The organism is Roseibium porphyridii (assembly GCF_026191725.2).
In the GTDB taxonomy this organism is placed as follows: domain Bacteria; phylum Pseudomonadota; class Alphaproteobacteria; order Rhizobiales; family Stappiaceae; genus Roseibium; species Roseibium porphyridii.
In genome coordinates this window covers 1,081,866-1,139,536 of record NZ_CP120863.1, presented here as the reverse complement: position 1 = coordinate 1,139,536, position 57,671 = coordinate 1,081,866, and the positions used below count along the sequence as shown (strand labels likewise).

Sequence of the window (57,671 nt, the reverse complement as noted above, 5' to 3'; positions counted from 1 at the left end):
ATTACCGGAACTGGATGGCCTCAATGCTTCGGCTCTTCCGGCCGCTTCTTCAACGGGAACAACCGCGACCGGCATTTCGCATATTGGCTCGTTTTTTCGCGAAGTTGTTTATCTGTCTGACAATCATCTCGCACTCTGCCTGCTGCTGACCGCGCCAAAGCTGTTTGTGTTCTCTGCCAACTCCCAGACAGGCACCAATGCAGTCAGCCAGGTGCAATCCGACACTGCCGAGACCGCCATTTCAACGGAAAAACCTGAATTGCAGGACACCCCTCTTGCCCCTGTCGACACGGGTTATGGAAGACATTTGGAGACCCCGCTTGAAGGTGACTTGCTGCGTGTCGAAGCGCAGGAACATTATGTAAGGCTCGTAAGTGAGACAGACAGCCGTATGCTGCTCTATCGCTTCAATGACATCGTTGCGGAATTGCCTGACAATGACGGCATGCAGGTTCATCGGAGCCACTGGGTGGCTTATGAGGCGGTTGTCGGCCACTCACGTGAAAACGGGCGTCTTTGGCTTGATCTGAAAGATGGTTCCAAGGTCCCGGTTAGTCGAAAATACGCCGACGATGTCGATGCCCGTTTCGGGAAAGAGGCCACAACACAAAAAAAGGCGGTCAACTGACCGCCTTTGATTTGAACTTGTCTTGTGCAGATCAGCGCTGAAAACCGCCACCGACCGCGAGCCGCGGGCGGCTCGTTGCTCCAGTGGCGGACTGAGCAACCTGTTTCTTTTGAAACAGACCACGTTTTCCTGACACTGGCTTGAAGGCATCGGTCAGCCCGACAACCGTTTCCGCAGCTCCAAGCACGAGGAACCCGTCGTCCGGCAAGGATTTGGCCATCCGTCCGAGGATCTCGGACTTGGTGGCCTGATCGAAATATATCAGCACATTTCGGCAGAATATGATGTCGAACTCACCGAGATGCGTAAAGCTCTCAAGAAGGTTGAACTTCTTCCATTCGATCATGGCCCGCATGTTCGGATTGATCTGCCAGACGTCGCCTTTCTGCTCGAAATATTTCAGCAGCAGCTGAATAGGCAAACCACGCTGGACTTCGAATTGGCTGTAGAGACCGGTCTTGGCCTTCTCAAGCACTTCCTGCGAAAGGTCCGTACCAAGAATACGAGTCCGCCAACCTGGCATTTTGGCCGCATCTTCCTTGAGACAGATCGCCAAGGAATAGGGCTCCTGCCCGGTGGACGCTGCCGCGCACCAGATCTTGAGCTGCTTTCGCGTCGCCCGGCTTTCCAGGAGCGAAGGCAGCATCGTATCCTTGAAATGCTCGAACGGCGTCTTGTCACGGAAGAAGAACGACTCGTTCGTCGTCATCGCTTCCACGACTTCGTTTTCAAGCGCCCGATTGCCACCCCGTTGAAGCTGCTGAATAACAGCACTCAAGGTCTCCAGCTTTGTGCTGCGAGCAATTGGCTGTAGACGGCTTTCCACCAGGTACTGCTTGTCATTTGACAGGACCAGCCCGGACCGGGTCTTCAGGAAGTTCTTGAGGAATTCAAACTCGCTCGGCGTCATCTTGTGTTCCCCTTCAATACGCGAGAGATCTTCGGACCGATCTCCTTCAAGGGAAGAATGTCACAGCACACGCCCGTCTGAGCTGCCGCACCCGGCATTCCCCAGACCACACTGGTCGCTTCGTCCTGGGTGATGATACTGCCGCCACCAGCTGCGATCGTCTTCACACCATCGGCACCATCATGGCCCATGCCTGTGAGGATGATACCCAGTGTCGCCGAACCGTAGACTTTGGCCACGCTGTCAAAGAGAGGATCAACCGCCGGCTTGCAGAAGTTAACCGGATCGTCGTCAGTCAGTCGAATTTTGACCGCGCCACCGTCCTTTTCCAGCACCATATGCTTGCCGCCCGGTGCAACATAGATGTTGCCTGGCTTGAGCAGTTCCCCGTGCTCTCCCTCCTTGGCAGGACGAAGTGCAGCTTTGCCCATATGCTCGGCCAGAATGGAAGTGAAGGTCGGCGGCATGTGCTGGGTTATGACAACCGGCACGTCGTTCATTGCGGTTCCGACTTCCTTCATCACTTCCTGAAGCGCCTGAGGGCCTCCGGTGGAAGATCCGATTGCCAGGATCCTCGGCCGTGCTGAAGAATACGGTCTGGTCTTGAACTGTGGAGCACCAGCAGCCGCAGCTGCAGGCTGAGCAGCTTGACGGAAGCTTGCACGCGTGTCCGTTGCCGGACGAGAACCCAAAGGTTTGACAGGCTGCGAAGTCCGACCGGCCCGCGTTTCAGCTCGCATGGTCCGTGCCGGTCCACGCATACGCACCGCGCGTGCGCCGAGCGCTTTGACCTTCTCGATCAGTTCACGACGAAAATCGATGGACGTTGTCACTTCGGAAGTGGATTCAGGCTTCGGCACATAGTCCGCGGCCCCAAGCGACAGGGCCTTAAGACTGATTTCGGCATTTCTGCGCGTCAGTGTCGAGGCCATGATGACGACCAGATCGCGTTTCTTTGCCAGCATCAGCGGCAAAGCGGTCATGCCATCCATCTCGGGCATTTCGATGTCGAGCACAACGACGTCGGGATTGCTTTTTTCTATATCTTCGACGGCCAGTTTGCCGTTCCGGTGTGAGCTGACAACATTCAGCCCCTTGTCTTCGCCTAGCCAGCGGGTCAACAACCCACGTATGACGACGGCGTCGTCGACAACCATTACCTTAATCGGATCGCTACCCGGATTCGTGCCCGCGGAAGCGCTTCTCTGCGCAAATGCCATTAGAGACTGCCCAACTCAATACTAAATAAGACCAACTTCCTGAAACTTGGCTTCGACAATTTCGCGGTCGAAAGGTTTCATGATGTACTCGTTGGCACCGGCACGAATGGCCCGTGCGATATGCGCAACATCGTTTTCGGTTGTGCAGAAAACAACGACGGGGTTTTCCCCGCCTTCTTCGCCTCTGAGACTGGTCAGAAACTCCAGTCCGTCCATCACCGGCATGTTCCAATCCAGTAGGATCGCATCCGGCATGGTCTTCCTGCACTCGTCAAGCGCCTGCTGGCCATCCTCTGCTTCCGTGATTTCGAAGTTCAAGTCTTCGAGAATCCGGCGGGCGACCTTACGGATGACGCTTGAGTCATCGACTACAAGGCACTGTTTCATCAGGCGTTACTCCACTTTTTGGCCGTTTCGGCCTTGTTATGCTGCGACCATTGGTTCTGTGAACATCGCACCCAGCAAGCGATCCACATCGAGAATGACCATCAGCTGACCATCTAGACGATGGACACCACCGGAAATCTCGGCCCAGCGGCGATCAAGGTTCGACGGATTGGATTCCGCAGAAGCTGCCGGCAGTGTCAAAACTTCGCCGACGGTATCAATAACGAGACCGTAGCTTTCCTGTTTGTACTCGATACCAACGGCCATCATTTGTTCATCCTCCAGCGGAGGAAGATGCAGCCGGCGGCGCATGTTGATCGCCGTAACGATTCGACCACGCAGGTTCAGGACACCCTGAACTTCCGGTGCGGACATTGGCACACGGGTAACGCTTTCCGGCACGAATACATCATGCACCTGGGAAATCGGGAGGCCAAAGAGCTGGCCTCCAATCACCACGGTAACGTACTGGATCATATCGCTTGCAGCGTTCTGATCCGCGTTGAGTTTGTGTTCCAGCACACTCATGCTGCTACTCCCATTTCACCGGAGAAGACGTCTTTCAGAGCGGCAATCAAGCCGGGACGGTCGAACTTGGCGACATAGTCGTCAAAGCCGGCCTGGCGACCGCGTTCAATCGATGCCGGTGTCACAAGCGAGGACAGGGCCAACATCGGAATGTCGCGGAAGCGTGGATCACGGCGCAACGATTCGCAGAATTCGAAGCCATTGATTTCCGGCATTTCGATATCGCTGACGATTGCGTGGAACTTGTCACCGTTCTCCAGAAGCTCGAATGCATGCTGAGGACCGTTACAGGTCGTGACGTCGTAGCCCGCCGCCTTGAGCACCGGTGTCAACATGTTGCGGAAGAAGGAACTGTCGTCGACGAAGAGAACTTTCTTCGTCAGCGCTTCGATATCCATCTCCTTGCGCATGAACCAGTCTTCGAAGGCCTGCGGCAGGTAGTAACCGAGGTCGATGATCTCGGTGGCACGTTCCTTGACGACCGCGGAGCCGAGGATGCCCGGGCGCTCCGAACCGACCTCGATGTTCATGCGATCTTCGACAATATCGACGATTTCGTCGACAACGAGACCCATGGAACGGCCTGCGTCGGAGAACACCAGCATCGGCTGGGTGCCTTCTGTCTTGTGACAATCCCCGTCGTTGACGTAGACCAGCGGCATCAACGCACCGCGATACTGCACCAGGTCGCGGCCATTGGAGCGCTCGATCTTTGAGACCTCGAACTCCTCCAGGCGCGTGACCAGCGACAGCGGAACTGCCTTTGGCTCCGGCGCACCGGCGCGGAACAGAAGCAGCGAGATCGAGCTTTGGCCGCTGATGGCCTTGCGTGCCAGATCTTCCTGCTCGTCTTCTTCGGTTTCGGCCACAGCGCTGGAAGCATGGCTTGCCATTGCGCTTGCGATGCCGTTCGGGTCGATGATCATGATCACGGATCCATCACCAAGAATGGTGTTGCCGGAGAACATGTCGAGGTTGCGCAGCATGGTCGACATCGGCTTGACCACGATTTCTTCCGTGTGGAAGACACCGTCGACAACAACACCGAAGGTCTGACTGCCCACCTGCATCACAACGATGAAGCCGTTGTCCGCATCGATGGCCTTGTCAACGTCCTCGCCCTCGTAGATGCCGAGGAGTTGAGACAGATGAACCAGTGGCAGCAACTTGTTGCGCAGCCTCAGTACCGGCGTATCCTTGATCCGCTCGATGCGATGTTCCGAATTGGTCTGTACGCGCACCAGTTCGACAACAGAAAGCTGCGGAATGGCAAAGCGGTCACCGCTGGCTTCGACAATCAGCGTCGATACGATCGCCAGTGTCAGCGGGATCTTGATGATGAAGCTCGAGCCCTTGCCGGTCGCAGAGCGCAGATCGACCGTACCGCCAATCAGCTCGATGTTGTTGCGCACAACATCCATGCCAACACCGCGGCCAGACACACTCGTCACCGAAGCAGCTGTTGAGAAACCTGCATGGAAGATGAACTTGTGGATCTGGGAATCCGTCATCTTCTCGATTTCGGATTCAGTGGCAAGGCCACGCTCCAGGATCTTTTCCTTCACCCGGTCGACATCGATGCCCTTACCGTCGTCACGGACTTCGATGATGATGTGGCCGCCTTCATGATACGCAGCCAGGGTGATGACACCCTTTTCCGGTTTACCCGCAGCCCGGCGTTCTTCCGGCAACTCCAGACCGTGATCGGCAGAGTTTCGAACCATGTGGGTAAGCGGATCCTTGATCATTTCAAGGACTTGTCGGTCAAGCTCGGTGTCAGCGCCGATCATTTCCAGATCGATCGGCTTTTCCAGTTCCTGGCTAAGGTCGCGGACGATACGCGGTAGCTTCTGCCAGGCATTGCCGATCGGCTGCATGCGTGTCGCCATGACACCTTCCTGCAGCTCGGCCGTCACATTTGACAAGCGCTGCAGCGGTACCTTGAACTCGCTGTCTTCGTGACGACGAACGATTTCAAGAAGCTGGTTCCGAGTCAGCACGAGCTCAGAGACCATTGTCATCAGATGCTCAAGCGTGTCGACAGCGACGCGAATGCTCTGGTTGGAGACACCTCCGCCAGCAGCTTTCTTCTCGCTCTTTTCTTCAGTCTTCTTCTTTGCCGCCGGTGCTTTCGGCTCCGCCTTTACGGCAGCCGGTGCCGGAGCGGGCTCTTCGACCTCTTCCACGACCTCTTCAGCTTCCGGAGCCGGAGCTTCGGCAACTTCTACTTCGATTTCGGTCTCGCGGAAGGCGCGTTCCAGCTCATCAAGCGATACTTCGCCCGGGCGCAATGGACGCTCAAGGGTCTGGTCCGCTTCTGCGTCACTCTCGTCTTCAGAGTCATTTGCTTCGGCGTCTGCGGCAGCTTCCGCGTCGGAAGCCTCGTCATTTGCGGCTTCTTCGGCCGGAGCTTCATCTCCGCCGCCTGCCATCGCAGCATCAGCCTTAGCGGACATCACTTCAAGATGTCCGATCAACTCGCTGTCGTCACCTTCCGGCTCTTCGCCGCCAGCAGCTTCCAGCTCGCCAAGAATGTCCTTGATCTGGTCGATCGACGTCAGAATAAGGGACACGGCTTCTTGTGTAACCGGTGCTCCGTCACGGAACTTGCCCATAAGGGTTTCCGCAGCGTGTGCAATTCCTTCCAGCCGGGGAAGGCCAAGGAAGCCGCAAGTGCCCTTAATAGTGTGCACCAGACGGAAAATGTTATCTAAGATAGTCGCGTTGTTTGGTTCTTGTTCGAATTTGACAAGTTCTACGTCAACAACATCGAGACTCTCGTTCGTCTCAGTAATGAATTCCCTGAGGAGGTCGTCCATGGCCTGCTCTCACCCGACTTGTTACTGGTTCCGCACCCTGGAAAGGATGTCTGGACCGAAAAGTCCATGAGGGTAGGTTGACGGGAAACAGTTAAGATACGCTGAAACAGGTAGAGACTTTTATCTGGAAGGTTATTCTGCTGGAGACGCCGTAATTTTTACCAACTCTTCTTGTTTATCTATCGTTAATACCATGCCGGATTCACGAGCCAGAAGTAGAGTGTAGATCGGCTGAACCGAATGCGCATCGATGCGCTCCGGCTCTTCTCCGCCCAGAGTTTCCTTCATTCCCAAGGGGATACGCGGATTGAGACCGCTGGCGTGAAGCGTGAATGACGGTGAAGCAGGTTCGCCGGACATTTCAACTTTGATTTCTCCACCACGCGGCACGCACTGATTTGCGATCAGGATAAGGTTAAGGAGCAATTTGACATTATTCTTCGGCATCAGATGCCGGTCGAGTTGCCAATTTAAGTCGGATTTTTCGTTTTCCATAAACCCTGTGGCAACGACTTGGGCATCTCCGAGATCGATCTCAGCGCCAGCAGATCCAGCAGCTCCGAATGCCAGGCGGGCAAATTGCAGTTTCGCAGATGCCTGGCGCGCGCTCTTTCGGATGAGGTCCATCGCAAAATCGCGCATGTCCTCAGAGCCTTCCTCGTCCAACACTTCCAATCCGTTGGTAATGGCACCGACGGGTGAGATGATGTCGTGGCAGACACGGCTCGCCACCAGAGCGGCCAGATCAAGCGAGGTTAGCTCTTTGAGTGCGGACATGGTGGTGCTGGGCTCTTCTATAGGTCTCGGCAAAACTGATTCGCGAATGTGGTTGCAAGCGTTACACATCAGCAAAGCCGCTGCCAAGGCAACGCCAGAGAGCAAGGCTGGTCATCCAAATGAAAGTTCGCACCAATGCGACAACAGCGCGCAAATCCGCCCGTTCTGCTGGTTTAAAGCACGGGAACACAACCAACGCGCGTTGAATTTTCCTTCGCATCCTTCATCAACTGCGCGCCGCTGACAATAAATAGGAAGCGATTGACAACGGAATGGAAAAAAACGAGTCGGCCTTCGACAATGGCATAGATAAAGGGATTGCCCGCTGTCGCAAAACCTTCAGAAAGAGCGTATCCGCCGCAACCGGCAAAAAGCGGCGCATAGGCTTCAGGGTCCCGCTCAAAGGCGGCCATGTTGCCCTGATTGACGAAAATCCACTCCGCACCGCCCCACTGCAGCTCATATTCGCGCTTTCCCTTGCGCGGTTGCCCATCGACAAAAAAACTGACCGGGTCATGTCCGCCAATGGCATACCCGGTTATCGGATCAGGAACGAAAGTCTTGGGACGCGCAAAACTATTCCCCGCAAAAACGCAGACAAGTACTATCAAAACCAGGGAAAGACACATCCTCGTCTTTTTTTCAGGCCAGCTTTCCATTGATTCGGCTTATGTAAGGTGCGCGATTTCATGCGAATCAGCATGATGTCGCATCAGTTTAGCATCGCGTTCCAGCCGGACCGCAACTATCGCAGCCACTGGGGCATTAAAAAGAGGAGTTGTTGAATGACACAAAAATCCTGGCGTGTGGCGTCTGTCTTGTCAGCTGCGTTCCTGTGTTTGTGTTTGTTTGCTGTCCCCCTCCCCTCTCAAGCGCAGTCCAGCGGCGATGAACCGATCCCGCCGGGCCAGACCTATGGCGAAGATGAAATCGTCAAGACTGGCCATCAGTTCTTCGGCTCTGTGTCTGGCGGCATTGCATCAGTTGTTGAGCGCGCCTTTTCCCAATATGGCGAACCAAACGGCTACATCCTGGGCGAAGAAGGATCCGGTGCGATCATCGCAGGCGCCCGGTACGGCGAAGGCCACCTTTACACGCGCAACGCCGGCAATCACAAAATTTTCTGGCAAGGTCCCTCGGTCGGGTGGGATTTTGGCGCCGACGGCGCCAGGGTCATGATGCTCATCTATAACCTGCCGACGGTGAATTCGGTCTATCAGCGTTTTGCCGGCGTGAACGGGTCCGCCTACCTGGTCGGCGGCGCAGGTATGACGGTTTTGTTGAAAAACGAGATCGTGCTTGTCCCTGTTAGGGCTGGTGTCGGCGCCCGTCTTGGGCTCAATCTGGGCTACCTGAAATTCACGGACAAGCCGACCTGGAACCCGTTCTAAGAGCAAACCCGCTGCAACCAGGCATGGCAACAAGGCTTTTACCTTGTTTTGAGTACACTTGGCGGCGCGCCCTCGGTCGTCTAATGATGGAGCGGTTGCGCCGAGAAAAGGAACCAGGAGCCAGACGTGATTGAAGCGGCGATGTATGTGGCACTCGGATTTTGTACGGCCGGTTTGATCGGCCTTGCGATCCTGCCTGCATTCTACCGCCGAGCCGCACGCCTGACGGAAGAGGCGCTTCGCGCCGTAAACCCGTCCAGCTATGCGGAAGTCAGGGCTGCCCAGGATCAGGCGCGCGCACGCCACGCAGTGGAATTGAGACGGGTCGAACGACAGCTTGAGAGCGAGCGCGAGAAAGCCTCCAAACACCATCTTGAAGCTACTCGCATGAAACGCGAGGTCGAGGCACTGGAACGGTCGCTCCAGGAGAAAGCCGACGAGATAAAGGCCAGACAAGCCAGCATTGAAAGCGACGAAAAGGCCGCCGATCTGCTCTCCGAGGAAGTTTCCACCCTCAAGAAGAAGCTGTCGGAGGCCGAAAAGTCACTTGCGGAAAGCTGGACCAAATCAGCAGAGGACAAACCTTCATCCGAGAGTGAGGAAAGCCCGAAAGACGAGAGCGGCTGGATGCCTGCCAGCGACACAATGGCACTTGCGACCATAACGGGGCTCGAGGCAGAGGTCGCAACACTCAAGGCAAAACTCTCCAAATACGAGCCAACTGTGGCCGGCGAAGTTCAGGCCGAGCGCGATGAAGCCGCCAGAAGTCGGCTGGCCGAACTGGAAGCCCAACTCGTCGACACGGAATCCAAGTATATCTCCGCACAGGCCGAAGTGACCCGGTTGTCGCTTGTCCTTGAAAGTTCCGGCAGCGCGGAAAACGAAATGAACGCCGATCTGAAAGAACAGTTGAACCGGATTTCCAACGAAAGCTCAGAACGACTGGCGAAACTGGAAAACAAGGAGCGTCAGCTGGCCCGGCTAACCGGACAGGTGAAAAGACTTCAGAACGACCTTGCCGGGGCCCCAGCCCTGAACGACCTCCGCAAGGAGTTTCGCAAGTTGGCGGACCGCGTGGCCACAGCTGACAAGGTTCTTGTCACCAAGAAATCTGCACAAGCTGCACCCGCGCCTGCCATTTCGAAAGCCGAAGAAGAGACAGGGCTGGCTGCGAAACCGAAACGACGCGTCAAGCGTTCCGCGAACGGTGCATCCGGGACTGAAAAACGCTCGGCCAAACGGACGGCACCCGAGACGGAGACACCGGCCAAGTCTGCCGACATTGCTTCCGCTGCTGAAGCACTTGTAAGCCGCATTGTTGCCTCCAACAGAGGAGCGCAACCCAAAAAATCCGGTGAACCTGATGCTGTGGTGGCAAATCAACTTTCTGAAGACAGCGCGCCTCAGGAAACAAAACCTGCCAAACAAAAAAAGAAAGATGTGGCTTGATCTTGAATGGTTAGGTCGGTCATCTAGGGTTTAAACGCTCAACTAGGATGACACGGCGCGTGATGTGCCGAACAAGAGCCCTGCCGATGCTGATTGAACGTCACAACGCCATATTGGAACTTGCCCGGCAACTGGGCCGCGTCAGTGTCGACGACCTGGCCAAACGCTTTGATGTCAGTCCGCAAACAATCCGCAAGGACCTGAACGAACTGTGTGAGCGCCGCTTGCTGGCCAGAACCCACGGTGGCGCGCTGCTGTCTTCCGGAATAGAGAACGTCGGCTATGAAGCAAGGCGTATCATCTCCAGCAAGGAAAAGGCCGACATAGGCGAAAGCGTGGCTGCGCTCATTCCCGACAACACCTCGATCTTCATTAACATCGGCACCACAACAGAGGCTGTTGCCCAGGCCTTGCTGCAGCATCGCGGGCTCATGGTCATAACCAACAATATCAATGTCGCAAGTTTGATGCGGGGCTATTCACAGATTGAGGTGGTTATCGCTGGCGGGGTCCTGCGGCATGCCGATGGTGGCATCGTCGGTGAGGCCGCGGTTGATTTCATGCGGCAGTTCAAGGTTGATTTTGCAGTCATAGGTGCTTCGGCAATCGATGCCGACGGGTCACTGCTGGATTATGATTACCGTGAAGTGAAGGTCACCAAAACCATCATGGACAACGCCCGTCACGTCATTCTGGCTGCCGACAGCACCAAGTTCGAGCGCACAGCCCCGGTCCGGGTCGGACACCTGTCACAGGTAACCACCTTTGTAACCGATCATTGCCCGCATCCTGAGTTTGCTCGCATTGCCAGCGAAGCTGAAGTGGACATGATTGAAACCGGCCGACAGCTGACCGAAAAATCTGCTTGATGAATTGAAAGTGCAGGAAACAGCGTGACCTGACCAATTTGCCGAAGGGCATCTGCCGTTTTTTCGAGAAAAGTTGGCACGCCCAACGGGACTCGAACCCGTGTTTCCGCCGTGAAAGGGCGGCGTCCTAGACCGCTAGACGATGGGCGCGCGGGGCTTGAATGGCAAAAGCTTCAAGCCAAGGACCGTGCGTATAAGGCTGCGCAAAGCATGACGCAACCCCTTTTGATCATTTTTTTCACACCTGAAGGTTTATCAACGCCGGAGTGTCGAAGTTGATGCGAACCGAAGGCGATCAACGTGAGACAAAATCCGTTCGGCCCAGGTTTTTTCCCGTCAGGGCATCAAAACGCAACAAGGCCGTCTTCGTGCCCTCGCGGACCAACACGAGCAGCATTCCGTCGGAAAGATCGGCAGACAGCACCTCCGCGTCCGGGCCAACCGCAACAGTTGCTGCGACACCGCCTTCTGCCGGACCGTCGTCATTTGTGTTGATCTTGTAAAGAATAGCTGCAAAGACAGCGATCAGACCGGCAAACATGATCAGGGATGAGCCAAGCAGCAGGCGTCTCAGTTTTACCTGAAGCTTCTGGGCAGCCGGATCAAGCGGCGCCTCATCAGCGTCTTCCCGAAAATCAGGTTGTGACATGACAGAAAATTCCCACGAAGATCCGGCTGACCTGGAGCCGGATTTCAGTTTAACGGTTGATGCAGCCGATGCTGGAGGGCGTCTGGATGCAGTGCTTGCAGCTCATCTGGAAGCTCTTAGCCGCAATAGGATCCAATCCCTGATCAAATCAGGAGACGTCACCGTCGGCGGCGCGAAAATAGTGGAGCCTAAATACCGGGTCAATGAAGGTGATGCACTTTGTCTGACTTTACCTGAAGCGGAGGACCCGGAACCGCAAGGCGAAGATATTCCGATAAATGTTGTCTTTGAAGACGAACACCTGATTGTTGTCGACAAACCGGCGGGTCTGGTGGTGCATCCAGGTGCAGGCAACTGGACAGGCACTTTGGTCAATGCGCTCATCCATCACTGTGGCGATAGCCTGTCTGGTATCGGCGGTATCAAGCGCCCGGGGATCGTTCACCGCATCGACAAGGACACTTCAGGCCTGCTCGTCGTGGCCAAAACCGACCAGGCACACCAGGGACTGGCAGCTCAATTTGCCGATCACGGACGCACTGGTCCGCTCGAACGGGCCTATTCAGCGCTTGTCTGGGGTGCGCCTTCGAGCCTCAAAGGAACAATTGACGCGAACCTGGCAAGGTCACAGTCCAACCGACAGAAGATCGCCGTGGTGAAGACCTCCGGCCGTCGGGCCATAACTCACTGGCAAGTGAAGGAAAGGTTCGGAAAAGACGATCAACCGGCGCTTGCCAGCTTGATGGAGTGCCGGCTGGAAACCGGCCGCACGCATCAGATCCGAGTTCATATGGCCCATATCGGCCATCCGCTGATCGGCGACAACGACTATGGGTCCGGTTTCAAAACGAAGGTCAATCGGCTTGAAGACCCACTCAGAACCCTTGTGGGCGACTTCAGCAGGCAGGCATTGCACGCAGGATTGCTGGCCTTCGAGCATCCCGTAAACGGTAAAACTTTGCGTTTTGAGAGCCCTTACCCACCTGATTTCGCAAAACTTTTGTCCGGATTACAAAAATTTTAGGAATGAATTCTGTTTTCCGCCCATGCAATCGCCTAAAATCTACCTATATTAAAACCTCTTGTGTGCCGTAATGGACACGATATCGCGTCTGTTTTCTCCCAAACATTCTTGCTTGCGCCTTAAGCGGAGCAACCGGAGAAGCCGGATGTAGACTTGACGAAAGGGGGCGCATGTTATGGCCCAGAACGTACCGACACTCACCGCAGGGGAAGGTGGCCTGAGCCGCTACCTGGATGAGATTCGCAAGTTTCCGATGCTGCAGCCGCAGGAAGAATACATGCTCGCCAAGCGCTACAAAGAGCATGAAGACCCCGCTGCAGCTGAACGCCTGGTCAATTCTCACCTTCGCCTTGTTGCAAAAATAGCTATGGGATACCGCGGCTACGGCCTGCCGATCGGAGAAGTGGTCTCTGAAGGCAACGTCGGTCTGATGCAAGCGGTGAAGCGCTTTGAGCCGGACAAAGGTTTCAGGCTCGCGACTTATGCCATGTGGTGGATCAAGGCCGCTATTCAGGAATATATTCTGCGTTCGTGGTCACTCGTCAAAATGGGAACCACTGCTAACCAGAAACGCCTGTTCTTCAACCTGCGACGCCTGAAAGGCAAAATCCAGGCTTTGGACGAAGGCGATCTCAAGCCGGATCAGGTAGCAGAAATCGCCACCCGCCTCGGTGTCTCCGAGGAAGAGGTGATTTCCATGAATCGCCGTCTGGGCGGTGATGCCAGCCTCAATGCCCCGGTGCGCGCCGAAGCTGATGCAGGCGAGTGGCAGGATTGGCTTGTCGACGAAAGCGACAGCCAGGAGACACTGCTCGCCAATCAGGAAGAGCTCGACCAGCGCCGCAAAATGCTGAGCGACGCCATGGACGTCTTGAACGACCGGGAGCGCCGGATTTTTGAGGCTCGCCGTCTTTCTGAGGATCCGATGACGCTTGAAGACCTTTCCGGGGAATTCGGCGTTAGCCGCGAACGCGTTCGCCAGATCGAAGTCCGCGCATTCGAAAAAGTCCAGAAAGCCGTTCGCAACAGCGCGCGTGCGAAGGATCAACCCGCACCCGTCGCTTAAATCGGAACATTACGGACTGCCCGAAGACGCTGGAGCCACCGCTCCAGCGTTTTTTTCTTTTAGCTCGGCGCCACCCTCTCGCTTGCGAACCCTCAGACCTGAATTTAGTCTGACCCGGTCTTAACGAAATGGGTGGCCATGCGCCGAGTTCTCAAAGCACTGTCGTCCAAGCGCGCTCTTGTCGCCATGATCGCCTGCGTCATCCTCGCTTTCATGACCGGGCTTCGAACCGCCGATCCGGATTTTCTGAAGTCCATTCGAGAGCTGACATTCGATCAGTATCAGCGTCTGCATCCAAGAGATTATCAAACCGCGCCGGTCCGCATCGTCGACCTTGATGAAGCATCGATTGCTGAAATCGGGCAATGGCCCTGGCCCCGCACAAAAATCGCGGAGATGGTTCGTGTACTGACGGATCTCGGCGCTGCAACAATCGTCTTTGATGTGGTCTTTTCCGAACCGGACAGAACATCGCCTGCTCAGCTAAAAAACTCTCTGGCCGCGACAACGCCGAGAGAGGTGCTGGAAGCCCTTGAGATCCTTCCCGACCATGACGAGCAGTTTGCGGATGCCATTGCCAAGGCACCAGTCGTGCTTGGTTTCGCCGTGACGCCGGATGAAACCGGGAGCAAACCGGTCAAAATTGCCGGGACGGCATTTGGTGGTCAGGATCCGGTATCCTTTCTTCCACCGTTTCCTGCTGCGGTCACGAACCTTGAAGTCTTGCAGAAATCGGCCAGTGGCATTGGTTCGATATCGATTTCCGAAGATGACAGAGAGGGCATTGTCCGGAGGGTTCCCCTGATTGTCAGTGACGGTGAACAGATTTACCCGAGCCTCGTCGCTGAAGCGTTGCGAGTTGCACAGGGCGCAAGCGGCATCATCGCAAGGTCAACCGGCTCAAGTTCAGAAAGCGCCACCGGTGATCCGGCTGTTACGGCCATAAAGATCGGCGACTTCACTCCCCCGACGACTGCTGCAGGCGAACTCTGGCTTTATTTTACCTCTGACAGGGATTTCCCGGAACGGTACGTATCTGCGCGCGACCTTTACGATCAGGAGAAACTTGCTGATCTCGTTCCATATTTCGAGGGGCAAATCGTTCTTGTCGGAACATCCGCCGTCGGCCTTCGGGACATCAGGGCAACGCCCCTGGGTGAACAGGTCCCTGGTGTATCCATCCATGCTCAGGCGTTGGAGCAAATCCTTTTCGATCAATATCTGTCGCGGCCTGATTGGGCCAACGGACTGGAAATCATTGCAACATTTCTGGCAGGTGCCATCATAATTCTGGCCATGCCCGCAATCGGCAGCATCGGCACCGCGGTCCTCGGCGGCCTGATGGTGACCGGGTTGATCGGCGGATCTGTATACCTCTTCTGGAACAACGGTCTGCTGATCGACCCGATCTACACCAGCCTCACGGTCTTGCTTGTTTTCACCGCCGCGACTGCGCTGCTCTACTTTCTCACCGAACGGGAGAAGAAATTCGTCAGACAGGCCTTCAGCCAGTATTTGTCTCCCGATCTCGTAAACCAGCTGGAACAAACGCCTGAACAGCTGGCGCTCGGCGGCGAAATCAGACCCATGACAATCCTGTTCATGGACATTCGCGGTTTCACCCCGATATCTGAACAGCTGACACCGGAAGAACTGGTGAGTTTTCTGAATACGCTTCTGTCGCCCTTGTCCGATGCCATCCAGGCAGAAGGAGGAACAATCGACAAATATATCGGCGACAGCATCATGGCGTTCTGGAACGCACCGCTGCACACACCGGACCATGCCGCCATGGCCTGCCGTGCAAGCCTTGCCATGCTCAAGGTCGTGGATGATCTGAATGCCCGGGATGCATTCCGTTTCAAAGCCAGAAAACTGAAATCGCAGTCGGTCAAGATCGGCATTGGGCTGAACAGCGGTGAAGCCTGTGTCGGCAACATGGGATCAGCCAGAAGGTTCAACTATTCGGTCATCGGAGACGCCGTCAACGTGGCCTCGCGGATTGAATCCAGCTGCAAGGCTGTTGGTTCGGAACTTCTCGTTTCAGAAGATACGCGCAACGCGGCACCAACCTTCGCCTATCTCGAAGCCGGCGAAATTGACCTGAAGGGCAAAAGCGAGCCGATCAAACTTTTCGCCTTGCTCGGTGATGAGGGCTTACGGAACTCGGAGGAATTCCGCGAACTGGAGGCAACGCATATCAGTCTGCTCAGCGCCGTCGCGGAAAATGACATTCAGGCGGCAGAGGACGCCTTGCAGAGCGCATTGCTTCTGGCGCCGTCCCTGATGGACTTTTACGGCCGCTTTGAGGACATGCTGGAAAACCTCAAAACGGTGGAGCCCACCAGCAGCGCCGCACAATAGTCGGCGCTGCCGGTTCGCAAAAAGCCTTTAACGGATCTCGACTGCGTATGTCTCCACCGGAACGACCTTGCTGATCAGTCCGGCTTCCGCCATGAACTCGGCAAAACGCTGATACCGACCTTCATCAAGAGCTGCCGGACGCTTTGCAAACCTTGGCAATGTGTCTGCCCAAGCGCGCTTGTTAAGCTCATCATTCAAATGGGGATAGGCCTCGATAAAGGCATTCCAAGCTTCATCAGGATGATTGGTCAGATAAACCGTCGCAGCTTCAACAGCTGCGAGAAACTTCTCATAGCGCGGGTCTTCAACCTGATCCTTGTTCACGACATAGATCAGCTCGTCAAAAACCGGAACGCCGTTCTCTTCTGGGAAGAACGCTTTGCCTTCTTTGCCTTCAATCTCGATCTGTGTGAGCTCGAAATTGCGATAGGCACCGATCACCGCATCGACCTGACCTGACATCAGGGCAGGCGACAGCGCGAAATTCACGTTGATCAACTCAACATCGTCCATGCTGAGACCAACCGAACGCAGCATTTGTCCAAGCATCGCATCTTCGAATCCGGACACGGAAAATCCGATCGTCTTGCCTTTGAGATCTGCGATTTCCTTGATCGGACCATCTTTCAGAACGATCAGGGAATTCAGTGGCGTCTCGACCAGCGTGCCAATCCAGGCGACCGGCAGTCCTTCCTCGATATGCGCGTGCAAAGTCGGTTGATAGGAAATTGCAATATCGCCCTGCCCGGCAGCCACCAGCTTGGGTGGCATTGCAGGGTCAGCCGGTTCGATCAATTCAACTTCCAAGCCTTCGGCTTCAAAAAAGCCCTTGGTCTGAGCGGTGATGACTGGTGCATGGTCCGGATTGGTGAACCAGTCCAGAAGCACCGTCAGCTTGTCCGCAGCATGCGCAGGTACCGCCGAAAGCACGGCGGCGGCAACTGTCAAAGACATGAGTGTTTTTTTCATTCAATCCTCCAGATTGTGGCAGTCAGTCTTCGACCTGCCATGGAACAAGAAGTTTGCTGAGATGCTCAACCGCATAGCGCAGAGCGAGCACCATGAGGGCGAGCAGGATGACGGCAGAAAACAGAAGATCGGCATTCCCGCGGGCGTTCGCCTGAAGCATGATGAAAGCAAGGCCGCCTTTGGCGCCCGCCCATTCGCCAACCACAGCGCCAATCGGCGCAAAAACGGCGGCCACACGAATGCCAGATACGAAGGCGGGCAGTGCTGCCGGCAGGCGAAAGACCCAAAGTTCACGAAAGCGGGGAACCCTGTAGAGGCGCGCCAGATCGACAAGCCCAGAATCGAGTCGCCTCAGACCGTCGTAAACCGTTGAGGTGACCGCAAAGAAGATGACCAGAATGGCCATGACAATCTTCGATGACATGCCGAACCCGAGCCAGAGAACAAGGACCGGTGCAATGGCAAAAACCGGCAAAGCCTGCGTCACCAGGATGGTCGGCATAACGATCCGTCCGGCCAACGGATAAAGCCAGATCCAAACAGCAAGCATCGCCCCGCAGCTGACGCCGAGGACAAAACCGATCACCGTTTCAAGCGCGGTGATACCGGCATGGTGCAACAAAAAGGGTGCGTTTGCAGGGAATGACCGCAGCACTTCGAGCGGTCCGGGAAGCATGAATGAAGGCGGCTCAAACAAAACGACCAGCAGCGTCCAAATGCCAAAAATGACCAGGACTCCCACAAGAAACTTGCCACAAACTGTCAGGAATGCGCTCATACCGCCTCCAAAAGGCGGTTCAACGGCTCTGGAACCGGCTTATGATCGAGAGGCTTGTTCCAAAAATCAAACCTCTGCTCTTTCAAGCAAACAGACATAGGATCTCCCGTCGTCGGACAGACCGACACTGACAATGGAGATCCGGGATTTGGCTAAGGATTCCGTCCCTTCGCCGGCATGACCCGGATCAGGTTCTAAGGGTTCGGCAACTTGCCATCTCAGTTCCGCAACACGGAACACCCCTCGGACCGAGACGGACCATGCCTAACCTTTTGGAAAAAGGCAAGACATGGAACGATCTGTTTTTGAAATTTCGGAAAAGCCCTGGCTGTTAGCCCGCTTGCCAGGATGAAATCGCCTTTTCAACGGCATCTTCACCAGCAGCACCTTTTTCGAGTGTCAGGATACCGCGCTTGCCGTTTTCATACAGCATCGGAATATCGATCCAGCCCCTCTCCCTAAGAAGAGCCATATTGCGTTGCTGCTCATTGGGCAGGCTCGAAAGTGCAATCCAGAAGAAACCGGGAGACACTTTCACCGACGCACCGATCAGCGCATCGCCCCGGGCTTCTTCAGTCGGTTTCATCACAAGACCTGGGACGTTGACGACATCTCCAGAGGCAAAGTTTTCCGGAAACTCGTATTTGATCTCAACAAGGTGACTTGCCGGAAGTGAGGTGTCGTCATTGGGCTTGATACGAATATCGACCTTGACGTCGCGTTCGGGAATTTCGATTTCAGCGCTCAGCACCGCCTGCGACCTGCCATCGAGATTGGTTTCCTCTTCGATGTTCCAGACAACCGCTCCCTGTGCGGCTGTTCCGGAGCCACCGGTGTCTTCGCCTTCTTCGTAGAGAATGGAGCGCTGTATGCCGTTGTCCTGGCTTACAGGTGAGTCAGTGGTCGCCGGTGTTTCAGGTGCAACAGCCACAAGGTTGTCATCAGCCGGGGCCGGCGGCGTGGCTTCGATACCCGGAACCGGAGCAGCATCGGCTGCCGGTGGTGTCGGAGCCGGTTCGCTTTCAATACTGGTCACGATCGACGGCTGCGAGGGCGTTGGAGCCGGCTCGTCAGCCTGCGGCGTGATTGTTGTGGTGGTAACGGTTCTGGCGTCCGGAGCTACCACATCTCCATCGCTGACACCCTCGCCGCCATCCAGCAACCTGTCTGAGATTTTTGAGGAATCGCTGTCGTCCGTTGGCACTTCGCTTGTGGGAACCTGGGTGTCCGTGCTCGGCGGCACAACAGCTGCGCTCGAGGTGTCTTCCGTTTGACTTGCGACACGTTCTTCTGAGTTCTGTCCGCCGATCGAGAGCAGGAAATAGGCACCTGCACCAACAACAGCAAGCGCCAAGACTGCTGCGATTGCGATTGGCAACCAACGCTTTCCCGCACTGTCGCCGCGCAAAGCGTCGGAAGCCTTCGGGCGGTCCTTGCGTGATCGCTTGGCCTTCTTAGTCGGCTCTTCCTTTGCAGCCGGCGCAGGTTCGTCGGCATAAAGCCCTGCGTCCGCCGCCAATCCCGGTTCGCCAGCCTGCTCCGCAGCTACAGGGTCCGCATTAGCAGTTTGAGGTGCCGGAGCATCAAATGCCGGTTCTTTGCGTTCTGGAACCGGGTCGGATGCGGCCTGCTCGGCAGCTACCGGATCAACGGCTTCCTTCGCCTGCTGCACGGCCTGGCTCGTGGCCACTCCAAGACCTTCGGCTTCCGTGAGGGTCTCTTTCAATGGCGAAGGTGTGTCTTCCATCGCGGGAGCTGGCGCATCGGGCTCAACCCTCGGCGGATCCTGAGACGCCTGAACTGGTGCCTCTGCCATTGGCTCCGGTGCTGGCTCTGATGCCTTTGGCGCAGCTTCGCCACCCGCAGCTCCAGTCGGACTGAGACCAAGACTTTCACGAGCCGCTTCGGCTTCAACCTTGCGAATAGCTTCTTCAAGACGAAGTTGCTCAGCCGTTATCTCGGAGGGTGCAAGCGGCGGTTCGTACGCTTTCAACTGGTTGACGATGGCGTTGCGGGCACGGCTGTAGACGCTTCGGCGCGCAGCACCGTTGTTCTCGGGCAAAGACGCGATCGTTTTCTTCAATATCGAATAGTAATCAGCCATCTTCCTGCCTACCGGCCGACTGCAGGGATTCGTCTGCTGGCCTGAGTGTCGGATCTTTCTCAGGCTTATAGCAAGTTTTTGAAGCCAAGGGACAATCTTCGCACGCTAAGCTTCAACCGAATTCCCTACAATACCTTTTCTACCACTGTCTAAGTTCATGGGACACGCTAGCCTGTCCCATGACGGGGCGCACTGTTTGTTCTGATTCGCAATACGCCACTATCTCGTTCAATAATGTGTTTTTCCAGACACAGATCTCAATCCTGGAAAGGATTCTGCACAAGAATTGTGTCATCCCGCTCAGGGCTGGTGGAAAGAAGCGCCACAGGCGCACCAATCAATTCCTCTACATGACGCACATATTTGACGGCCTGCGCCGGCAAATCCGCCCAACTGCGAGCCCCTTCGGTGGATTCTTTCCATCCCGGCAGTGATTCGTAGATCGGGACAACCCGCTCCTGAGCACCTTGCGAAGCAGGCAGGTAGTCGATCCGTTCGCCGTCAAGTTCGTAGCCGATGCAAATCTTGATTTCATCAAGACCGTCGAGAACGTCGAGCTTCGTCAATGCAATGCCATTGATGCCCGATGTGCAAACAGTCTGGCGCACAAGAACTGCATCAAACCAGCCGCACCGCCGGCGCCGGCCTGTCACGGTTCCGAATTCATGTCCGCGCGTTCCAAGAAATTCGCCGACCTCATTTTCCTGTTCGGTCGGGAACGGACCTTCACCGACCCGGGTCGTATAAGCCTTGGTGATGCCAAGTACATAGTCAACGGAGCCTGGGCCAAGCCCGCAGCCCGTTGCCGCCTGACCGGCCACGGTATTGGAAGACGTGACAAACGGATAGGTACCGTGATCGATGTCGAGCAATGCTCCTTGCGCTCCTTCAAACAGGATGCGCTTGCCCTGGCGGCGCTGTTCGTCCAACAGGTACCAGACCTTGTCCATATAGGGCAGCACCTTGTCGGCAACACTCGCCAATTCGTCGTAGATGGCCTGAGCGGAAACTTCCTCTTGCCCCAGGCCACGCCTCAGCGCGTTGTGGTGCGTCAACAGGCGATCGATTTTGGCCGGTAGCGTCGTCAGGTTCTTCAGATCCATCAACCGGATTGCGCGCCGTCCGACTTTGTCTTCATAGGCAGGACCTATGCCACGCTTGGTGGTGCCGATACGCGTACCGGTGTTTGAGTTTTCACGCAGGGCGTCGAGCTCTCGGTGAAGAGACAGAATCAGGGTCGCGTTTTCGGCAACGCGCAGGCTTTGAGGCGTAACGACAACACCCTGCGCGCTCAATCGTTCGACCTCTTCAGCAAGCGCATGCGGGTCCAGAACAACGCCATTTCCAATGACGGACAACTTACCTTCGCGCGCCACACCGGAGGGCAGAAGAGACAGCTTGTAACTGACACCGTCGATAACCAGCGTATGCCCGGCATTGTGTCCGCCCTGGAACCTTACGATGACATCGGCTTGTTCCGACAACCAGTCGACAATCTTGCCTTTGCCTTCGTCTCCCCACTGCGAACCGACAACAACCACATTCGCCATTTAGTTTCTGCTCTCCTGAAGCGTCTTCGCACGGAACCGCCTGAATTGCGCTGCGCAACACGGGTCGGTATGTGCCAACATGACAAACCCCGGCAACCGGACCGGGGCAAACGGCGCGGACTATAGACAGGTTTCCAAGCTCTTGCGAGTCTTCGAACCGAAATAAATCATACGGTCCGCGTGGTTTTCAGCTACGTGGCATATAGGATCTTTCAGGGCGACAATTAGGCAGACCCGGAGCCATCCGGTGATTGCTTGTCGGAGGTCTCTTCCCCGTCTCCCCCGGCAAGACGATAGATCATCGGAGATGTCCTGAGCAGCCAGACAAAACGTTCCCGCTCGTCGGCCGGAATTGCTTGCCGGCTGAACATCCTGAAGATGACAAAAAGCACCAAAGCCAGATGCAGGGTCGCCGTATAGACGAAGAACGCTGCGGGACCGAACATGCCCATCAACAATGAGGCGATGAACGGACCAAGCACCGCACCGCAGCCAAATGACAATGTCAGTCCGGCAGCAATGTCGACAAACTGTCCGGGTTTTGCGTGGTCATTCGCATGTGCGGCTGCAAGCGAATAAAGTGGCAGGGCAAATCCGCCAAAAAGAAAAACCCCCAGGAACAAATCGGTTTGACTGGACGTTCCCGAAATGAAGAGACAAGCAAGACCAGCTGCAATCGTGAAGCCGATGAGAACCCATCTTCGATCGACCCTGTCGGACATCCATCCGGCCGGATACTGAAACAAGGCTCCTGCAAAGACCCATAGAGCGATGAAGATCGCGACGGTTTCCAGGCCAAGGCCAATCGATTCAGCGTAAACCGGTCCGACCATACGAAATGCACCATTCGTCAGACCGATCGTGAATATTCCGACCATCGCAACAGGAGACACCCGCCATAGCGCCAGGGGGTTGACGATTTTGGCAGGTGGTGCGGCCGGATTGCTTTCACGCGTCAAGGCAACAGGAACAAGAGCAAAAGCAAACAACATCGCCAAAACGATCAGGATATCGCTGCCGGTTGCTCCAAAGATCGGCAGCATGAATTGGCCGCCCATGACGGCTGCGAGATCAACAATCCTGTAAACTGAAAGAATGCGCCCTCTCGACGCATTGGATGCAATGGAATTCAACCAACTTTCCAGCACCATAGCCGTCCCGCAAAAAGCAGCACCGCTGACAAAACGCGCAATCATCCAGGGCCAACCGGCAGGTGCAAAGGCAATAGCAAGAATGGCAATCGCACTGATGGCCGCCAGTGCGGCAAACACACGAATATGTCCTGCTCGGGCGATCAGGAACGGTGCCAAAATTACCCCGCAGATCAAACCTGCGTAGTAAAGAGAACCGAGCAAACCGATGCTGGCATCGGAAACCCCTTCGACACGTGCCCGAACCGCGATCATGGTCATTGCCAGACCGTTTGCTCCCAAAAGGCAGGCAGCGGCAATCAACAGCGGCGATATGCGCCCTGCGAGTGGCCTTTCCTCCCCGGTGGTCGAACCCTGTATCATTGTTCGCTTTCTTTACTTCCTTTTTCGCAAATCGGTTTTCGGGTGTCGGCAAGTCTCACAGCATGGTAGGCGAGAGACATCACTCCAGATCAACGAGAAATGTCAATGTCGCTTCGAAACTGGGTTCTGCTGTTTGTTCTCGGCGCTATTTGGGGCGGTTCTTTTCTCTTTGCCAAGGTCGCAGTTGCTGAAATTCCGCCATTCACACTGGTCTTTTTCCGAGTTTCGATCGCCTGCGCCGTTCTTCTCCTCGTCCTCTGGCAACAAGGGCTGATCAAGCGTCTGGAATGGCGGCTTGCCCTGCCGTTTCTGATAATGGGCTTTCTCAACAACGCCGTTCCGTTTTCCCTGTTGTTTCTCGGTCAAACGGAAATCGGCGCGGGGTTGGCATCAATTCTGAATGCGACAACACCAGTCTTTACCGTAGTCGTTGCAAGCTTGATCGTGAAGCAGGAACCACTTCAGGTAAATCGCGTTGCAGGCGTTGTGCTGGGCGTTGTTGGCGTGGCAGTCATGTTGTCGAGCAGCCTCACAGGTCTTGCCAGCGATCCGCTCTGGGCGCAGCTTTGCTGCCTCGGCGCAGCAGTTTCCTATGCCTTTGCCGCAACATTTGCGAAACGCTTCAAGGATGTCCCGCCACAGGTCGCAGCAACCGGACAGCTTATCGGATCAAGTGTGCTGATGTTACCGGTTGCGATCCTGACAAGCGCAGGCTGGTCAATTGGCGACCCTGGCATGACCGCATGGCTCAACGTGTTGGCTCTCGGCATTCTTGCGACCGCCTTCGCCTATCTGATCTATTTTCAATTGCTGGCAAACGCCGGCGCTACAAACGCTTCGCTCGTAACGCTGATTGTACCAGCGAGCGCACTCTTCTTTGGCTGGCTCATTCTGGGTGAAAATCTGAGCGCACTTCAACTCAGCGGATTCGGCGTGCTGCTGATCGGACTAGTCGTCCTTGATGGCAGAGTGATGCGCGGCAAACAGGCAGAGACCGTTTAAAGTGGAGGCGCTGCGCTGCCAACGCCTCCGGTAGCATTATTGAAATTCCAGCGCTTTAACCTGTTTCACATGTGAGACGGCCTCCAGGCGAGACATCACATCCTCAGGCACTCTTCCATCCACTTCGACGAGACAAATGGCATCGTCGCCTGGCGCGAGGCGGCCCAAATTGAACGTCGCGATATTGACGCCATTGTTGCCAAGTTCCATGCCAAGATGGCCAATGAAGCCAGGCTTGTCTTCGTTGGTGATGTAGAGCATATGCTGGCCAAGTTCAGCCTCCATATTGATGCCCTTCACCTGAATGATCCGAGGTTTGCCATCGGCGAACACCGTACCGGCAACCGACCTCTCCTGTCTTTCCGTGATCACCGTCAACCTGATGTAGGTTTCGTAAGCGCCCTGTTTTTCGCGGCGGATTTCCTCAACCTTGACACCACGTTCCTTCGCCAGAATTGGCGCGGATACCATATTGACGGTCTGAAGAAGCGGCGTCAGCAAACCGGTAATCGCAGCCGCTGTCAGCGCTTGGACATTCATTTCCGAAACGGCACCTGCATATTCCAGTTTGACGCCCTGGATCGCGGTTTCCGTCAACTGACCGGCGAAAGAGCCAAGTTGCTCGGCAAGCCGAACAAATGGCGCGAGCTTGGGTGCTTCTTCCGCGGAAATTGAAGGCATGTTGAGCGCATTACGCACCGCGCCATGCAGAAGGTAATCGCACATCTGTTCAGCGACTTGCAGCGCGACATTCTCCTGTGCTTCCGACGTTGACGCACCAAGATGCGGTGTCGAGACAAAGTTGGATGTCCCAAAGAGGATGTTTTCCTTGGCCGGCTCTTCAACAAATACGTCAAAAGCCGCGCCACCGAGTTTCCCCTCATCAAGCGCTGCCTTAACGGCTTTTTCGTCTGCCAGCCCCCCGCGCGCACAGTTGATGAGGTAAGCCCCCTTTTTCATCTTCGCGATGGCATCGGCATTGATGATGTTTCGTGTCTTGTCGGTAAGAGGGGTATGCAAGGTGATAAAGTCCGCGCGTTCAAGCAACTCGTTCAATTCGACCTTTTCGACACCAAGCGACATCGCCCGCTCAGGTGTCAGGAAAGGGTCATAAGCAAGAACGCGCATCTTCAGACCTATGGCGCGATCTGCGACGATAGAGCCAATATTTCCGCAGCCAACCAGCCCAAGCGTCTTGTCTGTAATTTCCCGCCCCATGAAACGGGATTTTTCCCACTTGCCCGATTGCGTTGATGCATCAGCTGCCGGAATTTGCCGCGCGACCGCCATCATCATTGAGATGGCATGTTCTGCAGTGGTGATCGCATTGCCGAACGGTGTGTTCATGACAATGATGCCACGCGCGGTCGCTTTGGGAATATCGACATTGTCAACGCCGATACCTGCCCGGCCAATCACCTTAAGATTATCGGCTGCTGCAATGATCTTTTCAGTGACTTTCGTGGCAGAACGAATGGCCAGTCCATCATACTGGCCGATGATTTCGAGGAGTTTTTCCTTGTTCTTGCCAACATCAGGCAGGAAATCGGCGTCAATGCCGCGATCCTTGAAAATCTGAACTGCTGCGGGCGAAAGCTTGTCGGAAATCAATACCTTGGGTGCCATTAAAGCATCTCCTTCAATAAATACTGTGTCCGGGCAGAAACCCGCCCGGGAATGTCACTGTGTTTTTGAGAAATGCTCAGGCGGCCTGAGGAAGTTTGCCTTTTTCGAGCGCAAACGCCCAATCAAGCCACACCGTCAGGGCCTGCAAGTCAGCTGTTTCAACTGTTGCCCCCGCCCAAATTCTGAGACCGGAAGGCGCATCGCGATAGGCACCAATATCGAAGGCAACACCTTCGGCATCGAGCGTAGAAACAATCGCCTTGGCAAATGCTGTCTGCTGATCGTCCGGCAAAGCCAGAACATTCGCATCCGTCACCTTCAGACACACGGACGTATTCGATCTTGTTGCGGAATCTTCAGCAAGAAAGTCAACCCACGCGGTTTTTTCGACCCAGTCGGCGAGAACTTTGAGATTGGCATCGGCACGAGCGCAAAGACCCGACAGACCACCAAGTCCGTCTGCCCATTTCAACGCATCGAGATAGTCCTCAACGCACAGCATGGAAGGCGTGTTGATGGTCTCGCCCTTGAAAATGCCTTCAATCAGTTTACCGCCTTTGGTCAGGCGGAAGATCTTCGGCAGCGGCCATGCAGGTGTATAGCTCTCGAGGCGTTCCACGGCTCTCGGGCTGAGGATCAGCACCCCGTGCGCAGCTTCACCGCCAAGCACTTTCTGCCAGGAAAACGTGACGACATCGAGCTTGTCAAAAGGAAGCGCTTGCGCAAAGGCAGCAGATGTCGCGTCGCAAATCGTCAGACCAGCGCGGTCATCCGCGATCCAGTTGCCGTCGGGAACCCGGACACCGGACGTCGTGCCATTCCAGGTAAAGACGACATCATTGTTAAAATCGACGTCGCCCAGATCGGGCAAGGCACCATATGGTGCTTTCAAAATCCTGGCGTTGTCCAGCTTGAGCTGTTTGACCACATCGGTCACCCAACCGGCACCAAAGCTTTCCCAGGCCAGCAAATCGACGCCGCGCGCGCCGAGAAGCGACCAGAGCGCCATTTCAACCGCGCCTGTATCGGAAGCCGGCACAATGCCGATGCGGTAGTCGTCGGGAACATTCAGGGTCTTGCGCGTCAGGTCGATTGCTTCAGCGAGTTTCGCTTTTCCAGGTTTGGCCCGGTGAGACCGTCCAAGCGGTGCATCGGCCAGTTGATCAAGAGACCAGCCGGGGCGCTTGGAGCAAGGACCTGACGAAAAATTGGGATTGGCCGGACGCACGTCCGGCTTGGCAGTGAGTACAGTCATATCTGTCTACCCTCGCAGATAGTTGCCCCTCGTTGGGGAGGGGTGGCCCACCTACGGGGATAAGGTGTTCCTGACGCTCGGTCAACGGAAAATGGGAATATTGCGGCAGCGTGAGCACTTCAAATGAAACCGCCCCTTGCTTGCTGACACCGGACAATAAACAAATTCTGAGGCCTGGGAATTCCTGAATAGAGTTTATGCTTCGCTTGAAAAAGTTAACGGTCGACTGGGCGACCCGTTTGATTTGGAGGTCGCAAAAGAAAAGGCCGGTCAAGTGACCGGCCTTTCGGAATAAAGTTTGATGTGCCAATCAGAAATTGCTGCTGATCGGTCCTTGCGGCTCATAGTAAACCGGTCCGGCTGGCGCTGCGCCGCCACCGAAAGTGTAGCGCACCCCGAGACGGATCTCATGAGCCGTCAAATCGTCCCACTCAACTCGGGTTTCGCCCGTGCCTGCATTGTGCAACTTAACTGTTTTGGCATCGCCCAGATCGCGATACTGATACCCAGCATCGATCGCCCAGTTGTCAGTTACCGCATACGAAGCACCAGCCATCAGAGCCCAGGCAAGGTTCCATTCACTGTGCTTGCCGTCATAATCAAAACGACCCGAACCGCCCGGATTAACCGAATAGGTGTTGTTGGTTGTCACGTAAGCTGCACCGATACCGGCACCAACATAGGGTGTAATCCGGTTCCAGGTCCCGAGATCGACATACCCGTTCAACATGACGGTCCAGACGTCGATATCTGTATATTCTTCCGAGAACCCGCCGGTACAGGTGCCGCAAACTGCATAGCCCTTGACCTGGGCCGGTGTTTCATAGTCGATCGTGACATCGGTACGCAGGTACCTGTTCCATTTGTAACCGGCACCTACGCCAATCATCCAGGCGCTGTCCATGGACTCGCGCTCGAAGCGCAGGTCGCCAATAACCGGATCGTTGAAACTCCCGGTCGGATCATTATAGATCTTTTACCCAATATCACCACGCAGATAAAAACCGCCAACAGCCGGCGCCGGTGCTGCGGGAATATGTTCGATGACCGGGGTTGGCAAATCCGCAGCGTAGCCCGCGGAGGAAAGCACAACAGCAAATCCGGCCAAAGACAAACGCTTGAAGAAATTGTCCATGTCCTAGTCCTCTTCCATTGAGCGCCCGCTTCAACATTGCCGGACACATCAAACTCTTGAGGATAGTGACGGGAATTCATTAATTGTGACTTAACTCTGTTCTTTAACCGCGTTTTTTTACCTTAAGGAAACCTTAACAAGAAAAGCACTGATTAACTCTCATAAAAAAAGCCGCCCAAGTTGGGCGGCCTGAATACAAAAACCTAAGTGAAGATAGTCTTCAGGCAGCAGCTGAAGCAACCACGCCTGCAATGTCATTGACCACCTGGTTCACAAGATCAGCATCATCCCCTTCCGCCATCACCCTGATCAAGGGCTCTGTACCGGACGCACGAATGACAAGACGACCGGTATTTCCAAGTCTTGCCTCGCCATCCTCAATCGCCGTTTTGACCAGGTCTTGTTCCAGAGGGGTGCCACCTTTGTAGCGGACATTCTTGAGGATCTGAGGCACTGGTTCGAACCGTCGGCAAACTTCCGAAACCGGCTTGTTCTGATCCTTGACACAGGCCAACACTTGCAGTGCAGCGATCAGACCGTCCCCTGTTGTGGCGAAGTCGGAAAGGACGATATGACCGGATTGCTCTCCGCCGACATTGTAACCATTGGCGCGCATGTGTTCGACCACGTAACGATCGCCCACCTTTGTCCGCGCAAGCCCCAAACCAAGATCTTGAAGGTAACGTTCAAGCCCAAGGTTGGACATGACGGTTGCCACGATCCCGGGCGCTGAGAGCCGGTTGTTGGCCTGCCAGGACTGAGCCACCAGAGCCATGAGCTGGTCGCCATCAACGACGGTCCCGGTTTCATCGACAATAATCACGCGATCCGCATCGCCGTCGAGCGCAATACCGATATCCGCCCGCACTTCGTGAACTTTGCGCGAAAGTGCTTGCGGTGACGTGGAACCGCAATCCTGATTGATGTTAAAGCCGTCCGGCGAAACACCCATGGAAATGACATCCGCACCCAGCTCCCACAAAGCCTCCGGCGCCACTTTGTAAGCGGCCCCGTTTGCACAATCGATCACAACCCGAAGACCTTCGAGATTCATGTCTTTGGGCAAAGTGCGTTTTGCAAACTCGATATAGCGTTGCTGCGCGCCGTCAATTCGTTTGGCCCGGCCAAGATCGCGCATGCCGGCAAGGCGAGAGGTCAGGTCGCTTTCGACAAGAGCCTCGATTTCCTTCTCTATTGCATCACTCAGCTTGAAGCCGTCCGGACCAAAGAACTTGATACCGTTGTCCTGGAAGGGATTGTGCGAGGCAGAAATCATGACCCCAAGGTCTGTTCTGAGGGACCTCGTCAGCATCGCCACCGATGGGGTCGGCATTGGGCCAAGCAGAAAGACATCCATGCCAACAGAAGTAAATCCGGCAACAAGTGCATATTCGATCATGTATCCGGAAAGGCGGGTGTCTTTACCGATCACAACGCGATGCCGATGACCGCCGTTTCTGAAAACGAGACCAGCGGCCATGCCGACTTTCAAGGCCATCTCTGCGGTCATGGGATAACAATTGGCCTGGCCGCGAATACCATCGGTGCCAAAGAATTTACGCATCTATCATGCCTGTCTGACTATTTGTTTGGCGTTCCTTGTAACGCAATGAGGAACGGCTGCGTTTCAAAATATGTGAGCAATTGTTACTATTCACTAACAAGTCCTCCAAACACCCAAATGAAAAATGCCCGGCAATGCCGGGCACTCTCAACTTTTGATCACTGTCTGACGGATCAGGACTGCGGCTGAGGCTCCATGCCCCCACTCGCTTCATCGCCGCCGCGCTTTGCACCTGCGGTCGGAACAGCGGATGACCGGCCTACAGGCTGATCGTCATCTGTGTCGCGAACCGGCGGCTTCCCGTTCAGGAGATCCTTGATCTCGTCACCGGACAGTGTTTCGTACTCCAGAAGCCCTTTGGCAATCGTATGAAGCTGGTCTTCATGATCTCCAAGGATCTTGTTTGCAGTCTCATATCCCTGATTCACAAAGGATTTGATTTCTGCGTCCACGATCTTCTGGGTCTCATCGGAAACACTCTGGTTCTTGGCGACCGAGTGTCCAAGGAAAACCTCTTCCTGGTTCTCCCCATAGAGCAGCGGTCCGAGCTTGTCCGACATGCCGAACTGGGTCGCCATTGCACGCGCAAGCTTGGTTGCCATCTGGATATCGCCGGTTGCGCCAGAGGTGACTTTCTCATAGCCGAAGATCATTTCTTCGGCCACACGTCCGCCCATGGCCACGGCAAGATCAGCTTTACACTTCGCGCGTGTCAGGGACACCTGATCTTTCTCGGGCAGACGCATCACCATACCAAGCGCACGGCCGCGCGGGATGATTGTTGCCTTGTGGATCGGATCAGACGCTTCCTGGTGCAGCGCGACCAGCGCATGGCCAGCCTCATGATAAGCGGTCAGCTTCTTCTCTTCTTCGGTCATGACCAGCGTGCGGCGTTCCGCACCCATCATGACCTTGTCTTTTGCATCCTCAAATTCGGCCATCGTTACCAGACGCTTTGAGCGCCGTGCAGCAAGAAGAGCAGCTTCGTTGACGAGGTTCATCAAGTCGGCACCGGAGAAACCCGGTGTACCACGCGCGAGCGTCTTCACGTCGACATCCGGCGCAAGCGGAACCTTCCGCATATGCACTTTGAGGATCTTCTCACGTCCGGTGATGTCCGGATTTGGCACCACGATCTGGCGGTCGAAGCGCCCGGGACGAAGCAGTGCCGGATCAAGCACGTCAGGACGGTTGGTCGCAGCGATGATGATGATGCCTTCGTTCGGCTCAAAACCGTCCATCTCGACCAACAACTGGTTGAGCGTCTGTTCGCGTTCATCATTGCCGCCGCCAAGACCGGCACCACGGTGGCGACCGACTGCATCGATCTCATCGATAAAGATGATGCAAGGCGCATTCTTCTTTGCCTGCTCGAACATGTCGCGAACACGGGATGCACCCACGCCAACAAACATTTCGACAAAATCAGAACCGGAAATCGTGAAGAACGGCACGTTCGCCTCGCCGGCAACCGCGCGCGCTGTCAGTGTCTTACCGGTGCCCGGAGGCCCAACCAGCAGGACGCCGCGAGGAATGCGGCCGCCTAGACGCTGGAACTTTTGCGGGTCGCGAAGGAATTCAACGATTTCCTGAAGGTCTTCCTTTGCCTCATCGATGCCCGCAACGTCTTCAAACGTTACGCGCCCATGGGCTTCCGTCAGCAACTTGGCCTTCGACTTGCCGAAGCCCATCGCCTTTCCGCCGGAGCCTTGCATCTGGCGCATCACGAAAATCCAGATACCCAGGATGATCAACATTGGCAGCCAGGAGAACAATGCACCGAGCAAAGGAGAGCTTTCCGCAGGCGGCGTTGCCTTGATCAGCACCCCCTTGCCGCGGAGTTCATCGACATACTGGGCACCGTCGGGTGCATAAGTCTGGAATGCTCCACCGCTGTTGTAATTACCGGTGATCTTCTGTTCTTGAATGACAACGGATCTGACCTCGCCATTGTCAACCTGCTTCATGAAGTCCGAATAAGCGATATCATTCGTTGCGCCTTGCTGCGCGGGACTCTGAAACAGCTGGAACAATGCGATCAAAAGCAGGGCGATGATCACCCAAAGAGCGAAATTGCGAAAATGTGCGTTCATTGTGTTCCCTTAACCGCCCAACGCGACTTATCTGCACGCGGTTATTTCTCTTCCAGCGAAGATAGGTCGCCCAAAGCCCTCTGCCAAGGCGGTGCGCCATAGTTGCGCAGATGAACTGACTATTTTGTTAAGCCAGGACGTCTATCAGATGTTGCAAGCGGGGAAAACTCTAGATTTCCCCGTTTTCGGCATCTTCGTCGAAATGGTTACCCGGCAATTTAACCCGATTTGGCAGCCGCTCCAATTCCAAATCCTCACACCTGTCGGAAATGTCATGCTCAAAACTGACACTGGCGACGTGATTTAGGGCAATTCCAGCATCTGTCCAGATGACCGGCGAACAGTCAAAGACCTCGCGAGGCCAGCCTTCCGGCCAAATAATCGCACTTCTGGAGATAGGCGCATCGCAAAGCGGGCCAAGAAAAAGGCGATTTTGAACGTCAGAATGTTCGCATGCGTCCGGCACTTTGTATCGGAATCGATTGTCCCAAATCCCACCCCCCGTAAAGGGAGCAAGTGTCGGAGGGGCTTTTCGACCGGGTTCCCGCCAACACCAGATTGTCTGTTCACTCGCTCTAACCTGACACCCAGACAGGGTTTGTTGGAACCCGTCCTTTGACATGAGGCCATTATCAAGCGCTTCAACGCTGGAAAACCGGCGTTTGGTCCGTTGCCCGCGAACCCGGTCCAGCACCACACCCAAGAGCCGCAGCCGAAACTCTTCCGCGAGATCGCGATAGGCAGGCAAACTCAACTTGACCGGTCCTGCAGGGTGCTCAACGAGAAGGCGTTTCGCGATTTCCTTCACGGAAACTTCCAGCGCATGACGTGCGCGGCGAACATGCGCACTGGTTTGGAAGATCCGTTCCGGCGTCAATCCTTCCGCTTCCAACAAACCCAAAATGCGCCGCAATCGGCTTCTCTTGTATTTTTCATCTTTGTTGGAAGGATCTGAGCACCAGCTCAACCCGCGCTCCATGAGGCTGGCTTCCAGTTGCAGCTTTCGTACGCCCAAAAACGGTCGCAAGAGCCGCAAACCCTCGGGGCCGTCCGGCTCGTCAGCAGCCATTGCACTTAATCCTGAAACACCGCTGCCTCGTGTCAAACGATCCAAAAATGTCTCTGCCTGATCGTCCAGATGATGACCCAGCAACAGTCCCTGGCCGCCGGTCTCAGAAAGACGTTTCGCAAAAAGCCGGTAACGCGCAACGCGTGCCTCTTCCTGAATATTGGCAAGAGGTTTGGGTCCGACCCAGTGCAACACAGTCACGGGCAATCCCCTTTTGCTGGCTTCCCGAACAACAAAAGAGGCCTCTTCAGCGCTCTCGGCCCGCAGTCTGTGGTCGACGATCAGAACTTCTGTGGATCCGCGCCAACCGGTCCTTTGACGCCATTCATCGAACAGCACCATCAGGCAAAGCGAATCCGCGCCGCCGGACACCGCAAGTGCAAGGCTTGAAAAAGAATTCAGTTTTGAAAAAAGGAGATCGACATCTTCGACCGGGAGCCCTCTCGGCTCAACCGGTCCGTCAGGAACATTGTGCACGGCTGCGCTCATCCCGCGCCTGTGTCAGAACCGCCGGAGCAGCGTTCGGGTATTTGTTCAAGAGTTCTGAAAACGTTGCACAAGCAGCCTCAGCTTCGCCGAGGCCGCGCAGGGATACACCTAGCTTCAGCAAACTGTCCGGGCTTTTCGAATTGCCAGGGTGGTCTGTGTAGGTCTTCAGGAATGCGTCGGCTGCTTCGCGGTAGTTCTGCTGCGCCAGAAGGCTTTCTCCAAGCCAATACTGTGCCTGTGCGGTCAGGTCGCTGTTGGGGTAATTCTCAAGAAAATTGCGAAACCCGCGTTCTGCGCCCCGATAGTCACCGTTCACGGCCAGAGAATAAGCCTGATTATAGTCGGTGTTCGGATCGCCGCTACCAATCACCGAAGCGATTTGATCATCATCGGTCGCCAAACCGGGTCCCGGTGTCGACAAGTCGTCACCAAGGCCGTTCAAACCATCAAGACCACCATTCGCAAGGGCTGAAAGATCAATCGGTCCATCGGTCGACAGTCCGTTGCCTTCGTAGCCACCCGACTGATCCCAGGTGCCGTCTCCAGAACCGTCAGCCGGCAGTGTTACAGCGCTGCCGTTCGGGGCCGCCAGAGTGCCTGTGCGCGGCGTTCCGTCTGCGGCGAGCCCCGGGGCAGTACTGCCCGGAGCTCCCTGAGGGATGAATTGCGAGCGTTTGCCCGGCGTTCCGCCTTCCAACTGCTGAAAACGGTATTCGTTGTCTTCCTGCATGCGGCGGATCTGATCCTGCAATTCCCGCATCTGAAAAGACATTTGTTCCAACTGGCCGGTCAGAACCCTGATCCGTTCTTCCAGTTGACTGATTCTGACAGCCGATTCGTCATTCCGCCGACCGAACAACTGTGCTTCGGACGGTGTGGCAGTTGCGATGATAACCATCGCCAAAAGGAAACCTGCCAAGCCCTTCATATGTCGCATTCGCTCCTCCGGGTTGGGACCTGCATGCGTTCCCAGCCAAGCCTTTATTACCTGACTGATTTTGTTCGCAGTACAGTTCCGCGCGCATGTTGTCTTAACATGCCCCGCTCTTTACTCAAGTGCACAGAGCGCTCGGACTTCGGCTAAAGTTTGACGGTTCATGGTATCGACCGGGAGAATTCTGTTTCAGTTCGTCAAATACGAAAAAAGCCGGACACATGGCCCGGCTTTTTCTTGCAATTTACAGCTCGCTCAGTTTGTCGCGTTGTTCAACACTGTCACTGCACGGCGGTTCTGCGACCAGCAACTGTTGTCGTTACACACCGCGACAGGGCGCTCCTTGCCATAGGAAATGGTTTTGATCCGTGATGCGCTCACGCCCTGACCGACAAGGTAGTCACGTGCAGCCTGCGCGCGCCTGGCACCGAGTGCAATGTTGTACTGACGCGTGCCACGCTCATCTGCGTGCCCTTCCACCGTGATGGTGTATTGGGAATAGCGATTGAGCCACTTGGCCTGATTGGCAAGCGTGGCCTGACCTTGCGAATTCAACACCGACTGGTCTTCTTCAAAAAACACGCGGTCGCCGACATTCACGACAAAGTCCTGGCCGGTTCCCGGTTTCACGTTGCTTGAAAGCCCGTCCGGCTTGGTCTGGGCACATGCGGCCGCGAATAGAACGGCGAAACAGACCACGATCCAGCGCGCGCTCTGACCGGCGTATTCTCGTTTGAACATTCCTGTCTCCTAATCCCCAGCCCGACTCCCGGGACCCCCGGTTCTTGGTAAACGCTTTCTAGTCAAAGCTGGTTAAAAGCCTCTTTGCAAACATGGTTAATCGGAGCTTAACACGAACGCTGAAGAGACTTTGCTGTTGTTTAGTCTATGAGAGGCGACCATGACGGGTCCGAAGCGAAGGCAGACGTATCCAGTCTCAGCTCATTGTAACCCGTCAGATCAACGGTCCAGACTTGAGGTCCGCCATTTGCACCCGGCGTATCGCGGAAAAACACCAGAACACGGCCATTTGGTGACCATGCCGGCCCTTCGTTGTGATAACCCTCGGTGAGGATACGTTCGCCTTTTCCATCCGGGCGCATAACACCGATCATGAACCGCCCCTGATGTTGCTTGGTGAAGGCGATCAAATCACCGCGAGGTGACCACACGGGCGTTGAATAGCGGCCAGGGCCGAAGGAGATGCGCTGCGCATTTCCACCGTTCGCACCCATGACATAAAGTTGCTGCGTGCCGCCACGGTCGGACTCAAACACGATGCGGCGTCCGTCGGGCGAATAAGACGGGCTGGTGTCGATGGCCGCCGTATTGGTCAGGCGTGTCGTTCGGCGGGACCGCAGATCCATCTGGAAGATGTTTGCATTGCCGCCTTGCTGCAGACTCATGATGACGTTCTGACCATCAGGAGAAAACCGTGGGGCAAATGTCATTCCCGGAAAATTGCCGACAATCTCTCTCTGACCTGTTTCGATATTGAGCAAGTAGACACTCGGGTCAGCACCGCCATATGACATGTAGGTGATTTCCTGACTCGTCGGCGAGAAACGCGGGGTCAGAACCAGATCGTCGCCCCGGGTCAGGTACCGCACATTGGCGCCATCCTGATCCATGATGGCAAGGCGCTTGATCCGTTTGTCTTTTGGACCGGTTTCATCGACATAGACAATCCGAGTGTCGAAATAGCCTTTTTCACCCGTCAGGCGCTCATAAATCGCATCGGCAATAATATGCGCCAGTCTCCGCCAGTTTTCAGGGGTCGTGTAAAACTGCTGCCCGAGCATCTGCTCCGCAGCAAACACATCCCACAAACGGAATTCAGCGCGAAGCCTCCCGTCCGGCTGTTTTATCACCGTGCCGGTTACCAGGGCCTGAGCACTGATCTGGCGCCAGTCGCCAAAGCGTGGCGTGGAGTTCACGCTCATGTTCTTTTGGATGAAACTTGCCGGGTCGAGAGGATTGAAGAGCCCTGATCGTTTGAGATCCGCTGCGATGACGCTGGTCATGTCCGCGGCCAGTTTGCTGTCTCCGCCATCTGCCGAAAATGAGGGCAAGGCAATCGGAAGCGGCTCGATATTACCCTGCGTGATATCAATCTCGACCAATGCGGACGCAGGTTGAGGGGCCAATATCATCAGGACTGTGGCGACAAATGCGAGCCCCGGGGCCTTGCGGCCAACGAGATCAGAAAGACGTTTCAAAATTCCACGCATGAGCAATACCGCTCCCTCACCAACAGTGTCCGGGTTTCCGGACTATCCCCCGATAATCATCTCTCTCGGGTCAAAATTGATAATCACTTCCTGCCAAGCGTCATACTTGGCAATTGGAAGAGAATAAGGCTGACAGCGCATGACTGCGCGAACAGCACTGCTTGCCGCAGCACCGAAAGCCGGGTTTCCATTCGAATTCAGCACCCTTGGGTTCCCAGAAACCTGACCGTCCTGCGACAGGTTGAATTGTACTCTGACCTTTAGCTCTTCAGCGCCAACAGCACCAACAGGCGGGTTCCAGCAAGCGGCCACCTGACCGCGCAGGGCATCCAGTTCGGACTGGGACATGCGCACGTTCTGAGCACCATTGCGCGACCCCAGCGATGCAGGTTCTTGCGAAGCGTTGCCTTGCTGTCTCTCGGGCTCAACCTTGTTCAAAAGCGCCGCAATTTCTTCGGTGTTGAGATCTTCTCTCGGCGGCTCCTGGGTCCTGCGCGGCGGCGCTGGCTTTGTACGAGGGGCTACGCTGGTGACGATCGGTTGCGGCGCAGGGGCTGCTTCCTGCTGAGGGGCCGGTTCAGGGGCCGGTTCCGGATCGGCGGCAGGTTCTGGCGGAGGTGCAGGCGCAGGTTCGGGCGCAGCGACAGGCTCCGGTTCCGGTGCAGGTTCAGGCTCAGTAACGGGTTGGGGTTCCGGAGCAGGTGTCGGGGCGGGCGACGGCGTCGGTGGCGTCGGCTGCTCAACCTGGCTCTCACCTGGCCTGTCGGTCGGTTGCGGCGGCTCTTCCACTTCGGTTTCAGACGGCTGAGTTGCAGCCACGTCACGGACTTCAGCCGTTCTTTCGCCAATGCGCAGTCGGGTAAACTCTTCAACAGGTATCAGGTCAACCGGCAGGGACTCGACTTGTGGTACAGAAAAACTCTCCGCGTCCGGAAAGGCCAGCAAGCCCCAGAATAGAATGGCCGAGTGACCGGCTAGTGACGCGATGAGACCTGCGCGCATGACGCGTTACGAGTCCCGTTCTTCCAGAGTGACAAGGCCGAGCCGTTTGAACCCGGCCGCATTGATCCGGCCCATGAGTTGCATCATGGTGCCGTAATCGGCGTCCTGATCTCCGCGCACGTAAATGCGCTCCTCGTATCCGTTTTCCGCGATCGCTTCGAGCTTGGGCACGATTTCGTCTATGGCAATCGGTGTGTCCTGAATAAAGATCTCACCCGTAGAATTGACCGAAATCGTTATCGGTTCCGTGTCCCCTTCCAGCGCCTTGGCGCGGGTTTCCGGCAGGTCGATTGGCACGCCCACCGTCAGGAGCGGAGCGGCGACCATGAAGATGATCAGGAGCACCAGCATGACGTCGACAAAGGGCGTCACGTTGATTTCACTCATGGGCGCGTGCCGACGGCGACGACGGCCTCTGCGCCCTCCACCTTCTTCTGCGGATCCGACCTGCATGGCCATGCCTTAACCCCTCTCGTCGATCTGACGAGAAAGGATCGCGGAGAACTCGTCCGCAAAGCCTTCCATCCGGGCAACTGCCTTGCCGACGTCGGAATTGAATTTATTGAAGGCAATCACGGCCGGGATAGCGGCGAGAAGCCCAAGCGCAGTTGCAAAGAGGGCTTCGGCAATACCCGGCGCCACAACGGCAAGATTGGTGCTTTCGGATGCGGCGATCGCCTGAAAGGCGGTCATGATACCCCAGACGGTGCCGAACAGTCCGATAAAGGGAGCAGACGACCCAACCGTTGCCAGGATCAATAGCCGGTTCTCCAGCCGCTCCGCTTCGCGCTGAATGGTGACGTCCATGACCCTGTCGATGCGTTGCTGCAGACTTCCGATGGCCGGTCGCTGGCCCTCGTGACTGCGCTTCCATTCCCTCATGGCAGCAACGAACAATGCGGCCATGGAATGGTTCACGCGGTTGTGGAGCGTGTTGTAAAGCTCTTCGAGCGATTGACCGGACCAGAAAACGGTTTCAAACCGCGTCATCTGCCGGCGTGTGCGGCCAATCAGCAGAACCTTGTCGACTATGATCGCCCAGCACCAAACCGACGCAGCGAGCAACCCGATCATGACAATCTTGACGACGATATGCGCCTGCCAGAACAACGCGAAAAAAGACAGCTCGTGTTCTGGTGCTGCCAAAGTGGATTGGACGAGTGTTTCCATTTATTCCTTAGACCTCTAGGCCGTCTGACGCTGTTGCGCTTTCAAAGAACCGGCAGCCACAGCAGAGAACCGGAATCAGACGACCAGCTCATATAACCAGCCGCCTCTCTGACGTTTGAATTTGTCAAAACTGGGACTTTTCCAACCAATAAGTCCCTTTCTAAAGGAATCAATTAAGGTAAATGCAAGATTAACGAAGCGATTTGTTTTGTAAGTATTTTGCTTTGTAAGGGTTTCTGTTCCCGCAAGACCACACTTAAGTGAATCACCCGGTGTAGGTTTCATCCGGGAGATGACGTTGAAGTTTTTCTGCCAAAGCAACAGGTAAGCGGGTTGGCTTGCCTTCGCTCGTGATAATTGCAACCGTCACGGCCGCCGAGATCAACAATTCGTCACCTCTGTGGATCAATTGGTCCAGTTTCAGGCGAGCGCCTCTATATTCTGCAATACTGGTGTGCACTTCCAGCACGTCGTCGATCCTGGCGGGCCTTTGGAAGTCGAGTGTCATCGTGCGTACTGCGAACGCGAGAGAGACGCCATGCACGCCTTTCGCAAGTTCGGCATGATGAATTCCCACGAGACGAAGAAAGTCTGACCGTGCACGTTCGAAGAAGCGAACATAAGCACCGTGATAGACAATTCCGGTAAAGTCAGTGTCTTCATAATAGACGCGCACCGGGAGCACATGTCCGCCTTCTTCCAGGCGGCCGGCAAGGTCGGGCCAATCCGTCACATCTGCACCTCTTTATGACACTTTAAAAAAGGCCTCCCGATCACGTGACCGGGAGGCCTCAATTGCCTTGAGCACTTACCTAGGTTCGACGTCAGGCGGCCGCAACCTCGGAGAGGAATTTCTCCACCGAGGCGCGAAGATGCTCGGCTTGCTGTTTCATTTCAATGGTTGCCGTCAACATGTCATCGACCGCCAAGGAGTTTTCTGAAACCCCTTCGTTAAGCGATGCAACTGTTGATGCGACACTGCGCGTGCCATCGGCAGCTTCGGCCACGTTTCGAGATATTTCACCCGTCGCAGAGCCCTGCTGCTGAACAGCATCGGAAATGGTCGTCGTATAGGAATTCACTTCCTCAACCGATTCCGAGACCTGGGCGATTTCTTCCACCGCTTCGGTGGTTGACGCCTGGATCGCAGCGATCTGTGCCGAAATCTCCTCGGTTGCCTTTGCCGTTTGACCGGCAAGGGACTTCACCTCAGAGGCAACAACCGCAAAGCCTTTGCCGGCATCTCCAGCACGTGCGGCCTCGATTGTCGCATTAAGGGCCAGCAGATTGGTCTGTTCTGCAATCTCCGAAATCAGCGACACAACGTCACCGATCTTGTTGGCCGCTTCCGCAAGACCTGAAATCTTCGAATTGGAGCTTTGAGCAGCGGTCGTTGTCTGACCAACGATGGATGCCGTTGTTTCCACCTGACGGGAAATCTCCGAGATCGAAGCATTCAGCTCTTCAGTTGCCGAAGCAACGGCCTGCACATTGGACGATGCGTTCTCAGACGTCGTCACGGCGGCCTCGCCCTGCTCTGAGGCAGACGCAGAGCGCTGACTGAGCTGCGAGGAAACATCCTCGACCCGAGCAATGTTGGTTTCGACCAGTTCCAATACGGCCTGGGATTCCGCCCGGAAGTCGCCGATCAGAGAATCGATCAGCTTCTCGCGCTTTTCGCGGGCGATATGGCCAACCTTGCGTTCCGCCGCCATGCGTTCACGCTCAACGGAGTTGTCCTTGAACACTTCAATGCAGCGCGCCATGCGACCGATTTCATCATGACGCTCGGTTGCTTCAACAGCCACTTCCAGGTCACCATCCGCAATCTTGCGGGCTGCAGCCGATAGTCGCTCCATCGGAGAGAACATTCGGCGTGTGACCCACCAGATCAAAAGAACGATCGGCACGAGGCAGGCAAATCCTGAAATAACCGCGCCGAAAGTGATCCTGTCAGCAGCAGCCGACAGTTCGGTCTGCTGAACGGCATCCACCACACCATAGGCTGTTCCCTGATAGGTGTTTGTCGCTTCAGCAAAACGATAGTCGTTGCCATCCAGTTTGATCAGTCGATCGCCTGCGGAAATCTCGCTCAACACGTGAACGGCTTCTGCCTTGCCGGAGTTGTCCAGCTGGATAGCCTTTCCGGCAACGTCCACCAGGAAGAAGCGCTCGCTGTCTGCAAGTCCTGTCGGCTCGTTCAACAGCGACGCCAGTGCCTGCATGTTGGCGGAGAAAGCGACCGCGCCGAAGAAACGGTCCAGATAGAATACAGGCGCTGCGAGGACCAACGACACCGTGCCATCTTCACCAGTGACAAAGCCAGAAGAATAGATTTGCCCCGCGGCAAGGGATTCGTCTTTGGCGGCGGCAAACAATTTGCCGAATGCAGCCTGGACCGGATGCCCCAGGATGTCAGCATCATCCACATGGAAGGCAAATTCCTCGCCCTTGCCATAGGTGTAGGTGATGAAGCCGTCCGGATTGGCAAGCGCGGCATCGGAGAACAGCCCCTGGCCGATGACATCTTGATAAATCGGATGCACAACCTTGTGGTTGTTCACGTAGTAGTTGGACTCCGCCGGCTCTACCAGCAGATGGCGCTCGTGAGCAGGATGCGGATTGTCTGCCACGAAGATCTTGCGGAGGGTCTCGTTCTGCCCCTCTTTCAGGTTCTTCCAACCGACCAGGGTCTTCATCAGGCTGTCCTTGGCCTCTTCAAGAGACACGAAGAACTTCGCGCTGTATGTGACCTGATCCAGCGCCATTTCAAGCACTTTTTGCTTGGCCTTGGTGGCACTTTCCAATCCGTTGTCCGCCTGTCCGTTGGCAACATCCCTGGACAACATGGACGTAACGGTAACGATGGCGACGCACATGGTCAGGGCGCCAGCCAGAAACATAAGAGCAAGTTTTGATGAAAGCCGCTTGCGCATGATTCCCCCACAAATTTGGGGGATCATAGGTTGAGATTCGCCAATAAATGCTTAATCAAATCTGAGCCAGTTCGATAAAATTACCTATAATTTGACTTTCAAAATCACACGTAAAACTAGTCTGGGTCCTGGAACAAACCCATTTGCGGAGCATCCGGCCGGGACGGCGCCGCCAATCCGAGATGCTCAAATGCCATCGGTGTCAGAACGCGCCCGCGCGGTGTTCGCTGCAGAAAACCATTCTGGATCAGATACGGTTCGACAATCTCTTCAATGGCGTCCCTCGGCTCCGACAAAGCTGCCGCAATGGTTTCGATTCCAACGGGCCCGCCGCCGAAATTGACGGCAATCTGATTGAGATAGCGCCGGTCAAGGCTGTCCAATCCCGCGTGATCAACCTCCAGCTGACGCAGTGCCTTGTCGGCGAGCGCACGGTCAACCCGTTCCGTCCCTTCGAAAACGGCAAAGTCCCGCACACGGCGAAGCAACCGCCCTGCGATACGCGGCGTACCGCGAGACCGCTTGGCAATTTCGTGTGCACCGTCTTCAGCCATGCCTATCTGAAGGATCGATGCGCCCCGTTTGACGATATGTTCGAGTTCCGGGACCGTATAGAATTGCAGGCGCACGGGAATTCCGAACCGGTCGCGTAGCGGTGTCGTCAGCAGACCGAGCCGCGTTGTCGCGGCAACAAGAGTGAATTTAGCCAGATCGATCTTGACCGATCGCGCTGCCGGTCCTTCACCAATAATCAGATCGAGCTGGTAATCCTCCATTGCCGGATAAAGCACTTCCTCAACTGCGGGGTTGAGCCGGTGGATCTCGTCGATGAAGAGCACGTCCCTCTCTTCCAGATTGGTAAGCAGAGCAGCAAGATCGCCTGCTTTGGCAATAACAGGACCGGATGTTGCCCGGAAATTCACTCCAAGCTCGCGCGCCATGATCTGGGCCAGTGTTGTCTTGCCAAGACCCGGCGGCCCGACAAACAGCACATGATCGAGCGCTTCTCCACGTGCCTTGGCCGCACCAATGAAAACCTTCAGATTGGCACGCGCCTGGGCCTGGCCGACAAATTCGTCCAGAGCCTGCGGGCGCATCGTGCTGTCGATCTCATCGCCGCGAATTTCCGGCGTCACAATGCGTTCGTCATCCGACATGGCTGACGACCACAAACAGCATCACCAGGAGAAACAGGGAATAAGCCACCCTGATCGCATAGAATTTTTTGAACTGGCTCCGCACAAACGGATCGTCCGTTTCGATGCGGCGCCCTTTGATCGCAAAGGGACGATCGCCGACAGACAGCGAAAACCGGTGATCGAGATACATGATACCGCCGATTCCAAGGGCAATGAATGTTATGGCAATGACGGCATAAGTGAACGCTATCATGCGGACAGTTCCTTCAAACCGAGGCGTATGAGCGTTTCCGTAGACGCATCCTCACCCGCGGACTGCATTGCCTTGGCAACGGCCGCACTTGCCTGCGGCTGAGGGTAGCCGAGATTTGTAAGCGCGGATACGGCTTCGGCAACCGGGCGGGCGGCGACATTGTCTGCCACGTCCTGCGAAACGGCAATCGTCCCCTGATCGACCGTTGCCAATGCCGGCGCCTTGTCCTTGAGTTCTGTCAGAATGCGCTCGGCAACACGTTTGCCGACACCCGGGGCGCGTGAGATCGTCGCCTTGTCGCCAAGTGCAATTGCATTGGCCACTTCACTGGCTTTCAAGATGCCCAAGATCCCGAGAGCAACCTTTGCCCCGACCCCCTGAACAGTCATGAGGATCCTGAACCATTCCCGCTCCGCCTCCTGAGCGAAACCGAATAAACGGATCATGTCCTCACGCACCATGGTTTCAATGAAGAGCACCGCGGCTTCGCCAGTTCTCGGCAAGCCCTGAAGAATGCGCGAAGGGCAATGAACCTGATAGCCGACACCATGGACGTCGAGGATCACATGATCCTCGCCGTAACTGTCGATTGTCCCTTTCAGCTTCCCGATCATGCCGCCCCCATCGCCGCAAGGCGTGCTGCGCTGTTGGCCCGATGCTGCGCGTGGCAGATGGCAATCGCAAGCGCATCTGCCGCGTCGTCGGAATTAAACGTTGCGCGGGGCATCAGCACCTTGACCATTGCCCGGATCTGTTCCTTTTCCGCGTGTCCTGTTCCAACCACGGTCTTCTTCACAAGATTGGGCGCGTACTCTGCGACCGCCAACCCTGCAAGCGAGGGAACCAACAAAGCCACACCGCGGGCTTGACCGAGTTTCAGCGTCGCCCCGGCATCCTTGTTTACGAAAGTGTGCTCAACGGCGGCTTCTTGCGGCTCGTGATGCCGTACCACTTCGGAGAGCCCGTCATGCAACTCCACGAGACGCTCGGCCAGACTTTTCTTGTTGTTTGAAGTCACCGTGCCGGAAGCAATGAAGGACAGCCTGTTGCCCGCCGCTTCGATCATGCCCCAACCGGTGCGCCGCAGTCCCGGGTCGATCCCCAGCAATCGAATCGCATGTGTCATGGAACAAATCGGTAACAAAACTTCTTCGTTGACGCCAGTAGAAGCGAAGCTTACCAACCTAAAGCCTGTCTAAAACCCGCCAGAGCGGTCTGGCCGGCGCATGTTGTCCATCACCGGTTCCGCGCCTGTCGATCATTTCGGTTCTTCGGCCTGAGTCCGATGACCGCCATTGTGTGGATGCCGCTCACCAACGAGAGTTCATGGACGAAATTTTCACCTCTTACACACCCGACTTGCTTGCCTTCCTGGCGCTTGTCCTGTTCGTCGCCGGGTGCGTTCGCGGATTTGCTGGTTTTGGTGCCGGCATGATTTTCATCCCCGTAGCAACAAGCGTCATCCTGCCGGCCACAGCCGCCGCGACATTCCTTTTCATTGACAGCATCGTGACACTGCCGCTTTTGATACGCGCTGTCAGGCAGTGCGTATGGTCCACGGTGCTGCCCGCCGTGTTCGGTGCGGTCATCTTTGTACATCTCGGCGCATGGCTTCTCGCCAATACGGACATTCTCGTTTTGAGATGGACCATCTTTGCCATCGTGACCGGACTGCTTCTGCTTTTGATTTCGGGCTGGCGCTACCAAAAGCAACCAAATTCGGCGATATCTTTTGCAACAGGTGGGGTCTCCGGCATTCTTGGCGGCATATCACAGGTGTCAGCCCCGCCCGTCGTTGCCATGTGGCTGTCCAGCTCATCCGACCCTCAAACCATCAGAGCCAACCTGATCGTCTTCTTTTCCCTGGCAAGCGTGGGAACGTTTTTCGCCTACATGCTGCATGGATTTTTCACCATCAAGGTGCTTCACCTGCTGGTCGTAGCGGTTCCGGTTTATGCCCTTGCGATCTTCACCGGCACACGCGGCTTTAAATGGGCGAACCCGAGCCTCTACCGGAAAGTTGCCTATGGCCTGATCGCCTTGGCGGCTTTGACCAGCATGCCAGCACTGGACGAATTATTCCGCTGACGCTTCCTGTTCCAGAACCTTTTCTCGCCACTTCCCGCATTTTTCGCTCATGAGCCTTTCCAGTTCGCTCTCGAATTCTGAGCGGCTTGAACACGCTTGCGCAAGAATGCTGAGCGCGACGATTGTTGCATCGACCGCCTCTTCGCGCACATCCTCAATGGAATGGTTTTTATAAGCACTGCCCGGTGCTTTGGTGACGGACAAAACGGCCTGCGCCAGTTCGCCGGCCTCTTCGGAAAGCTTCAGCGTGCGTTCCTGCAGCGTCTTGGGATCGTCCTGGGTCAACTCGAAAATCTGGAACACAGCGAGACCTTTCAAAAATTCTTGCAGAAAATAAACGAGCCGTTGAAACAAAAAACCCCGGCCTGGCCGGGGTTTTGAAAAGAAACGTCACGCCCTCTTAGGTCGCAAGTGCGGCCATCGTTTCTTCATCGACATCGAAGTTCGAGTAGACGTTTTGAACATCATCATCGTCCTCAAGCATATCGATCAGTTTCATCAGCGTTTGCGCCTTGTCCACGTCAACGGGCGTGAGGTTCTGCGGTTTCCAGATGATCTTGGTAGAATCGGCTTCTCCAAGTGCATCTTCAAGCGCCTTGGCAACGTCATTCAAATCTTCAAAGGCCGTATAGATCGTGTGACCGCCTTCATCCGATTGCACATCTTCAGCACCCGCCTCGATCGCAGCCTCCAGAACCGCATCGGCTTCACCTGCATCGGGCTTGTAGATGACCTCACCAACACGGTCGAACATGAAGGAGACCGAGCCGGTTTCCCCAAGCGAGCCGCCGCATTTCGTGAAATAAGAGCGCACGTTGGAAGCAGACCGGTTGCGATTGTCCGTCAGCGCCTCGACGACAACGGCAACACCGGCTGGTCCGTATCCTTCGTAGCGGATCTCTTCGTAGTTATCGCCATCACCCGTTTGCGACTTGTTGATTGCCCGCTGGATATTGTCCTTGGGCATCGACTGGGGCTTGGCGTTCTGTACGGCAAGACGCAGGCGCGGATTGGAGTCTGGGTCTGGGTCACCCATCTTTGCCGCGACGGTGATTTCCTTGGACAGTTTGGAGAACATCTTGGAGCGGGCTGCATCCTGGCGGCCCTTGCGGTGCATGATGTTCTTGAATTTTGAATGGCCTGCCATGGCTCTTCTCGGTTCTTCTTAAGGTGATGTCGATGAAAACTGCGCCCGCTTATAGGCAAGTTGGGGTCGAAAATCCAGCTTGCGGAAACGCCTGACGTCTCATCAGTCTGGATCGGACCAGAAATACGGCTGGACCGGCTCCAGGCGCCCTCCGATCCGGAGAGGTGCAATCCGGTCTGCAAGTCCGGTCCGATCATCGGTTTCGATAGCGACGCCGCAGATCGTGGCGTCTCCCGTTGCCGGCGTGAACCTTGATCCCGGGATCTTGCGTTGGAACCGATTGACTGGCTCTTCTTTGTCCATCCCGAGCACACTGTCATAAGCACCGCACATCCCGGCATCCGAAAGGTAGGCCGTCCCGTTCTCCAGGATCTGGTGGTCGGCAGTCGGAACATGGGTATGTGTGCCAACCACGAGACTGACCCTCCCATCCAGGAAATGGCCCATCGCCTGTTTTTCGCTTGTTGCCTCGGCGTGCATGTCGACAATAATCGCATCGGCAACTTCAGCCAGCGGGCAGTCGGACACAACCCTGTCCATCGCGGCAAAGGGGTCATCGAGCGCATCCATATAGACGCGCCCCATCACATTGGCGACCATCACCTGAGCACCGTTTCGGGCCGTATAAAGATGTGCTCCCCGACCCGGCGTGCCTGAAGGATAGTTCACAGGTCTGAGCAGACGATCCTGACGCTCGATATAAACAAGCGTGTCCCGCTGATCCCACACATGATTTCCAGTCGTTACAACGTCTGCACCGGCGTCCAGAACATCTTGAAGAATTGCCTCGGTGATCCCGAAACCGGACGCCGCGTTTTCACCATTCACAATGACGAAGTCGAGCTGGTTGTCTTCTACGAGCCCGGGCAATTTGTCGATCACCGCAGAACGACCGGAGCGGCCGACAAGATCCCCCAGAAACAAAATACGCATGTAACCTCGCTAGGCGATCAAAGGCTGACATGCGACAGCGGTCTGTAGTCAGCTGAATGCCCGGTATCCGACTTCAGTTAAAATCCCATTCAGAGGTTTGTCATGCGCTTCAAAGGGCACGCGGTCAACCTCCTGAACTGCAAAAGCCACGCCGATACACAGGAGGGGGCCTTCTCTTTTGATGGCTGCAATTGCCGTATCGTAGTGCCCCTTTCCATAGCCAAGACGGTTACCGGCACCGTCGAAACCGGACAAGGGCATGAGCATGACATCCGGGCGCATTTTTTCTGCAGACGGCGCTGGTTCCAGTGTCCCAAAACCTGCCGGCACCAGTTCGCTGTCGCGCTCAAGTCTGCGAAACTCAAGATGAGGTTCGGCAATCGCCGGCAGACACAGTGGGTGGCCTCTTTGACGCAAGGCATCCATGAGCGGTCTGATATCTATCTCGTCACGGATTGGCCAGAAACCTGAAACGATAGCTTCCTCGGGAAGAGGCAGATCGTCGACATGATCAACCAGCGCAAGGCTCTTTTCGATCCGTTCGATCTCGTCCATCGCCTTTCGGCGGGCGAGTGCATGCCTGCGAACAGCTTCTTTTTTGTCGGCATGGGAAGAAGGAATAGCCATGAGCCTTTACGTCAGAGCGATCAAATCTGTCTTGTCCCGGTTCGCCGCAAACACGACTACCGGCCAGTGCAGCCGGGCACTTGGAGTAGAAATGTGCAGCCGTCCGACCGTTGGATCTGCAATCCCGGAGAACCTACAAAGTAGGTGGGCGCCGTATGCAACGGACCACGGCCCAGCGCAGGGACAGCTCCCGAAGGAATGCGTAAGGCCCCGGGGATAATGTTCCTGACGTGTCGGGCAGCCGCGACTACGGCATATAGACCCGACTTCAGGCAATTACCAGAGCGGCATGGCATTCAATACAAACGATTTTGAAGACTGAATTCAAAGAACCACCGCACGAACCAGCAATGTTCAGGAATTTTCCGGATTTTTGAGGCTCTTGCTCAAGCCATCGGCAAGGCTTTCAATCCTTGCTGCAGCAGTATTGACCGCCCTGGAGAGTTCTTCTTCGTTCTGGCTCATGTTATCGAGCGCTGCATCCTGCTGCCGTTTGGCATCTTCCAGGTCCGCTTCAAGCCTGACGATCTTGCGTTCAAGTTCCGACAATTGGTCGGTTGCCATGATGCCGGCCATCACGGTCAGGCGCTGATCGCCAATCTCACCGAACGCACCCTTCAATTCCCCGATCCAGCCATCGAAGCGCGCCGCCAGGCCCTGAAGACGTTCCTCTTCACCATCATCGCAAGCCATACGGAAGGCTTTGCCGTTAATCGTGACGGTAATCTGCGCCATTGTTCAGTCAGCCTCCATGCGCATCAAGAACGCTTCGGATGGTTTCCATGGCGGAAACAAGCCGGCGGGACACGTCCTTGTTGGCTTCCTCCAAACGGGAGGCTCGCGCTTCGCTTTCATCCAGTGATGCAGCCAGCTGAGACCTGTCTTCGCCAAGCCTTTGAAGATCATCCTGCAGGGCATTCAACGATCTGTCGGCGTCCATGCGACGCTGAACAGCCGCCTCCAGCTGACCGACAGCAGTATCAAGGCGCTTTACCGCGTCGGTAAGACTGGTCTTTTCCATGCAGTCGACATCCGCCATTAATTACATTTTCCCAAAGTGTTTTGCGGCGGTCCGCCAGTTCCTTTCAAACGCACATTCCGGAGATTTGGCGCTTTCGCTACTGTGTCGCGCAACATCCAATGACACTTCCGACACAGCGTTCACGCGATTGTTTCGCGGCGAAAAAGCAAATCTTTTTCAGGGCGTCGAGCTTAGGCATCGCAACTTCTCTCAGTCAATGGCACCATTGGCAGAATCCTCAACTCTATAACGCCCAAAAAGAAAATTTCTTCCCGGATTCCGTTGGCTCGCCTTTGTTGACTCGCCGACGGTTCCTGATATTTGTCTGGCGCCTGTTCGAAATTGACGATAGTCAGCTTCTGAGCAACGTACCTCATTCATACCTTGCCGGGCGGTCCAACCTCGGCAACGGCGCTTCAACGCAAGCAACGGGAAGACGATGACCGATATTGAAAAACACCAGCGCATGGCAAACGCGATCCGCTTCCTTGCCATCGATGCCGTGGAAAAGGCGAAATCCGGTCACCCCGGACTGCCCATGGGGGCCGCCGATATCGCAACCGTTCTGTTTACCCAGTTCCTGAAGTTTGATCCGACTGCACCCGACTGGTCCGACCGCGATCGCTTCGTTCTTTCTGCTGGTCACGGATCCATGCTGCTGTACAGCCTGCTGTACTTGCTCGGCTACGAAGATTTCACGCTCGACGAAATCAAGAACTTCCGCCAGCTCGGCTCGCGCACGGCCGGCCACCCGGAATATGGCCATGGCGCTGGCATTGAGACCACAACTGGCCCGCTCGGCCAGGGCCTGGGCAATGCCGTTGGCATGGCGATTGCCGAACGTCTGCAGGAAGAGCGTTTCGGCAAAGATCTTGTCGATCACTACACATACGTTCTCGCTGGCGACGGCTGCCTCATGGAAGGCATCAGCCAGGAAGCACTGACACTTGCCGGTCACCTCAAGCTGAACAAGCTGATCGTGATCTGGGACGACAACGGCATTTCCATTGACGGTAAGGTCGAAATCACCGATTCGACGGACCAGCAGGCCCGCTTTGCGGCCTCAGGCTGGAACACTTTGAGTGTTGACGGTCATGACCCGGAAGCTCTTGCCGCCGTGATCCGCCAAGCCCAGGCAAGTGACAGACCGACCCTGATTGCTGCCAAAACCACAATCGGATTTGGAGCTCCCACCAAAGCCGGGTCGCAAAAGGCGCATGGTTCACCGCTGGGTGCTGAAGAAATTGTCGGAACACGCGACGCGCTCAACTGGCCGCACGAGCCCTTTGACATTCCAAGCGATGTTCTGGATGCATGGCGGATTGCCGGGCTCCGTTCCGCCCACGCACACAAGGACTGGCAAAAGCGATTTGCGGATGCGGACGCGGAAACGCGGGCCGAATTCGACCGCCGGTACCGTGGTGATCTTCCAGCGACGTTCACCCAGGCTATTCTGGACTACAAGAAGAAGCTCGCAGACGAACAGCCAACCATGGCAACGCGCAAGGCTTCCGAAGCTGTCCTGAACGTGATCAACGAAGTCGTACCGGAAACGATTGGTGGGTCAGCCGACCTGACCGGCTCGAACAACACCAAAACACCACAAACCGTGCCGGTTACACCGGACGATTTCTCCGGTCGCTACATTCATTACGGTATTCGCGAACACGGCATGGCTGCGGCCATGAACGGGATGGCGCTGCATGGTGGCCTGATCCCCTATTCCGGCGGTTTCTTGATCTTCTCCGATTACTGCCGTCCGTCGATCCGACTAGCAGCATTGATGGGCCAGCGAGTTATCCATGTGATGACGCACGATTCCATCGGGCTTGGCGAAGACGGCCCAACCCACCAACCGGTCGAACATTTCGCGGCTCTGCGGGCAATCCCGAACCTCACGTTCTACCGGCCTGCCGACATCACCGAAACGCTGGAATGCTGGCAGCTGTCGCTTGAAGACAGGTCCGGACCGTCTGTCCTGGCATTGACCCGCCAGAACCTTCCGTCTCAGCGCAAGAATTTCGAAGAAGACAACCTTTGTGCCAAAGGCGCTTATGTGTTGATTGACTGTGAAGACAGCGCAGCGGTCACCATCTTTGCGTCAGGCTCGGAAGTTGAGATCGCTGTCGATGCTCATAAAGAGTTGACCGAAGAAGGTATTGCGACGCGAGTAGTCAGTGTCCCATCTTTCGAACTGTTCGAATCCCAATCGGACGACTATAAGGCCGACATCATCGGCGACAGCGCGGTCAAGATTGCCGTTGAGGCGGGCATCCGCATGGGATGGGACCGTTTCGTCGGCAATGACGGCCTGTTTATTGGCATGAACGGCTTCGGCGCGAGCGCACCTTACAAGGAGCTGTATGAGCACTTCGGCATCACCAAGGACGCCGTCGTCTCTGCAGCGAAAGAAAAGCTCGCAACTTAATTGAGATCAATTCCCGGCAACGCCAGATCCTCCATATGTTGCCGGGCCCTGAGCACTTGAGGCTCTTCCAAGCGACCACGACACATGTGGTCATAAAGGTGGCGTTTTTCTTGGAATGAAACGCCGAAGATCGCAGGAGTGGAATATGGTAACCAAGGTAGCAATCAACGGTTTTGGCCGCATTGGCCGGAACATCCTGCGCGGGATTGTCGAATCCGGCCGCACCGACATTGAAGTCGTCGCCATCAACGATCTTGGTCCGGTTGAAACAAACGCACATCTGCTGCGCTATGACTCCGTTCATGGCAGGTTCCCCGCCGAAGTGACAGTCGACGGTGACACGATCTCGGTTGGCGGCGGCAAGCCTATCAAGGTCACCGCAATTCGCGACCCGAAGGAACTGCCATGGGGCGAGCTCGGTGTTGACATTGCGATGGAATGCACAGGCATCTTCACCGCCAAAGAAAAGGCCTCAATGCTTCTGGAAGCCGGTGCAAAGCGTGTTCTCGTTTCAGCACCAGCCGCAGGCGCTGACAAGACCATCGTTTATGGTGTGAACCACGATGCACTGACTTCAGAAGATCTGGTCGTGTCCAACGCGTCGTGCACCACCAACTGCCTGTCGCCGGTTGCTTACGTTCTCAATGACACCGTCGGCATTGAAAAAGGCTTCATGACAACGATCCACTCCTACACGGGTGACCAGCCGACTCTGGACACCATGCACAAGGATCTTTACCGCGCTCGCGCAGCGGCCATGTCCATGATCCCGACATCCACTGGTGCGGCAAAAGCTGTTGGACTGGTTCTGCCGGAGCTAAATGGCAAGATGGATGGCGTGGCAATTCGCGTGCCGACACCCAACGTCTCTGTGGTCGACTTGAACTTCATCGCCAAGCGCGAGACCAGTGTTGAAGAAATCAATGCTGCGATCAAGGCAGCTGCGGACGGTAAGCTGAAGGGTGTTCTCGGTTACACGGAAGAAAAGCTTGTTTCCATGGACTTCAACCATGACAGCCACTCTTCCGTCTTCCACATGGACCAGACCAAGGTTATGGACGGCACTTTTGTGCGCATCCTGACCTGGTACGACAACGAGTGGGGCTTCTCCAACCGCATGGCCGACACGGCCGTTGCCATGGCGAAACTCATCTAACCAGATGATCTGGTTGACCAGACAATCAGTCTGACGTCAGGCGGGTGCAGCAGCGTTGCATCCGCCTTTTCTTTGTTTGGTACTGAGGCAGTTGCATGACAATTGCGATCATAATTTGTGTCGTTGTGATGCTTGGGCTCGGCTTTTGTTGGCTGGAGCGCTCAAAGGAAAGAAATGGGCAGCGCAGTCACCGGCATTGGCAGCCTGACGTTGACCAACAAAAGGCCGAAACGATCAAGAACCTCGAAAATCCACCAGATCGCTAGGCCATCTTATTCCAACTTCTGGAGACCACGTGCTCGAACTACTAACCGTTATCTCACTGACGATCGTCGTCGCAATTGTCCCGGGGCCTGACTTCGCGGTCGTTTTGCGAAACGCCCTGATCGGCGGCAGACTGGCCGGCATCATGACCGCGCTTGGCATCGCATTGGCACTGGGTGTTCATGTCTCCTACGCGCTTGCAGGCATCGGCCTGATCGTGTCCCAGTCAATACTGCTATTCAATGCACTCAAGCTGCTCGGTGCTGCCTATCTGATCTTTCTTGGGGTGACCATGTACCGGACAGCCTCAAGGGACATGCCCGGCAGTAACGGCCTCTCCGGCATGCCGCCTCTCAAGGCATTGCGTTGGGGCTTCTTCACAAATGTGACCAATCCGAAGGCCACGATGTTTGCACTGAGTGTCTTCCTGCAGGTGACTTCACCCATGACCCCGCTCTGGACGCAAATCGGCTATGGCATGATCATGGCGGGCGGCGTCTTTTTGTGGTTTGTTCTGGTCACGCTGTTCTTCACGCTGCCATCCGTGCGGTTTCAATTCATGCGCGCCAAGCTTTGGCTGGAGCGCTCCTTCGGCGTGCTGCTGACCTTGTTCGGTATTGGCATCGCCGTGTCCACCAATTCCACCCGTCCCTGACAACAGGTGTTCCCATGGCTTTCAATACACTCGACAATATCAACGACATTACCGGAAAACGGGTTCTCGTCCGTGTAGATCTGAATGTGCCGATGGACGGCGGCAAAGTCACAGACACCACACGTATTGAACGTGTTCTGCCGACAATCCGCGAACTCTCTGAAAAGGGCGCAAAGGTCGTGCTGCTGGCTCATTTCGGCCGCCCGAAAGGCGAGCGGGTGGCATCCATGTCGCTTGCACCGGTTGCACCCGCAGTCTCCAGTCTGCTCGGCAAAACGGTCGGCTTTGCGGATGATTGCATCGGCCCGGCCGCATCTGACGCCGTATCCGCAATGTCAAATGGTGATGTCCTGCTTCTTGAAAACACGCGTTTTCACAAGGGCGAGGAAAAGAACGACCCGTCTTTCGCAGAGGCCCTGGCGTCAAATGGCGACCTCTACGTGAACGATGCGTTCTCCGCAGCACACCGTGCCCACGGCTCCACAGAAGGCATTGCCAAACTGTTGCCGGCTTACGCGGGACGGACAATGCAGGCGGAACTTGAAGCGCTCAGCTCTGCGCTCGGCGACCCTAAACGGCCGGTCCTAGCCGTTGTCGGCGGTGCGAAAGTGTCTTCAAAGATTGATCTTCTGGAGAACCTCGTCTCCAAAGTCGACATGCTGGTGATCGGTGGCGGCATGGCCAACACGTTCCTCGCAGCCAAGGGCGTCAATGTTGGGAAATCACTCTGCGAGCACGACCTTGCCGATACGGCCAAGAGGATCATGTCAGCTGCGGAAGCAGCCAGTTGCGAAATCGTCCTGCCGGCGGATGCAGTGGTCGCGCGGGAATTCAAGGCTGGCGCTGAAAACGAAACCGTTTCATTGGATGCGATACCTGCAGACGGCATGATCCTTGATGTCGGTGTGGCATCGATCGAAACCGTCGCATCCAAGATCGATACGGCCAAAACGCTGGTTTGGAACGGTCCGCTCGGTGCGTTTGAGATTGAACCTTTCGATACGGCAACAGTTGCTGCAGCAAGGCATGCCGCCGCCAACACCAAGGCCGGCAAGCTCAATTCGGTTGCTGGTGGTGGCGACACGGTCGCAGCTCTCAATCATGCTGGTGCGGCCGATGATTTTTCCTATGTCTCGACAGCAGGAGGTGCCTTCCTTGAGTGGCTGGAAGGCAAGGAACTTCCCGGCGTCAAAGCGCTTGAAGCCTAACTGACAAGATCAGCAGGAGAACCGTCATGCAGCGAAGTTTCACAAACATCCTGACGGAGGAGGTTGCCGTGACAGCAGCCTTCTATCAGGAGATTCTAGGCTTCGAACCGCGATTTTCCGCGGACTGGTTCGTCAATCTTGCCGACCCGAATAACCCGGCCCTGGAACTTGGTATCCTCAAGCAATCAAGCGAGATTGTTCCGGCAAGGGCCCAGCGGGCCCCTGCCGGAGTAATCCTGACATTTGTCGTTGATGATTGTGATGCCGTCTATGAAAAGGCGCTCGCGCAAAATGCAAACATCGTCGAAGCTCCCCGGGAAATGCCTTATGGCCAGCGGCGCATGATCCTGCGTGATCCGGCAGGTACATTCGTTGATATCAGTTCCCCGAGCACATGATCGAAGCTGATACAGGTCCGGCAGCAAATTTATTTTTATTTCCAAATTAAATACGGGAGTGAAATTTCTGCCATGTCTTTGTATTTAAATTGATTTAACCGATAAGGCCCTCTTTCAACGCCGGAAAATCTTGATAGAAACACCGATGATTGACGCACCGCAACACCGGCAACGCGAATACTTGTTATGGTAAGGCTCGTTTCGCAGACACCGGATCAGGGGAGACTTTAATGGCACGTATCACCCTTCGCCAGCTGTTGGACCACGCAGCGGAAAACGACTACGGCGTTCCCGCATTCAACATCAACAATATGGAGCAGGCGCTGGCGATCATGGCTGCGGCCGATCAGACAGACGCTCCGGTGATCATTCAGGCCTCCCGCGGCGCACGTGCATATGCACATGACGTCATGCTGAAACACATGATGGATGCCGTTGTGGAGATTTATCCGCACATCCCAGTCTGCGTCCATCTGGACCATGGCAACGCACCGCAAACTTGCATGAGCGCCATCCAGGCCGGCTTCACATCCGTGATGATGGATGGCTCGCTTGAAGCGGATGGCAAAACCCCTGCCAGCTGGGACTACAATGTCGGCGTCACCAAAACGGTGACTGACATGGCTCATCTTGGCGGTATTTCCGTTGAGGGCGAACTGGGTGTCCTCGGATCACTCGAAACCGGCATGGGCGACAAGGAAGACGGCCACGGCGCGGAAGGCAAACTGAGCCAGGATCAACTGCTGACCGACCCTGAGGAAGCTGTAAAGTTCGTCAAGGAAACCAAGGTCGACGCGCTCGCGATCGCAATGGGCACAAGCCACGGCGCTTATAAGTTCACGCGTCAGCCTGACGGGGAAATCCTGGCGATGAACGTTATCGAGGAGATTCACCGCCGCCTTCCGGACACCCATCTCGTGATGCACGGGTCATCGTCCGTCCCGCAGGATCTCCAGGACATCATCAACCAATATGGTGGTGAAATGCCCCAGACTTGGGGTGTCCCCGTCGAGGAAATCCAGCGCGGCATCAAGAACGGCGTGCGCAAGGTCAACATCGACACCGACAACCGGATGGCGATTACCGGCCAAATCCGTCGCGTTTTTGCCGAAAACCCGTCCGAGTTTGATCCGCGCAAATACCTGAAGCCTGCGCGCGATGCGATGCAGAAGCTTTGCATCCAGCGGCTGGAAGCGTTCAACACGGCTGGTCAGGCATCCAAGATCAAGAAAATCATTACCCTGGCCGATATGGCTGCCCGCTACCAGTCCGGCAGCCTCGATCCAAAAACGGACTGACATCCCGTATCCCGGGACGTCAATTCATTCACTTTCTCGAAAGAGGGGCCTTGCGTCCCTCTTTTGCCGTCTTTAGGGACAAGAACCCGATTTGTGATTGAACAGGACCTGACCACCGTGAACCGCCCGCGCCTATTTCTCGTTACGCCGCCGGAATTCGATCTGGCCGAACTGACAGGCAAACTCGATCAGGCCTTTGCAGGTGGTGATATCGCCTGTGTGCTCATCTATATGCCTGGCGCAAACACAAAGGATCTGCAAACAACAGCTGAAACGCTCGTTCCCATTATTCAAAAGGGAGGAGCTGCGGCGATCGTCTATCGCGACACACAGGCAGCCGGCCGGTCCGGTGCCGATGGCGTCCACGTCGACACATCTCTGGATGACCTGAAACTCGCCGTTGAGAGCTTCCAGCCCGAGCGTATTGTCGGAACGGGAGGCACAAAGCTCAAGCACGATGCCATGGAATGGGCGGAAACCGGCGTAGACTATCTCTTCTTCGGCAAACTGGATTTGGCCGAAAAGGAAAATGCACATGCCAAGACGCTTTCTTCCGCCTCCTGGTGGGCCGAGCTTTTCGAAACACCCTGTGTCGCACTTGCAGGAAACTCCATGGAGACCTTGGCCGAGGTCGCGGCAACAGGAGCCGACTTTGTTGCGGTCAAGGATGTCATTTGGCAGTCTGATCGAGACACATCCGACCTGATTGCCGAGGCAAACAAAATATTGGACGCTCATCCATTTCCCGATATCGATCAGACTTAAAAAAGCCGGAGCCGGATCTATGCCGTTAGTTGGGACAAATCTTAGCTTGAGAAGCTGGACCGGGATCCTGGTGCTGAGTGGTATCTTGACGGGTTTTTCATCTGTCGCATCATGGTCTGAAGCCCTGGCAAAAGAGACGGGAGAAAAGGAAACTGAAGAAAACCAGCCGGCCGAAAACGATCCGGACAAACCGCTTCCGGTTTTGATCGATGTGACCACCGCCGACAAGACCCTTTTGAGCATCGTCGATGCAGGGCCGCCCAAGCTGTCCGAGGACGAAACCGCGGACGCAACCACAGCTTATGCGGCTTTTCAACGAGGTTGGTTTTTGACAGCGCTCGGCCTGGCGACACCGCTTGCCGAAGGCGGAGACCAGTCCGCCCAGGCATTGCTGGGCGTGCTGCATGAGGCAGGCCTCGGGATCAAGCAGGACAAAACCAAGGCTGCTGACTGGTACCGTCTTGCTGCGGACAAGGGCGACAACGGCTCAGCGATGCAACTCGCCCAGTTCTATCTGTTGGGAGATGGCGTCGACGTCGACAAGAAGAAGGCGGCCGATCTCTTTGAACAGGCAGCCAATGCGGGCAACGCTTCGGCACTCTACAATCTCGCGCTGCTTTATCAGGAAGGCGAAGGCCGCCCCTTCAACGAACAAAGGGCGAGAGAACTCCTGGAAGAAGCAGCTCAACTGAACGATCCGGAAGCTCAATATGCCCTCGCCCTTTCCTATCTTGAAGCCCAGAGCGGCCTGAACGATCCGGGCCAAGGCGCTTTCTGGATGGGCAGGGC

General features: G+C 55.7%; 55 protein-coding genes, 1 tRNA gene, 1 other RNA gene and 1 riboswitch (2 of these 58 cut by a window edge). Of the genes, 17 read left to right on the top strand and 40 right to left on the bottom strand.

The window, feature by feature from the left end:
- On the top strand, positions 1–628 hold the 3' portion of the coding sequence (locus K1718_RS05420) for a LytTR family DNA-binding domain-containing protein (protein WP_265682870.1). It extends 284 nt beyond the left edge of the window; only the last 628 of its 912 coding nucleotides appear in the window; its start codon lies beyond the left edge, outside the window; the stop codon is at positions 626–628.
- Between the two features lie 31 nt (positions 629–659).
- On the opposite strand, the gene K1718_RS05415 is transcribed toward K1718_RS05420, so the two are convergent.
- The 7 genes from K1718_RS05415 to K1718_RS05385 form a co-directional block, all read right to left on the bottom strand.
- On the bottom strand, positions 660–1,538 hold the full coding sequence (locus K1718_RS05415; RefSeq protein ID WP_152499961.1) for a CheR family methyltransferase: 879 nt from the start codon (positions 1,536–1,538) through the stop codon (positions 660–662).
- On the bottom strand, positions 1,535–2,758 hold the full coding sequence (locus tag K1718_RS05410) for a protein-glutamate methylesterase/protein-glutamine glutaminase (RefSeq protein WP_265682868.1): 1,224 nt from the start codon (positions 2,756–2,758) through the stop codon (positions 1,535–1,537). The genes K1718_RS05415 and K1718_RS05410 overlap by 4 nt, the downstream gene beginning before the upstream one ends.
- Positions 2,759–2,779: 21 nt before the next feature.
- Complete coding sequence (locus K1718_RS05405; RefSeq protein ID WP_265682866.1) at positions 2,780–3,145, bottom strand: response regulator; 366 nt, start codon at positions 3,143–3,145, stop codon at positions 2,780–2,782.
- 36 nt (positions 3,146–3,181) lie between these two features.
- Positions 3,182–3,673 (bottom strand): chemotaxis protein CheW, encoded by a 492-nt coding sequence (locus K1718_RS05400; RefSeq protein ID WP_265682865.1) that lies wholly within the window; start codon positions 3,671–3,673, stop codon positions 3,182–3,184.
- Positions 3,670–6,492, bottom strand: coding sequence for a hybrid sensor histidine kinase/response regulator (locus tag K1718_RS05395; protein WP_265682863.1), 2,823 nt, complete (start codon positions 6,490–6,492; stop codon positions 3,670–3,672). The genes K1718_RS05400 and K1718_RS05395 overlap by 4 nt, the downstream gene beginning before the upstream one ends.
- A gap of 132 nt (positions 6,493–6,624) precedes the next feature.
- Positions 6,625–7,269 (bottom strand): histidine phosphotransferase ChpT, encoded by a 645-nt coding sequence (gene chpT / locus K1718_RS05390; RefSeq protein ID WP_152504138.1) that lies wholly within the window; start codon positions 7,267–7,269, stop codon positions 6,625–6,627.
- 173 nt (positions 7,270–7,442) lie between these two features.
- The gene (locus K1718_RS05385) at positions 7,443–7,898 is read right to left on the bottom strand and encodes a YHS domain-containing (seleno)protein (protein ID WP_265682861.1); all 456 of its coding nucleotides are present in this window, start codon (positions 7,896–7,898) and stop codon (positions 7,443–7,445) included.
- A gap of 156 nt (positions 7,899–8,054) precedes the next feature.
- On the opposite strand from K1718_RS05385, the gene K1718_RS05380 reads away from it, so the two are divergent.
- The 3 genes from K1718_RS05380 (at position 8,055) to K1718_RS05370 (ending at position 10,978) form a co-directional block, all read left to right on the top strand.
- On the top strand, positions 8,055–8,660 hold the full coding sequence (locus K1718_RS05380; protein WP_152499956.1) for a DUF1134 domain-containing protein: 606 nt from the start codon (positions 8,055–8,057) through the stop codon (positions 8,658–8,660).
- 126 nt (positions 8,661–8,786) lie between these two features.
- A complete protein-coding gene (locus K1718_RS05375; protein WP_265682859.1) occupies positions 8,787–10,109 on the top strand; it encodes a coiled-coil domain-containing protein in 1,323 nt (440 codons plus the stop codon).
- A gap of 86 nt (positions 10,110–10,195) precedes the next feature.
- On the top strand, positions 10,196–10,978 hold the full coding sequence (locus K1718_RS05370; protein ID WP_152499955.1) for a DeoR/GlpR family DNA-binding transcription regulator: 783 nt from the start codon (positions 10,196–10,198) through the stop codon (positions 10,976–10,978).
- Positions 10,979–11,052: 74 nt separating this feature from the next.
- On the opposite strand, the gene K1718_RS05365 is transcribed toward K1718_RS05370, so the two are convergent.
- Positions 11,053–11,128, bottom strand: a tRNA-Glu gene (locus K1718_RS05365).
- 145 nt (positions 11,129–11,273) lie between these two features.
- A complete protein-coding gene (locus tag K1718_RS05360) occupies positions 11,274–11,627 on the bottom strand; it encodes a hypothetical protein (protein WP_265682857.1) in 354 nt (117 codons plus the stop codon).
- On the opposite strand from K1718_RS05360, the gene K1718_RS05355 reads away from it, so the two are divergent.
- The 3 genes from K1718_RS05355 (at position 11,626) to K1718_RS05345 (ending at position 16,081) form a co-directional block, all read left to right on the top strand.
- Entirely contained in the window at positions 11,626–12,651 is a 1,026-nt protein-coding gene (locus tag K1718_RS05355) for an RluA family pseudouridine synthase (RefSeq protein WP_265682855.1), read from the top strand. The two genes, K1718_RS05360 and K1718_RS05355, sit on opposite strands and share 2 nt — an antisense overlap.
- A 175-nt stretch (positions 12,652–12,826) precedes the next feature.
- Positions 12,827–13,717, top strand: coding sequence for an RNA polymerase sigma factor RpoH (gene rpoH, locus K1718_RS05350; protein WP_152499952.1), 891 nt, complete (start codon positions 12,827–12,829; stop codon positions 13,715–13,717).
- Between the two features lie 138 nt (positions 13,718–13,855).
- Positions 13,856–16,081 carry a CHASE2 domain-containing protein gene (locus tag K1718_RS05345; RefSeq protein ID WP_265682853.1) on the top strand — a complete coding sequence of 742 codons (2,226 nt, stop codon included), beginning with the start codon at positions 13,856–13,858 and terminating at the stop codon, positions 16,079–16,081.
- A gap of 27 nt (positions 16,082–16,108) precedes the next feature.
- Here K1718_RS05345 and K1718_RS05340 read toward each other — a convergent pair whose 3' ends face one another.
- From K1718_RS05340 to K1718_RS05320, 5 genes are all read right to left on the bottom strand, one after another.
- Entirely contained in the window at positions 16,109–17,050 is a 942-nt protein-coding gene (locus tag K1718_RS05340; protein WP_152499950.1) for an ABC transporter substrate-binding protein, read from the bottom strand.
- Positions 17,051–17,072: 22 nt separating this feature from the next.
- Positions 17,073–17,828: an ABC transporter permease gene (locus tag K1718_RS05335; RefSeq protein ID WP_265682850.1), complete on the bottom strand. Its 756-nt coding sequence runs from the start codon at positions 17,826–17,828 to the stop codon at positions 17,073–17,075.
- 147 nt (positions 17,829–17,975) lie between these two features.
- Positions 17,976–18,082, bottom strand: a riboswitch (TPP riboswitch).
- Positions 18,083–18,159: 77 nt separating this feature from the next.
- On the bottom strand, positions 18,160–19,932 hold the full coding sequence (locus K1718_RS05330; RefSeq protein WP_265682848.1) for a hypothetical protein: 1,773 nt from the start codon (positions 19,930–19,932) through the stop codon (positions 18,160–18,162).
- A gap of 257 nt (positions 19,933–20,189) precedes the next feature.
- The gene (locus K1718_RS05325; protein WP_152499948.1) at positions 20,190–21,482 is read right to left on the bottom strand and encodes an adenylosuccinate synthase; all 1,293 of its coding nucleotides are present in this window, start codon (positions 21,480–21,482) and stop codon (positions 20,190–20,192) included.
- A 224-nt stretch (positions 21,483–21,706) separates the two neighbouring features.
- Positions 21,707–22,996: an MFS transporter gene (locus K1718_RS05320; protein WP_265682847.1), complete on the bottom strand. Its 1,290-nt coding sequence runs from the start codon at positions 22,994–22,996 to the stop codon at positions 21,707–21,709.
- 105 nt (positions 22,997–23,101) lie between these two features.
- Here K1718_RS05320 and K1718_RS05315 point away from each other — a divergent pair, with 105 nt between their 5' ends.
- Positions 23,102–23,998, top strand: a complete 897-nt coding sequence (locus K1718_RS05315; protein ID WP_265682844.1) for a DMT family transporter — start codon at positions 23,102–23,104, stop codon at positions 23,996–23,998.
- Between the two features lie 36 nt (positions 23,999–24,034).
- Here the strand turns inward: K1718_RS05315 and serA are convergent, their stop codons facing one another.
- The 19 genes from serA to ruvC all read right to left on the bottom strand — a co-directional run bounded on the left by serA (position 24,035) and on the right by ruvC (position 44,020).
- The gene (gene serA, locus K1718_RS05310; protein WP_265682843.1) at positions 24,035–25,624 is read right to left on the bottom strand and encodes a phosphoglycerate dehydrogenase; all 1,590 of its coding nucleotides are present in this window, start codon (positions 25,622–25,624) and stop codon (positions 24,035–24,037) included.
- A 76-nt stretch (positions 25,625–25,700) separates the two neighbouring features.
- A complete protein-coding gene (locus K1718_RS05305; RefSeq protein ID WP_265682842.1) occupies positions 25,701–26,879 on the bottom strand; it encodes a phosphoserine transaminase in 1,179 nt (392 codons plus the stop codon).
- A 310-nt stretch (positions 26,880–27,189) separates the two neighbouring features.
- The gene (locus tag K1718_RS05300) at positions 27,190–27,783 is read right to left on the bottom strand and encodes an outer membrane protein (protein ID WP_265682839.1); all 594 of its coding nucleotides are present in this window, start codon (positions 27,781–27,783) and stop codon (positions 27,190–27,192) included.
- A 72-nt stretch (positions 27,784–27,855) separates the two neighbouring features.
- Positions 27,856–28,014: a hypothetical protein gene (locus K1718_RS05295; protein ID WP_265682837.1), complete on the bottom strand. Its 159-nt coding sequence runs from the start codon at positions 28,012–28,014 to the stop codon at positions 27,856–27,858.
- 220 nt (positions 28,015–28,234) lie between these two features.
- Positions 28,235–29,578 (bottom strand): phosphoglucosamine mutase, encoded by a 1,344-nt coding sequence (gene glmM, locus K1718_RS05290; RefSeq protein ID WP_152499929.1) that lies wholly within the window; start codon positions 29,576–29,578, stop codon positions 28,235–28,237.
- A 173-nt stretch (positions 29,579–29,751) separates the two neighbouring features.
- Positions 29,752–31,671 carry an ATP-dependent zinc metalloprotease FtsH gene (ftsH, locus tag K1718_RS05285; RefSeq protein ID WP_152499928.1) on the bottom strand — a complete coding sequence of 640 codons (1,920 nt, stop codon included), beginning with the start codon at positions 31,669–31,671 and terminating at the stop codon, positions 29,752–29,754.
- Positions 31,672–31,840: 169 nt separating this feature from the next.
- Positions 31,841–33,229, bottom strand: a complete 1,389-nt coding sequence (gene tilS / locus K1718_RS05280) for a tRNA lysidine(34) synthetase TilS (RefSeq protein ID WP_265682834.1) — start codon at positions 33,227–33,229, stop codon at positions 31,841–31,843.
- Positions 33,201–34,166 carry a tol-pal system protein YbgF gene (ybgF, locus tag K1718_RS05275; protein ID WP_152499926.1) on the bottom strand — a complete coding sequence of 322 codons (966 nt, stop codon included), beginning with the start codon at positions 34,164–34,166 and terminating at the stop codon, positions 33,201–33,203. The genes tilS and ybgF overlap by 29 nt, the downstream gene beginning before the upstream one ends.
- A 252-nt stretch (positions 34,167–34,418) precedes the next feature.
- On the bottom strand, positions 34,419–34,904 hold the full coding sequence (gene pal / locus K1718_RS05270; RefSeq protein WP_152499925.1) for a peptidoglycan-associated lipoprotein Pal: 486 nt from the start codon (positions 34,902–34,904) through the stop codon (positions 34,419–34,421).
- A gap of 140 nt (positions 34,905–35,044) precedes the next feature.
- Positions 35,045–36,316 carry a Tol-Pal system beta propeller repeat protein TolB gene (gene tolB, locus K1718_RS05265; RefSeq protein ID WP_265684668.1) on the bottom strand — a complete coding sequence of 424 codons (1,272 nt, stop codon included), beginning with the start codon at positions 36,314–36,316 and terminating at the stop codon, positions 35,045–35,047.
- A gap of 120 nt (positions 36,317–36,436) precedes the next feature.
- Entirely contained in the window at positions 36,437–37,396 is a 960-nt protein-coding gene (locus tag K1718_RS05260; protein WP_265682832.1) for a TonB C-terminal domain-containing protein, read from the bottom strand.
- A 6-nt stretch (positions 37,397–37,402) separates the two neighbouring features.
- Entirely contained in the window at positions 37,403–37,855 is a 453-nt protein-coding gene (gene tolR / locus K1718_RS05255; RefSeq protein ID WP_265682830.1) for a protein TolR, read from the bottom strand.
- Positions 37,856–37,858: 3 nt separating this feature from the next.
- Positions 37,859–38,566, bottom strand: a complete 708-nt coding sequence (tolQ, locus tag K1718_RS05250; RefSeq protein ID WP_152499921.1) for a protein TolQ — start codon at positions 38,564–38,566, stop codon at positions 37,859–37,861.
- A 265-nt stretch (positions 38,567–38,831) separates the two neighbouring features.
- Positions 38,832–39,299, bottom strand: coding sequence for a tol-pal system-associated acyl-CoA thioesterase (gene ybgC, locus K1718_RS05245; protein ID WP_152499920.1), 468 nt, complete (start codon positions 39,297–39,299; stop codon positions 38,832–38,834).
- Between the two features lie 91 nt (positions 39,300–39,390).
- Positions 39,391–41,502 (bottom strand): methyl-accepting chemotaxis protein, encoded by a 2,112-nt coding sequence (locus K1718_RS05240; RefSeq protein ID WP_265682828.1) that lies wholly within the window; start codon positions 41,500–41,502, stop codon positions 39,391–39,393.
- Between the two features lie 116 nt (positions 41,503–41,618).
- Positions 41,619–42,659 (bottom strand): Holliday junction branch migration DNA helicase RuvB, encoded by a 1,041-nt coding sequence (gene ruvB, locus K1718_RS05235; RefSeq protein WP_152499919.1) that lies wholly within the window; start codon positions 42,657–42,659, stop codon positions 41,619–41,621.
- Positions 42,649–42,894, bottom strand: a complete 246-nt coding sequence (locus tag K1718_RS05230) for an endonuclease (RefSeq protein ID WP_265682827.1) — start codon at positions 42,892–42,894, stop codon at positions 42,649–42,651. The genes ruvB and K1718_RS05230 overlap by 11 nt, the downstream gene beginning before the upstream one ends.
- Positions 42,891–43,508, bottom strand: coding sequence for a Holliday junction branch migration protein RuvA (gene ruvA / locus K1718_RS05225; protein ID WP_152499917.1), 618 nt, complete (start codon positions 43,506–43,508; stop codon positions 42,891–42,893). The genes K1718_RS05230 and ruvA overlap by 4 nt, the downstream gene beginning before the upstream one ends.
- A complete protein-coding gene (gene ruvC, locus K1718_RS05220; RefSeq protein ID WP_152499916.1) occupies positions 43,505–44,020 on the bottom strand; it encodes a crossover junction endodeoxyribonuclease RuvC in 516 nt (171 codons plus the stop codon). Before ruvC ends, ruvA begins: the two co-directional genes overlap by 4 nt.
- Positions 44,021–44,220: 200 nt before the next feature.
- On the opposite strand from ruvC, the gene K1718_RS05215 reads away from it, so the two are divergent.
- The gene (locus K1718_RS05215) at positions 44,221–44,982 is read left to right on the top strand and encodes a sulfite exporter TauE/SafE family protein (protein ID WP_265682826.1); all 762 of its coding nucleotides are present in this window, start codon (positions 44,221–44,223) and stop codon (positions 44,980–44,982) included.
- On the opposite strand, the gene K1718_RS05210 is transcribed toward K1718_RS05215, so the two are convergent.
- The 7 genes from K1718_RS05210 to K1718_RS05180 form a co-directional block, all read right to left on the bottom strand.
- A complete protein-coding gene (locus tag K1718_RS05210) occupies positions 44,971–45,285 on the bottom strand; it encodes a MazG-like family protein (RefSeq protein WP_209006833.1) in 315 nt (104 codons plus the stop codon). The genes K1718_RS05215 and K1718_RS05210 overlap by 12 nt on opposite strands.
- 97 nt (positions 45,286–45,382) lie before the next feature.
- Positions 45,383–46,129: a YebC/PmpR family DNA-binding transcriptional regulator gene (locus K1718_RS05205; RefSeq protein ID WP_265682824.1), complete on the bottom strand. Its 747-nt coding sequence runs from the start codon at positions 46,127–46,129 to the stop codon at positions 45,383–45,385.
- A gap of 102 nt (positions 46,130–46,231) precedes the next feature.
- Positions 46,232–47,062, bottom strand: a complete 831-nt coding sequence (locus K1718_RS05200) for a TIGR00282 family metallophosphoesterase (RefSeq protein WP_265682822.1) — start codon at positions 47,060–47,062, stop codon at positions 46,232–46,234.
- Positions 47,063–47,110: 48 nt separating this feature from the next.
- Positions 47,111–47,689 (bottom strand): 5-formyltetrahydrofolate cyclo-ligase, encoded by a 579-nt coding sequence (locus tag K1718_RS05195; protein WP_265682820.1) that lies wholly within the window; start codon positions 47,687–47,689, stop codon positions 47,111–47,113.
- Between the two features lie 92 nt (positions 47,690–47,781).
- Positions 47,782–47,936: non-coding RNA, 6S RNA (ssrS, locus tag K1718_RS05190), on the bottom strand.
- Positions 47,937–48,043: 107 nt separating this feature from the next.
- Positions 48,044–48,424, bottom strand: a complete 381-nt coding sequence (locus K1718_RS05185) for a cell division protein ZapA (protein WP_152499910.1) — start codon at positions 48,422–48,424, stop codon at positions 48,044–48,046.
- 7 nt (positions 48,425–48,431) lie between these two features.
- Positions 48,432–48,728, bottom strand: coding sequence for a DUF4164 domain-containing protein (locus K1718_RS05180; RefSeq protein WP_152499909.1), 297 nt, complete (start codon positions 48,726–48,728; stop codon positions 48,432–48,434).
- Positions 48,729–49,149: 421 nt separating this feature from the next.
- Between K1718_RS05180 and tkt the strand changes: the two genes are divergently transcribed.
- From tkt to K1718_RS05140, 8 genes are all read left to right on the top strand, one after another.
- A complete protein-coding gene (gene tkt, locus K1718_RS05175; protein ID WP_152499908.1) occupies positions 49,150–51,138 on the top strand; it encodes a transketolase in 1,989 nt (662 codons plus the stop codon).
- Between the two features lie 145 nt (positions 51,139–51,283).
- Positions 51,284–52,294: a type I glyceraldehyde-3-phosphate dehydrogenase gene (gene gap, locus K1718_RS05170; RefSeq protein ID WP_152499907.1), complete on the top strand. Its 1,011-nt coding sequence runs from the start codon at positions 51,284–51,286 to the stop codon at positions 52,292–52,294.
- A gap of 295 nt (positions 52,295–52,589) precedes the next feature.
- Positions 52,590–53,213 (top strand): LysE family translocator, encoded by a 624-nt coding sequence (locus tag K1718_RS05165; RefSeq protein ID WP_265682818.1) that lies wholly within the window; start codon positions 52,590–52,592, stop codon positions 53,211–53,213.
- Positions 53,214–53,227: 14 nt separating this feature from the next.
- On the top strand, positions 53,228–54,421 hold the full coding sequence (locus K1718_RS05160) for a phosphoglycerate kinase (protein WP_265682817.1): 1,194 nt from the start codon (positions 53,228–53,230) through the stop codon (positions 54,419–54,421).
- 26 nt (positions 54,422–54,447) lie between these two features.
- Positions 54,448–54,819: a VOC family protein gene (locus K1718_RS05155; RefSeq protein WP_265682816.1), complete on the top strand. Its 372-nt coding sequence runs from the start codon at positions 54,448–54,450 to the stop codon at positions 54,817–54,819.
- A gap of 230 nt (positions 54,820–55,049) precedes the next feature.
- Positions 55,050–56,117, top strand: coding sequence for a class II fructose-bisphosphate aldolase (fba, locus tag K1718_RS05150; RefSeq protein WP_152499903.1), 1,068 nt, complete (start codon positions 55,050–55,052; stop codon positions 56,115–56,117).
- Positions 56,118–56,210: 93 nt separating this feature from the next.
- Positions 56,211–56,882: a thiamine phosphate synthase gene (locus K1718_RS05145; RefSeq protein ID WP_209006832.1), complete on the top strand. Its 672-nt coding sequence runs from the start codon at positions 56,211–56,213 to the stop codon at positions 56,880–56,882.
- Positions 56,883–56,928: 46 nt separating this feature from the next.
- Positions 56,929–57,671: the 5' portion of a tetratricopeptide repeat protein gene (locus tag K1718_RS05140; protein WP_209006831.1), read on the top strand. Its footprint extends 364 nt past the window's final position; only the first 743 of its 1,107 coding nucleotides appear in the window; its start codon is at positions 56,929–56,931; its stop codon lies off the right edge, out of view.

Bases quoted from the DNA above. Each gene is read 5' to 3' on its own strand.
- K1718_RS05230 (WP_265682827.1), bottom strand. From the start codon at position 42,894: ATGATAGCGTTCACTTATGCCGTCATTGCCATAACATTCATTGCCCTT.
- rpoH (WP_152499952.1), top strand. From the start codon at position 12,827: ATGGCCCAGAACGTACCGACACTCACCGCAGGGGAAGGTGGCCTGAGC.
- K1718_RS05300 (WP_265682839.1), bottom strand. From the start codon at position 27,783: ATGGACAGCGCCTGGATGATTGGCGTAGGTGCCGGTTACAAATGGAAC.
- gap (WP_152499907.1), top strand. From the start codon at position 51,284: ATGGTAACCAAGGTAGCAATCAACGGTTTTGGCCGCATTGGCCGGAAC.
- K1718_RS05410 (WP_265682868.1), bottom strand. From the start codon at position 2,758: ATGGCATTTGCGCAGAGAAGCGCTTCCGCGGGCACGAATCCGGGTAGC.
- K1718_RS05405 (WP_265682866.1), bottom strand. From the start codon at position 3,145: ATGAAACAGTGCCTTGTAGTCGATGACTCAAGCGTCATCCGTAAGGTC.
- K1718_RS05215 (WP_265682826.1), top strand. From the start codon at position 44,221: ATGGACGAAATTTTCACCTCTTACACACCCGACTTGCTTGCCTTCCTG.
- K1718_RS05295 (WP_265682837.1), bottom strand. From the start codon at position 28,014: ATGGACAATTTCTTCAAGCGTTTGTCTTTGGCCGGATTTGCTGTTGTG.
- tolQ (WP_152499921.1), bottom strand. From the start codon at position 38,566: ATGGAAACACTCGTCCAATCCACTTTGGCAGCACCAGAACACGAGCTG.
- ruvA (WP_152499917.1), bottom strand. From the start codon at position 43,508: ATGATCGGGAAGCTGAAAGGGACAATCGACAGTTACGGCGAGGATCAT.
- K1718_RS05185 (WP_152499910.1), bottom strand. From the start codon at position 48,424: ATGGCGCAGATTACCGTCACGATTAACGGCAAAGCCTTCCGTATGGCT.
- tilS (WP_265682834.1), bottom strand. From the start codon at position 33,229: ATGAGCGCAGCCGTGCACAATGTTCCTGACGGACCGGTTGAGCCGAGA.
- ruvC (WP_152499916.1), bottom strand. From the start codon at position 44,020: ATGACACATGCGATTCGATTGCTGGGGATCGACCCGGGACTGCGGCGC.
- K1718_RS05345 (WP_265682853.1), top strand. From the start codon at position 13,856: ATGCGCCGAGTTCTCAAAGCACTGTCGTCCAAGCGCGCTCTTGTCGCC.
- fba (WP_152499903.1), top strand. From the start codon at position 55,050: ATGGCACGTATCACCCTTCGCCAGCTGTTGGACCACGCAGCGGAAAAC.
- K1718_RS05335 (WP_265682850.1), bottom strand. From the start codon at position 17,828: ATGAGCGCATTCCTGACAGTTTGTGGCAAGTTTCTTGTGGGAGTCCTG.
- K1718_RS05395 (WP_265682863.1), bottom strand. From the start codon at position 6,492: ATGGACGACCTCCTCAGGGAATTCATTACTGAGACGAACGAGAGTCTC.
- K1718_RS05325 (WP_152499948.1), bottom strand. From the start codon at position 21,482: ATGGCGAATGTGGTTGTTGTCGGTTCGCAGTGGGGAGACGAAGGCAAA.
- K1718_RS05155 (WP_265682816.1), top strand. From the start codon at position 54,448: ATGCAGCGAAGTTTCACAAACATCCTGACGGAGGAGGTTGCCGTGACA.
- K1718_RS05240 (WP_265682828.1), bottom strand. From the start codon at position 41,502: ATGCGCAAGCGGCTTTCATCAAAACTTGCTCTTATGTTTCTGGCTGGC.
- pal (WP_152499925.1), bottom strand. From the start codon at position 34,904: ATGTTCAAACGAGAATACGCCGGTCAGAGCGCGCGCTGGATCGTGGTC.
- K1718_RS05160 (WP_265682817.1), top strand. From the start codon at position 53,228: ATGGCTTTCAATACACTCGACAATATCAACGACATTACCGGAAAACGG.
- K1718_RS05360 (WP_265682857.1), bottom strand. From the start codon at position 11,627: ATGTCACAACCTGATTTTCGGGAAGACGCTGATGAGGCGCCGCTTGAT.
- K1718_RS05205 (WP_265682824.1), bottom strand. From the start codon at position 46,129: ATGGCAGGCCATTCAAAATTCAAGAACATCATGCACCGCAAGGGCCGC.
- K1718_RS05195 (WP_265682820.1), bottom strand. From the start codon at position 47,689: ATGGCTATTCCTTCTTCCCATGCCGACAAAAAAGAAGCTGTTCGCAGG.
- K1718_RS05380 (WP_152499956.1), top strand. From the start codon at position 8,055: ATGACACAAAAATCCTGGCGTGTGGCGTCTGTCTTGTCAGCTGCGTTC.
- ftsH (WP_152499928.1), bottom strand. From the start codon at position 31,671: ATGAACGCACATTTTCGCAATTTCGCTCTTTGGGTGATCATCGCCCTG.
- K1718_RS05315 (WP_265682844.1), top strand. From the start codon at position 23,102: ATGTCGCTTCGAAACTGGGTTCTGCTGTTTGTTCTCGGCGCTATTTGG.
- tolB (WP_265684668.1), bottom strand. From the start codon at position 36,316: ATGATATTGGCCCCTCAACCTGCGTCCGCATTGGTCGAGATTGATATC.
- K1718_RS05305 (WP_265682842.1), bottom strand. From the start codon at position 26,879: ATGACTGTACTCACTGCCAAGCCGGACGTGCGTCCGGCCAATCCCAAT.
- K1718_RS05415 (WP_152499961.1), bottom strand. From the start codon at position 1,538: ATGACGCCGAGCGAGTTTGAATTCCTCAAGAACTTCCTGAAGACCCGG.
- K1718_RS05340 (WP_152499950.1), bottom strand. From the start codon at position 17,050: ATGAAAAAAACACTCATGTCTTTGACAGTTGCCGCCGCCGTGCTTTCG.
- ybgF (WP_152499926.1), bottom strand. From the start codon at position 34,166: ATGCGACATATGAAGGGCTTGGCAGGTTTCCTTTTGGCGATGGTTATC.
- K1718_RS05385 (WP_265682861.1), bottom strand. From the start codon at position 7,898: ATGTGTCTTTCCCTGGTTTTGATAGTACTTGTCTGCGTTTTTGCGGGG.
- glmM (WP_152499929.1), bottom strand. From the start codon at position 29,578: ATGCGTAAATTCTTTGGCACCGATGGTATTCGCGGCCAGGCCAATTGT.
- K1718_RS05180 (WP_152499909.1), bottom strand. From the start codon at position 48,728: ATGGCGGATGTCGACTGCATGGAAAAGACCAGTCTTACCGACGCGGTA.
- K1718_RS05400 (WP_265682865.1), bottom strand. From the start codon at position 3,673: ATGAGTGTGCTGGAACACAAACTCAACGCGGATCAGAACGCTGCAAGC.
- K1718_RS05320 (WP_265682847.1), bottom strand. From the start codon at position 22,996: ATGATACAGGGTTCGACCACCGGGGAGGAAAGGCCACTCGCAGGGCGC.
- K1718_RS05260 (WP_265682832.1), bottom strand. From the start codon at position 37,396: ATGCGCGCAGGTCTCATCGCGTCACTAGCCGGTCACTCGGCCATTCTA.
- serA (WP_265682843.1), bottom strand. From the start codon at position 25,624: ATGGCACCCAAGGTATTGATTTCCGACAAGCTTTCGCCCGCAGCAGTT.
- chpT (WP_152504138.1), bottom strand. From the start codon at position 7,269: ATGTCCGCACTCAAAGAGCTAACCTCGCTTGATCTGGCCGCTCTGGTG.
- K1718_RS05370 (WP_152499955.1), top strand. From the start codon at position 10,196: ATGCTGATTGAACGTCACAACGCCATATTGGAACTTGCCCGGCAACTG.
- K1718_RS05200 (WP_265682822.1), bottom strand. From the start codon at position 47,062: ATGCGTATTTTGTTTCTGGGGGATCTTGTCGGCCGCTCCGGTCGTTCT.
- K1718_RS05355 (WP_265682855.1), top strand. From the start codon at position 11,626: ATGACAGAAAATTCCCACGAAGATCCGGCTGACCTGGAGCCGGATTTC.
- tolR (WP_265682830.1), bottom strand. From the start codon at position 37,855: ATGGCCATGCAGGTCGGATCCGCAGAAGAAGGTGGAGGGCGCAGAGGC.
- tkt (WP_152499908.1), top strand. From the start codon at position 49,150: ATGACCGATATTGAAAAACACCAGCGCATGGCAAACGCGATCCGCTTC.
- K1718_RS05330 (WP_265682848.1), bottom strand. From the start codon at position 19,932: ATGGCTGATTACTATTCGATATTGAAGAAAACGATCGCGTCTTTGCCC.
- ruvB (WP_152499919.1), bottom strand. From the start codon at position 42,659: ATGTCGGATGACGAACGCATTGTGACGCCGGAAATTCGCGGCGATGAG.